The organism is Pseudomonas sp. IT-P176, assembly GCF_949767245.1.
In the GTDB taxonomy this organism is placed as follows: domain Bacteria; phylum Pseudomonadota; class Gammaproteobacteria; order Pseudomonadales; family Pseudomonadaceae; genus Aquipseudomonas.
Genome location: NZ_CATKPN010000101.1, coordinates 170,895 through 225,854 on the forward strand (window position 1 = coordinate 170,895; position 54,960 = coordinate 225,854).

Genomic DNA, 54,960 nt, shown 5'->3' on the forward strand with positions numbered 1-54,960 from the left:
ATGGTGATCGCCAAGCGTTCTTTGCCAGCGACGAAGTCCGGCCAACTGTTGACGGTTTTCGGCCGCAGCTTCAGGCGTTCCAGCAACTCCAGCAGTACCTCGCGGCGCCCCGCCGATTCAGCGGTGAACAGCACGCGGCCGGGGAACTGGTCGAGGAAACCGGCCAGGGCTTCCAGTGGCTGGTTGGCTTTGGCTTCGATCGCCAGGTTAGGCAGCGCCTGGGCCGGGAAGCGCTCGCGGCCGACCCCGGTTTCGACATCCTGTTGGCTGGCCACCACGCGCGGCCAGTTTTTCAGGCGGGCAAAACAGTCTTCCACCGGCAGGAACAGTTCGGCAGGCGGCAATAAAGGTCGCGCAGGATCGACGCGGCGCTCTTCGTAGCGATTGCGCACGTCGTTCCAGAAATTCTCCGCAGCCTGTTCGATGCCTGGAAGGGAGAACACCTGGGTGTCCTGCGGCAGGTAGTCGAACAGGGTCGAGGTTTCGTCGAAGAACAGCGGCAGGTAGTACTCGATACCGGCCGGGGTGATCCCGCTGCTCAGGTCCTGGAAGATCGGGCAGCGCCGGAAGTCGACATCGAAGCGTTCACGAAAGCGGGCCTTGAAGCGCGTGACTGCATCTTTCTGCAGCGGAAACTCGCGGGCCGGCAGCAGCTTGACCGATTCGACCTTGTCGATGGAGCGCTGGTTTTCCGGATCGAAGGTGCGCAGGGTCTCGATTTCGTCATCGAACAGATCGATGCGATAGGGCAGTTTGCTGCCCATCGGGAACAGGTCGATGAGCGAGCCGCGCACAGTGAATTCGCCATGTTCGTACACGGTGTCGACGTAGCGATAGCCGGTGGCTTCCAGGCGGGTGCGCATTTGCTCGACGTCGAGCTTCTGGCCGATATCCAGCACCAGGCTGCTGCCCAGCAGGAACTTGGTCGGCGCCAGGCGATGCAGGGCGGTGGTGATCGGCACCACCAGCACGCCATGGCTCAGCTCGGGCAGGCGATAGAGGCTGGCGATGCGCTGGGAAATGATGTCCTGGTGCGGGGAAAACAGATCGTAGGGCAGGGTTTCCCAGTCAGGGAAATGCAGCACCGGCAAATCGGGGGCGAAGAAACTCAGCTCCTGTTCCAGCCTCTCAGCGCTTTGGCTGTCGGCGGTCAGTAGCAGGGTAAAGCGCTTGGCAGCGCTGGCGGCCTCGGCAATGGCCAGGCTCAGGGCAGCACCGGGCAGATTGCCCCAGTGCTGTTTACCTGCCGCGGCAGGGAGAAGCGGTAGACGCAGAACGGGCACGGAAGGTTGAGCTCCAAGCGTTGCGACAAAGTCGGTAATTGTAACGGTCCCGGGTGCCGCCTGTCAGTTGCAGACTGTGTCTATTACACAGGTTGGGCGAAATGTAGTGGTAATCACAAAATCCAGCGCTTTTTTAGTGATTATGTAGTGACAAAAGGAGCGAGTGTTACGGAGGGTTACAGACAAGACAGCGCTGTCTATGAAAAATGGGGTGTGCTGCAGGCCACGGTTTTACTGGGCTTCAGCGGGGTCGATTTTTTTTCAGGGGAAAATTGTTACTGTCTGCACGACAAGCGCGCATTGCTACGGGAGGGAGTCGGCGGCATAATGTAGCCCCTTTTTTCTGCCCCTACATGTGGAAGGTTACCGTGACTCAGAAGCCCGACCAGTGTCTTGGTGAATGGATCGACCGTGAAGCACTCGCAGAAGCGATGATTCCGCTGATCGGCCAGCTCTACCGCAATAACAACGTGGTGAGCTCGATCTATGGCCGCAGTCTGATCAACCAGTCTGTCATCGCGATTCTCAAAGCTCACCGCTTTGCTCGCCACCGTTCTTCCGACGACAGCGAACTCTCCGTCCACGAAACATTCCCACTGCTTAAAGCCATGAGCGAGCTCAAGCTCGGCGCGGCTTCGGTAGACCTGGGCAAGTTGGCGTTCAAATTCCGCAACGAAGGCAATGGCCGCAGCGCCGAGCAGTTCGTACGTGAAGAAATGGCTGACGTGGTTGGCCAGCAAAACGCTTCGGCCCGCAAAGGCACCGACGTTGTCCTGTACGGCTTCGGTCGCATCGGCCGTCTGCTGGCCCGCATCCTGATCGAAAAAACCGGTGGTGGCGACGGCCTGCGTCTGCGCGCCATCGTGGTGCGCAAAGGCGCCGAAAACGATCTGGTGAAACGCGCCAGCCTGCTGCGTCGCGATTCGGTCCATGGTTCGTTCAACGGCACCATTACCATCGACGAAGAAAACAACACCATCACCGCCAACGGTAACCTGATCCAGGTTATCTACGCCAAGAACCCAACTGAGGTGGACTACACCCAGTACGGCATCAAAGACGCGCTGCTGGTGGACAACACCGGTGTATGGCGTGACGCCGATGGCCTGGGTCAGCACTTGGCGTGCCCGGGTATCGACCGCGTGGTCCTGACCGCGCCGGGCAAAGGCAAGCTGAAGAACATCGTTCACGGCATCAACCACGGTGAAATCACCGCTGACGACAAGATCGTGTCCGCCGCTTCCTGCACCACCAACGCCATCGTGCCGGTGCTCAAGGCAGTGAACGACAAGTTCGGCATCATCAACGGTCACGTTGAAACCGTTCACTCGTACACCAACGACCAGAACCTGATCGACAACTTCCACAAAGGCGATCGCCGTGGTCGTAGCGCTGCGTTGAACATGGTTATCACCGAGACCGGTGCTGCTACCGCCGCTGCCAAGGCCCTGCCTGAGCTGGCTGGCAAGCTGACCGGCAACGCGATCCGTGTACCGACGCCAAACGTGTCGATGGCCATTCTCAACCTGAACCTTGAGAAAGCCGCTACCCGTGAAGAGATGAACGAGTACCTGCGCTACATGGCGCTGCACTCCGATCTGCACAAGCAAATCGACTACGTCAACTCGCAGGAAGTGGTGTCCACTGACTTCGTTGGTTCGCGCCACGCCGGTGTGGTCGACGCTGAAGCCACCATCACCCAAGACAACCGCGTTGTGCTGTACGTTTGGTACGACAACGAATTCGGTTACAGCTGCCAGGTAGTTCGCGTGATGGAAGACATGGCCGGGGTCAACCCGCCAGCATTCCCGCGCTAAGCCTTAGCTGCAGATAAAAACGCCCCGACAGTGTCGGGGCGTTTTTGTTTGTGCGTGAGAGGCAAAATGCTAGGTTGGGCGACTTCCGCCCCGACAGAATACTGAGGACGACTTTGATGCGCCTGATCCGACTGCCCTGTACCGCCTTGCTTGCACTGGCCTGCGCCGCTTCTTTCGCGCCGCTCACCGTGGCGAGTACCGAGCGCCCGGCGATCGACGGTGTGGTGCAAGATGCTGCACAAACGCTGATGCAGCAGTACAACATTCCCGGGCTGGCTATTGGGCTGTCCGTAGGCGGCCAGCAGCGCTTCTACAATTTTGGCGTAGCTTCCAGGGACACGCAGCGCAAGGTCGGCAGCGACACGTTGTTCGAGATCGGTTCGATCAGCAAGACCTTCACCGCCACCCTGGCGACCTACGCACAAGTCAATGGCCAGCTCTCGCTCGCCGACCACCCGGGCAAGTACCTGCCACAACTGCTCGGCAGCCCGTTCGACCAGGTGTCGCTGCTGAACCTGGCGACCCATACCGCAGGCGGCTTCCCGTTGCAGGTGCCGGATCAAGTGCAGGACAAGCAACAGTTGCTGGAGTACTTCAAGGCCTGGCAGCCGTCCTATGCGCCAGGTACCCAGCGCACCTATGCCAATCCGAGTATTGGCGCGTTGGGCATGATTACCGCCATCAGCATGAACGTGCCGTACGCCCAGGCGCTGGAGGGTCAATTGTTTCCCGGACTGGGCATGACCAACAGCTACATCAACGTACCGCCGGGCAAGCAGGCGCTCTACGCCCAGGGCTACAACAAGCAGGACGCGCCCGTCCGGTTGAACTCCGGGGTGCTGGGTGATGAAGCCTATGGGGTGAAAACCTCTTCTGGCGATCTGCTGCGGTTTGTCGAAGCCAACCTGGGCGTAACCAAGGTCGCGGCAAACTTGCGCACCGCATTGCTGGAAACCCACAAGGGCTACTTCCAGGTGGGCGCCATGACCCAGGACCTGATCTGGGAGCAGTACGACTATCCCGTAGACCTCGAGACGCTGATCGAGGGTAATGGCGACAAGATGATCTACGACAGTCACGTCGTTAGCGCAATCAACCCGCCCCAGCCACCCAAGGCAGCTGCCTGGATCAACAAGACGGGATCGACGGGCGGGTTCTCGGCTTATGTGGCCTTTGTACCCGAGAAGAAGCTGGGCATTGTGGTGCTGGCGAACAAGAGTTATCCCAATGAAGCGCGGGTGCGCTTGGCGTATCGGATCTTCAGTGAGCTGGAGCGCTGAAGAAGATACGGCAGGGCGCCTTTGCTGTAGGGGCAAGGCTTGCCCGCGATGCCCTCAGCGTCGAATGCCATCGCGAGCGAGCTCGCTCCTACAAGGTAGGGCGTGATTGCGGGAGTTGTGCACATGTTGGGTAGGCAATGGAGCGGCTCGGCCGGATTGCTGCTGTTGATCGCGGCCCTGGCCGGCTGCGGCAGCGGCGACTCCCAGGAAAAATTTGGCGGGCCGACCATGGGTAGCAGTTACTCGATCCAGTACGTTCGCCATGCAGGCCTGCCCGGGCCGGCGCAGGTGCGCCAGCAGGTCGAGGCGATATTGACCGAGGTCGACCAACAACTGTCGACCTATCGCAGTGACTCCGACATCGAGCGCTTCAACGCGTTGCCGGCCAATAGCTGTCAGCCGATGCCGGCGGCAGTCCTGCAGTTGGTCCAGGTCGGTGAACAGTTTTCCCGCGCCAGCGAGGGGGCCTACGACCTGACGGTTGGGCCGCTGATGAATCTCTGGGGCTTCGGCCCGCAGGCGCGCACCGTGCAGGTCCCCAGTGAGCAAGCGCTGGCGCAGGTACGGCAGCGGGTCGGCTACCAGCACTTGCGGATCGACGCAGGGCAGCTGTGCAAGGACGCGGCGGTGGAGGTCGACTTCGACAGTATTGCTGCCGGCTACACCGTCGACCGGATAGCCGCCGCGTTGGGCAGCCTGGGCATCAGCAGCTATCTCGTCGAAGTCACCGGTGAGCTCAAGGCCGCCGGCATAAAGCTCGACGGCAACCCCTGGAAGATAGCCCTGGAAGAACCCCGTGACGACCAGCAGGTGGTGGAACGGATACTGGCGCTGGATGGTTATGGGGTCTCGACCTCGGGCGACTACCGCAACTATTTCGAGCAGGGTGGGCGGCGCTATTCCCACACCTTCGACGCCCGCAACGGGGCGCCAGTGCTGCATGACCTGGCAGCGGTTACGGTGGTTGCTCCGCAAACGCTGATGGCCGATGGCTGGTCGACCCTGTTGTTGATCCTCGGGCCGGAGCAGGGCCTTGCATACGCAGAAAAACACGCGATTGCGGCTTTTTTTGTGATGCGCACTGAGCGCGGTTTCGTCACACGTAGCAGTCAGGCTTTTATCCGCCTGAGCGGGGAAAAACCCCAATGAATCGGGCGCCGATCCCAAGCGCGGCTGGCGTTGTAGTGCAGGCAAAACTAGCCTACGACGCGACCAAGGGTTAATGTGCGCGGCGTTGACGCTTCTATAGACTGTTCCTGGGTTTTCGACTGACCCCAAATTGTTCCTTCATGCCGCATGGCCGGCATGATTTAGCCGCAGGTGCCAACGGGGCGCCGCGGCCTGTTCTGAGGAGTACGCATGGCTGTCTACAACTACGACGTGGTGGTGCTGGGTTCCGGCCCGGCAGGAGAAGGCGCGGCAATGAATGCCGCCAAGGCAGGGCGCAAGGTGGCGATGGTTGATAGTCGTCGCCAGGTCGGCGGCAACTGCACTCACCTGGGCACCATCCCGTCCAAGGCGTTGCGGCACTCGGTCCGGCAGATCATGCAGTTCAACACCAACCCGATGTTCCGGGCCATTGGTGAGCCGCGCTGGTTCTCGTTCCCGGACGTGCTGAAAAGCGCCGAGAAAGTCATCTCCAAGCAGGTTGCCTCGCGCACCGGCTACTACGCGCGCAATCGGATTGACGTGTTCTTCGGCACCGGCAGCTTTGCTGACGAGCAAACCATCGAAGTGGTCTGCGCCAACGGCGTGGTCGAAAAACTGGTGGCCAAGCACATCATCATCGCCACCGGCTCGCGTCCGTATCGCCCGGCCGATATCGATTTCCACCACCCGCGTATCTACGATAGCGACACCATCCTCAGCCTCGGTCACACCCCGCGTAAACTGATTGTCTACGGCGCCGGCGTGATCGGTTGTGAGTACGCCTCGATCTTCAGTGGCCTGGGTGTGCTGGTGGAACTGGTGGATAACCGTGGCCAGTTGCTGAGCTTCCTCGACTCGGAAATCTCCCAGGCCCTGAGCTACCACTTCAGCAACAACAACATCACCGTGCGCCACAACGAAGATTACGATCACGTTGAAGGCGTGGACAACGGGGTGATCCTGCACCTGAAGTCCGGCAAGAAGATCAAGGCCGATGCCTTGCTCTGGTGCAACGGCCGGACCGGTAACACCGATCAACTGGGTCTGGAAAACATCGGGGTCAAGGTCAACAGCCGTGGCCAGATCGAAGTCGACGAGAACTACCGCACCTGCGTCCAGAACATCTATGGCGCCGGCGATGTGATCGGCTGGCCGAGCCTGGCCAGTGCCGCCCATGACCAGGGTCGTTCGGCCGCTGGCAGCATTGTCGACAACGGCAGCTGGCGTTTCGTCAATGACGTCCCGACCGGGATCTACACCATTCCGGAGATCAGCTCGATCGGCAAGAACGAGCAGGAGCTGACCCAGGCCAAGGTGCCTTACGAAGTCGGCAAGGCGTTCTTCAAGAGCATGGCGCGGGCGCAGATCGCCGGCGAGCCACAAGGCATGCTGAAGATCCTGTTCCACCGCGAGACCCTGCAAGTGCTGGGCGTGCATTGCTTCGGTTATCAAGCGTCGGAGATCGTGCACATCGGCCAGGCGATCATGAACCAGCCGGGCGAATTGAACACCTTGAAGTACTTCGTCAACACCACGTTCAACTACCCGACCATGGCCGAAGCCTATCGGGTAGCTGCATACGATGGCCTCAACCGGCTTTTTTGAGCGGCTCCGGCCGGTGGCCTGAGCCGGCCGGGGAGACCGATTTCAGCAATTCTCGAGGGTGGCAGTGGCCAAACCGGGAAAGTCTGTAATCAGGCTGTCAACGCCGAAATCAGCGAGCCTGCGCATCAGCGCGGGTTCGTTGACGGTCCACACCGACACATGCAGGCCCTGACGCTGCGCCTTCTCCAGGCGTTCCGGCGTACACAGGGTCCAGTTCAGCGCCAGAATCTCACAGCCATAGCTTTGCGCGACCTTCAGCGGGTCGAGCCAGGCGTATTCGGCCACTAGCCCCCGGGATACATCCGGCACCAGGTCCAGGGCCGCCTTGAGCACTTCCCGCGAGCTTGAGGTGATGGTGACTTTGTCCAGCATGCCAAAACGCTGGGCCATTTCGCGAATCGCCAACACGGTGGTGGCGGCGCGGGTGCGTGAAGCGCTTTTGACTTCCAGTTGCCAGTGGTCGAAGTCGCACTGTTCGAACAGTTGCTCCAGGGTCGGGATCGGGCAGGGCTTGATCCAGCCCGGTCCGCCCTTGCGCGCGTCGTAGGTCACCAGGTCCGCCGCCTTGTGCTCGACGACCTTGCCGCGGCGGTCGGTGGTGCGCTTGAGCGTCGAGTCATGGATCACCATCAACTCGTTGTCCATGGACAGGTGCAGGTCCAGTTCGCAGCGACGCACGCCATGCTTGAGGCATTGCTGGAAGCTGCTCAGGGTGTTTTCCGGTGCTTCGCCTTTAGCGCCGCGGTGGCCGTAGATGAGGGTCACGGTGGTTCCTTAATTAGTTGCCGGATTCGGTGATTTCGCGCGCCAGGCGGCGTTCTTGGGCCTGTCTTTGCAGGATATAGCGTGCCAGCAGTTGGCGCTGGGCATCGCTCAAGTGTTGGAATTCGGTGCCGACGTCAAAACCGCCGTCCTTGGCATCGCAATGGGTGACTCGGGCGCGGACCAGCAGGCCCAGGGCCTGGGGCATCAGCACCAGTTTGATCGATAGGTGGCTGCCGGGGGCGAGCGGGGTGGCATGCTGGAAGTCGATGCCGCCTTCGGAAAGGATCACCGGTTGCGGTTCGCCGATCTGGCCGAGCACCGTCAACGCGACTACCTGGCTGAGCAGGTCGATACGTTTGTTCAGCACTTTCAGGTAGGCCGCGGTATTGCGATCGCGCTCGCTGATCTGGCGCAGCAGGTGCTGGGATTCGAATTCACTCAGGTGCAGTTCACTGAGCAGATTGAACAGTGGCGAAGCATCCTGCAACACTTCCTCCGCCGTGGCGGCAGGGCCTGTCAGGGTCTGAATTTCCAGTGCGATCCTGTCCTCGATACGGTAGTATTCGCGGCGATCTTCTTCATCTAATGTCGACATGGCGAACCCATGGTAGCGGCGGTGGTCTGAGTGTAAAGCTGGTTATCGACCCCCGCCACAAGGACGTTCCTTTTCCCTCCGAACAAGCCCCGACATGTTCAGACCTCTCTTCGTATTTATCGGTACGCGTTATACCCGTGCCAAGCGGCGCAATCATTTTGTGTCGTTCATTTCCCTGACTTCGATGATCGGACTCGCCCTGGGCGTGGTCGTGATGATCGTGGTGCTGTCGGTAATGAATGGCTTCGATCATGAGATGCGCACCCGCGTGCTGGGCATGGTGCCCCACGCGACCATCGAGTCCGGTGAGCCGATCAGCGACTGGCCGAGCCTGGCCGCCAAGGTCAAGCAGAACCCACAGGTGGTGGCCGTCGCGCCCTTTACCCAGATGCAGGGGTTGCTGACCAACAATGGCCAGGTCTCCAAGGTATTGCTCAATGGCATTGACCCGGCGCTGGAGCGCCAGGTCTCGATCATTGATAACTTCATGCAACAGGGCCAGCTCGATGCCCTGGCACCCGGCAGCTTTGGCATTGTCATCGGCGACAAGGCGGCGGCCAAGCTCGGGGTAGGCCTCGGCGACAAGCTGACCTTCGTCGCGCCGGAAGTCACCGTGACCCCGGCCGGGATGTTCCCGCGCATGAAGCGTTTTACCGTGGTCGGCATCTTCCATGTCGGCGCTGGTGAGATCGACGGCTACCTGGGTGTCACCAACCAGCAGGACCTGTCGAAACTGCATCGCTGGAAGCCGGACCAGATCCAGGGCCTGCGGCTGAAATTCGACGACCTGTTCCAGGCCCCGCGCGCGGCCTGGAACATCGCCCAACAATTAGGCGATGACCGTTTCTACGCCCGTGACTGGACCCGCACCCACGGCAACCTGTACCAGGCCATCCGTATGGAAAAAGCCATGATCGGCCTGTTGTTGCTGCTGATCGTCGCGGTGGCAGCGTTCAACATCATTTCCACCCTGGTGATGGTGGTCAACGACAAGAAGGGCGACATCGCGATCCTGCGCACCCTGGGCGCTACGCCGGGCACCATCATGGCGATCTTCATGGTCCAGGGCACGGTGATCGGGGTGGTCGGCACGGCCATCGGCGCGCTGGTGGGGATGTTTGCCGCACTGAATGTGAGCGCGGCGATCTCCACCCTCGAAGGCCTGATCGGGCACAAGTTTCTCAACGCCGATGTGTACTTCATCGACTACCTGCCGTCGCAGTTGCAGGCCCAGGATGTGTTTATGGTCTGCGGCGCGGCGTTGGTCCTGAGTTTCCTCGCCACCCTGTATCCAGCCTGGCGTGCCGCGCGCACCCAGCCGGCGGAGGCGCTACGTTATGAGTGAGTTGGGCATGAGCGAAAAAGCAATCTTGAGTTGCCGCAACCTGGGCAAATCCTACGAGGAAGGCCCGGAGTCGGTGGAAGTGCTGGCCGGTCTGCAACTGGAGTTGCACCCGGGTGAGCGCGTGGCGATCGTCGGGACTTCGGGATCGGGCAAGAGTACCTTGCTCAACCTGCTGGGCGGGCTCGATACGCCGACCCAGGGCAGCGTCTGGCTGGCCGGTGAAGAGCTGTCGGCACTCAATGAAAAGAACCGTGGCTTGCTGCGCAATCGTTCGTTGGGCTTCGTTTATCAGTTCCATCACCTGTTGCCTGAGTTCACCGCCCTGGAAAACGTCTGCATGCCGTTGTTGATCGGCAAGACCGCGATCCCCGAGGCCCGCCAGCGCGCGACCGCCTTGCTGGAGCGGGTCGGCCTGGGGCATCGCCTGGAGCACAAGCCGGCCGAACTGTCCGGTGGCGAGCGCCAGCGCGTGGCCATCGCCCGTGCGCTGGTGAACAACCCAGGGCTGGTTATGCTCGACGAGCCAACCGGCAACCTCGACTCCCATACCGCGCAAGGTATCCAGGACCTGATGCTGGAACTCAGCACCTCGATGCGCACGGCGTTCCTGGTGGTGACCCACGACATGAACCTGGCACGGCAGATGGATCGCGTACTGCACTTGCAGGAAGGTCGCTTGACGCCCATCTGATGCTTTGCAACCCGGTGCCTGAACAGGCGCCGGGTCTTTTATTTTTATACGGTGCCCCAGCGAATGTTCAGACCGTTATCGATCTTTATCGGCATGCGCTATACCCGCGCCAAGCGCCGCAATCGCTTTGTTTCGTTTATCTCGATGACCTCGATGATCGGCCTCGCCCTGGGCGTGTTGGCGATGATCGTGGTGCTGTCGGTGATGAACGGCTTCCAGCGCGAAATGAGCTCGCGCATTCTCGGCATGGTGCCTCACGCGACCATCGTCGGCGTCAAGCCGATCGACGATTGGGCGCCGGTGGCTGCCGCCGCGCTGAAAAATCCGGCAGTGACCGCCGCAGTGCCCTTCACCGAGATGGAAGGCATGCTCTCCTACAAGGGTTCGATGCAGCCGATCCAGATCAGCGGCATCGACCCGGCCCAGGAAGGCAAGGTGTCGATTGTCACCCAGCACATCGTGCAAGGGCGCCTTGATGACTTGAAGCCAGGTGAGTTCGGGGTGGTGGTCGGCGAAATCACCGCGCGGCGTTTTCGCTTGAATGTCGGCGACAAGCTCACCCTGATCGTGCCGGAAATCAGCAGTGCGCCGGGGGGCATCACCCCGCGTATGCAGCGCCTGAATGTGGTGGGGGTGTTCAAGGTCGGTGCTGAGCTCGATGGTTCGATGGCCCTGATCCATGTCGCCGACGCTGCGCAAATGCAGCGTTGGGCGCCCAACCAGGTGCAAAGCGTGCGCCTGGCGGTGAAGGACCTGTACGCCGCACCCCAGGTGTCGGCGGCGATTGCTGGCAGCCTGGGGGCTGGGTACAAGGCTGATGACTGGACCCACACCCAGGGCAGCCTGTTCAGTGCCATGAAAATGGAAAAAACCATGATCGGCCTGTTGCTGCTGATGATCGTCGCGGTGGCGGCGTTCAACATCATCGCGACCCTGATCATGGTGGTGAACGACAAGGGTGCCGACATCGCGATCCTGCGTACCATTGGCGCTACGCCACGGCAGATCATGGCGATCTTCATGGTCCAGGGTACGGTGATCGGTATTGTCGGTACCCTGATTGGTGGCGTCCTTGGCGTGATCGCGGCGCTGAATGTCAGTGCGCTGGTGGGCTGGGTGGAGCGCGTCAGCGGCCAGCACATCTTCAGTTCCGACGTGTACTTCGTCAGCAACCTGCCGTCGGAGTTGCAGGGCGGCGATGTGCTGTTGATCTGCTCGGCCGGGTTTATCCTGAGTTTCCTGGCCACCGTCTACCCGGCCTGGCGCGCCGCGAAGATCGAACCAGCGCACGCCTTGCGTTATTCCTGACTACGATCCGTGGGGTGCCACAGCCCCTGGGTTTACCGAAGACATTGTGGGGGCGAGCGCCCGCTTGCGGCTTGCTCGCGATGGACGTCAACGATAACGCTCAGCCTCAGGATGAGCGCGGTGGCCTCTCTCCCACAGGTTGCCTGCGCTGGCTCAATTGCCTTTGGGCAGTTCGATCACAAAGCGCGTCCAGCCCTGGGCCGATTCGCAACGAATGGTCCCGCCATGGGCGCGGATGATTGACTGGGTAATCGCCAGGCCCAATCCCGCATGTTCACTGCTGCCTTCACGACGCGCCGGATCGGCCCGATAAAAACGGTCGAACAGGCGCGGTAACAAGGCGGGGGGAATGCCTTCGCCGGTGTTGGCGATACTCAGGTGCAAACCCTGCGCCGAGTCCACTATCTGCACCTGAACCTCACCCTGCGCTGGAGTAAAACGCAGGGCGTTGTCCAGCAGGTTGGACAGGGCCCGGCGCAGCATGCTGCGGTCGCCGCTGATGGTGGCTTCGCCCTGGCGGGTCAGGCGGATCTGCGCGTCTTCGGCCAGGGGCGCATAAAACTCCAGCAGCGCATCCGCCTCTTGCGCCAGTTGCAGCGGCTCACGCCGAGGCATCAATAAACCGTGGTCAGCCTTGGCCAGGTAGAGCATGTCGTTGACCAGTTGCGCCATCCATTGCAGTTCCTCGAGGTTGCTGTGCAAGGCTTCGCGGTAGTCCTCAAGGTCCCGTGGACGGGTCAAGGTAACCTGGGTGTGGGTCAGCAGGTTCGACAGCGGCGTGCGCAGTTCGTGGGCGATGTCGGCGGAAAACGCCGACAGCCGCTGGAATGAATCGTCGAGGCGTCCGAGCATGGCGTTGAATGCGTGGGCCAGTTCGGCCAACTCGGCCGGCATCTGCGCGTGTGACAGGCGTTGGGTCAGGGAGCTGGCGGACACCCCGGCAGCCACTTCGCTCATGCGCCGTAACGGACGCAAGCCACTGCGCGCCGCCCAGGCCCCGAGCAAGGCCGTGGCCAGCGCCGAGAGCCCGACCGTCAGCCAGATCAAATGCTGCATGCGCTGTAAAAAGTGCTGATGGTGGGTGATGTCGAGCACCAGGGTCAGTTGCGCCCCATCGGTTCTGCCTGGCTGCAGTGGCGCGCTGTAGACCCGATAGGCGGTGCCGGCGCTGTGCAGGCTAGACAGGCCGGGCAGGGTGGGCAGGTCGCCAGGCAAACTGGGCGCGCTGTCGAACCACACGTGGCCATCGGCACCGCGTACGCGCAGTGCGAGGTCAGTCTGATGGCTCATTTCTTCCTGCAGGCGGGCTTTGCGCTGGGCGAACAGCGCTGGGTCGTCGGCGCCTTGCAGGGCGCTGCGCAGGGCCACCAGCTTGCCGTCCAGCAGTTGTTGGTCCAGCTCAATGAAGTGGGTCTCGCTGGCGCGACTGAACAGCACGCCGGCAATCAGCGAGACCACTGCGGTGCACGCCGCAAACAGCAACGCCAGGCGACTGCTCAAAGACAAGCGGGGCATCAGCTTGGACGCTCTTCAAGCACATACCCCATGCCGCGTACGGTATGAATCAGTTTGTTGGGGAAGTCATCGTCGATTTTCAGGCGCAAACGGCGGATCGCCACTTCGATGACGTTGGTGTCGCTGTCAAAATTCATGTCCCAGACCTGGGAGGCGATCAACGATTTGGGCAGCACTTCGCCCTGGCGGCGCAGGAGCATTTCCAGCAGGGCAAACTCCTTGGCGGTCAGGTCCAGCCGCTGCCCATTGCGCTCGACCCGGCGGCGGATCAGGTCCAGGCGCAGATCCGCCAGTTGCAGGCTGGTTTCCTGCGGGGCCGCACTGCCACGGCGCAACAGGCTGCGCACCCGGGCCAGCAGTTCGGAAAAGGCGAAGGGCTTGACCAGGTAATCATCGGCCCCCAGTTCCAGGCCATGCACCCGGTCCTGTACCGCATCCCGGGCTGTCAGGAACAGCACCGGCACGTCCAGGCCGGCGCCGCGCACCGCTTGCAGGATCTGCCAGCCGTCGCGGCCAGGGAGCATCACATCGAGAATCAGCAGCCCATAATCCCCGCTCAACGCCAGTTGCTGGCCCGTGATGCCGTCGGCCACCAGTTCAGCGTTGAACCCGGCCTCGGTCAGGCCTTGGCGCAGGTAGTGGCCGGTTTTCGGTTGGTCTTCGACGATCAGCAGTTTCATGGGCGACTCAGGGTGGATGGGACACAAGCGTTATACCGTGGCGGGCGCGCAGCCAGCTCAACCTGACAAAGTTGTAATCTACTCGTCAGCTACCTGGCAGCGGCACACCCTTAGAGTTTCCCACAAGCTGAACCTTATCTTGTTGGAGTGTGATCATGTATTTCGCTAAATCCTGGGTGCTGGCCGGCTGCTTGTTGGCATTGAGTTCTCCGCTACTGGCCGCACCGGCGCAGTCCTACGCCTTTGGTGCGCCTGCCCCGGCGGCCAAGGCGACGCGCACGGTGGAAATTGTCATGGGCGATATGACGTTCAATCCCAAGGCCCTGCAGATCAAGGCCGGTGAGACCGTGCGTTTTGTGTTGATCAATAAAGGCCAATTGCTCCACGAATTCAACCTGGGCGACGTGGCGATGCACAGCCAGCACCAGGCCGAAATGCTCAAGATGCAGCAAAGCGGCCAGCTCACCCCGACCGCAATGAAAGCGCCGGCGATGGATCACGCGGCCATGGGCCACGGCTCGATGGCGGGCATGGACCATGGGGCGATGCAGCACGATGACCCCAACAGCGTGCTGGTGGAGCCGGGCAAAACCGCCGAATTGACCTGGACCTTCAAGCAGGCCAGCAACCTGGAATTCGCCTGCAACATCCCGGGTCACTATCAGGCGGGCATGGTCGGCAAACTGACGGTCAGTCAGTAAGCACTCAAAGGCGGGAGCAAAGGCTGGTAGAATCGGCTGATTCTTCAGTCAGGTTTCCGCCATGCATCCCGCAGCCGAACACTCGCCGCTGGGCAAATCCAGCGAATACATCGCCACGTACACGCCATCTTTGTTGTTCCCGATCCCGCGCACAGCCAAATGGGCCGAGTTGGGGCTGACGGCCGATACCCTGCCGTACAAGGGCGTGGACTTCTGGAACTGCTTCGAACTGTCCTGGCTGCTGCCGTCCGGCAAGCCGGTGGTGGCAATCGGTGAGTTCAGCATTCCGGCGGACTCGCCGAACATCATTGAATCGAAGTCGTTCAAGCTGTACCTGAACTCACTGAACCAGACACCATTCGCCGACACCCAGACCCTGCAAGCTACCCTGGCCAAGGATCTCTCGGCAGCAGCGGGCAAGCCGGTGGGCGTGCGCATTCGTAGCTTGAACGAAGTGCAGGCTGAGGGTGTGGTGGCCCTGCCGGGTGTGTGCATCGACGACCTAGACATCAGCGTAAGCAACTACGAGCACCCGCGTCCGGAACTGCTGCGTTGTGATGAGTCGCGCGTCGTCGAGGAGAGCGTGCACAGCCATCTGCTCAAATCCAACTGCCCGGTCACCAGCCAGCCGGACTGGGGCAGCGTGGCGGTGGAGTACCGTGGCGCGGCGCTGGATCACGCCAGCCTGTTGGCGTATCTGGTCAGCTTCCGCCAGCACTCGGACTTCCACGAACAGTGCGTGGAGCGGATCTTCCTCGACCTGCAGCGCTTGCTGAAGCCGGAAAAACTCACCGTCTACGCCCGTTATGTGCGCCGTGGCGGGCTGGACATCAACCCGTACCGCAGCACCGAAGAAGTGCAGTTGCCCAACCATCGCCTGGTTCGCCAGTAAGCGCGGGCAGCGCGAAATCCCGGGATTTTTTGCCGATCAGGAAACGAAAAAGCCCCGCTGTCGCCAGCGGGGCTTTTTGGTATTCGTGTGGATCAGATCCCGATGTTGCCCAGGGTCTGCACAATGTTGCGCAAGGTGGCGGCCAGCGCCGGGTGGTCGAGTTCGAAGCGTTCTACGGCCAGGTTGACGCCATCGGCCAGGCTGCTGTCGTTAGTGGCGGTTTCCAGTTGCAGCTGTGCTTCGATCTGCGTCATCAGGTCCAGCAGGTGGTCACGTTCTTCCTGCGAGAGCGGCGGGTTCTGCTCCAGTTGCTCGCGCAGGGTATTGAGCTGTTCTTGCAGTTCGCGGGCAGGCATGGCTACTTTCCTTTTATCGATAGGCACTGGCATAGACCGCAGCAGTGATCCAAAGGTCTACGTCTGACCTGTAGATTAATCCACTGGCGAGCGAAGTGCATGATCTTGATCAAGAATGATCGATCAGGGTTTCTCGCCCTTGCGCCGGCGCAGGCCGATATCCGACAGGCAGGTGTCGAGATCGCCGAGGTGATCGATCACCGAATGCACCCCCAGGCCAAACAATTGCAAGGTCGCTTTACCGCGCATGAGTTCGCGCTCCTGTCGGCTCAGGGCTTGCCATTCCTTGGGTGCCAGGCCACAGAGCGAGCCACAGGACGCCAGGCCAATGGTCCACAGCCCGGCATTGAGGCCCGATTGCAGCAAGCGCGGCTCTCCGCTGACCAGCACGCAACCGTCCAGGCGATGGATGTTCAGCGCCATCAACGATGACCAGCAGGCATCGGGAGCGGGCCATGGGCGGACGCTCAGGGGCCGCGGGCCGGCGCTGATCCAGTCGGGTAGCTCGGTCGCCAGCGACTGGCTCTGGCTGGCAGGTAACTCATCCAGCCAGGCGCAGGGAATGCCTTGCAGCCGCAACGACAGCAAGGCTTGCTCGGCGCCAGGGGTGAGTTGGCCATGCGGGGCACAGCCGCTGCCGTAGAGTCGGGTTTGCGCGCCGAAATCCACCAGGCAGCCACTCAGGCCAAAAAGCACGGCGGTGGGTTGGGGGAGGGCTTGGGGGTGTACCTGAGGTTGGGGCATTTCAACATCCCTGAAATAATCAGAGAGGGTAGGCCTGCCTCGTGACAGTTAAGTGACATTCTCTTGACCGGCCGGGGAAACATGCAAGGTGTCGTAGGGCGTTTCCCTGAAAGCCGGCATCCGTCTTATACTAGCCAGCTTACCGCGCGGGTTTCGCGATCCGCGCCAGTACAATCCAAGGAGTTTCTGCTATGCGCTGGAGCAATTGCCTGGCTCGACTAAGTCTATTTGCCGGCGTCCTGTTGGTTCCGTTCGCTGCCCAGGCGGCCACCGAAGAAGATCCCTGGGAAAGCATCAACCGCCCGATCTACACCTTCAACGACGTGCTGGACACCTACGCCCTCAAGCCTCTGGCCCAGGGCTATCAGTTCGTCACGCCGCAGTTCCTCGAAGATGGCATTCACAACATGTTTCGCAACATCGGTGACGTCGGCAACCTGGCCAACGACATCCTGCAGGTCAAGCCCCATGCGGCGGGCATCGACACTGCACGCTTGTTGATGAACACCACCCTGGGCCTGGCCGGGTTCTTCGATGTGGGCACCAAGATGGGCCTGCACCGCAACGACGAAGACTTCGGCCAGACACTTGGCTACTGGGGTATGCCCAGCGGCCCTTACGTGATGCTGCCGTTCCTCGGCCCGAGCACCCTGCGTGACGCGCCGTCCAAGTACGTCGACAGCTATGCCGAACCCTACCGCTACATGCACGACATTCCAGCGCGCAACATGGCGCTCGGCATGGATGTGATCGATACCCGTGCCAGCCTGTTGTCGGCCGAGAAGCTGATCAATGGCGACAAGTACGTCTTCATCCGCAACGCCTACTTGCAGAACCGCGAATTCAAGGTCAAGGATGGCCAGGTTGAAGACGACTTCTGAGTCGGCGCTTCAATAACAGGAAGGCGGCCCACGGGCCGCCTTCTTCGTTTTATAGCTGGCGTTCCAACCTTGCATTTTGTTGCAAATTTTGCGGTTCTTATAACTCCCGGTGATTTGCAGGGTAAAGACGCCTGATGACCATCGGCGTGAGCTTGAAACGCCTCGCGGATGGGAGTACCGTCTGCGCCTTAGAAGGGCACCTCTGATGAACATGTGTGTCGGGCAAATGCTCGAAAGCAGTGCAGCAGAGAGGCTAGAAAGCGAATCCAGTAGTGTGTGCCGGGCCAATCACCCCGCCAGCTACGCCAACCTAATTCTGGCGCCGTTTGCCCACATGCAAAAAACCAGTGCCACGCTGCTGATAATCGATGACGACGAAGTAGTGCGCGCGAGTCTCGCGGCCTATTTGGAAGACAGTGGGTTCAGCGTCCTGCAGGCCAGCAATGGACTGCAAGGGCTAGCGGTATTCGAGCAAAGCCACCCCGATCTCGTGATCTGCGATCTGCGCATGCCGCAGATGGGCGGGCTCGAACTCATTCGCCAGGTGACTGACCTGTCGCCGCAAACGCCGGTGATCGTGGTGTCCGGTGCCGGCGTGATGAACGACGCGGTCGAAGCCTTGCGCCTGGGCGCGGCCGACTACCTGATCAAGCCGCTGGAAGACCTGGCCGTGCTCGAGCACTCCGTGCGCCGGGCCCTGGATCGCGCGCGCCTGCTCCTGGAGAACCAGCGTTACCGGACCAAGCTTGAAACCGCCAACCGTGAGCTCGAAGCCAGCCTGAACCTGCTGCAGGAAGACCAGAACGCCGGTCGCCAGGTGCAGATGAACATGTTGCCAGTGAGCCCCTGGGCCATCGACGAGTTCAAGTTCGCCCACCAGATCATCCCGTCGTTGTACCTGTCGGGTGATTTTGTCGACTATTTTCGGGTCGACGAACGCCGAGTCGCGTTCTACCTGGCGGATGTTTCCGGGCATGGCGCGTCTTCGGCCTTCGTCACCGTGCTGCTGAAGTTCATGACCACGCGCCTGCTGTTCGAATCCAAGCGCAACGGCACCTTGCCGGAATTCACCCCTTCAGAGGTGCTCGGCCATATCAACCGGGGCCTGATCAGCTGTAAGCTGGGCAAACATGTCACGATGGTCGGTGGAGTCATCGACGAGGAGACCGGTTTGTTGACCTATAGCATCGGCGGACACCTGCCGTTGCCAGTGTTGTACACGCCAGACAGTGTGGGATACCTCGAAGGCCGCGGTCTGCCGGTGGGCTTGTTCAATGAAGCCACCTACGAAGACCACGTCATCGAACTGCCGCCGGTGTTCAGCCTGACGCTGATGTCCGATGGCATTCTGGACCTTTTGCCAGAACCGACACTCAAAGAAAAAGAGGCCGCCTTACCGCAACGGGTAAGATCGGCGGGCGGCAGCCTGGATGGTCTGCGGCAGGTTTTTGGATTGGCCACGCTAGGGGAGATGCCGGATGATATCGCCCTGTTAGTGTTGAGCAGGAATCTTCAATGAGTACCGGTAGAATCCAGTTCGCCGAGCAGGATGGCACCTTTGTCCTGAAGTTCGTCGGTGAGGTTCGCCTGACCCTGTGTTCGGCGTTGGATGCGACTATCGAGCGGATCTTCACCGCGTTGAATTTCAACGCAATCGTGATCGACCTGACCGAAGCCCGCAGCATCGACAGCACCACCCTGGGCCTGTTGGCCAAGCTGTCGATCATGTCGCGGCAAAAGGTCGGCCTGCTGCCGACCGTCGTCACCACCCACGAAGACATCACCCGACTGTTGGAGTCCATGGGTTTCGAGCAGGTGTTCAACATCGTTGACCGCCCGGTGCCGTGCCCGGAGTGCCTGACCGACCTGCCTGACCAGGACCAGTCCGAAGAGGTGGTGCGGATCAAGGTGCTGGAAGCGCACAAGATCCTCATGGGGCTCAACGATTCCAACCGCGAAGCGTTCCATGACCTGGTAAACGCCCTCGAGCGGCACTGATAGCTCCTGCAATCCCTGGTAGGCGCTGGCGAAGGCAAAACACTGCGTCAAACCAGGCACACAAAAAAGGGCGAACCCAGCAGGGTTCGCCCTTTTTGCATTGCGCTGTAACCTTACAGCTTGGCCTGCAGCAACGCCTCCAGCTTCTCCTGGTCGCGGGCAAACTGCCGAATGCCTTCGGCCAGCTTCTCGGTGGCCATCGCATCCTCGTTGGATGCCCAGCGGAACTGTGCTTCGTTCAGGCTCTGGCGTGCCTCACCGGCATGCCCTGGCGCCAGCTGGCGCTCCAGCTTGCCGGTGTCGGCCGCCAGCTTCTCGATCAGGTCGGGGCTGATGGTCAGGCGATCGCAGCCCGCCAGTTGCTCGATCTGATTGAGGTTGCGGAAGCTCGCACCCATGACCACGGTCTTGTAGTCATTGGCCTTGTAGTAGTTGTAGATGCGCGTCACTGACTGCACGCCGGGATCATCGGCGCCGCTGTAGTCGGTACCGTTGGCCTTCTTGTACCAGTCGTAGATGCGCCCTACGAACGGCGAAATCAGGAACACCCCGGCTTCGGCGCAGGCCACTGCCTGGGCGAAGGAGAACAGCAGGGTCAGGTTGGTCTGGATGCCTTCGCGCTCCAGCTGTTCGGCGGCGCGGATACCTTCCCAGGTGGAGGCGATCTTGATCAGCACACGGTCACGGCCAATGCCGGCCTTGTCGTAGAGTTCGATCAGGCGGTGCGCACGCTTGAGCATGGCATCGGTATCGAACGACAGGCGCGCATCCACTTCAGTGGAAATGCGTCCCGGAATCACTTTCAGGATCTCCTGGCCCACTGCGACCCCAAAACGGTCACTGGCCAGGCCCACGTCGCCCTTGCAGTCGGTAACGCTGGCGTTGAGCAGTTCAGCATAGGCAGGAATGGCCGCAGCCTTGAGCAGCAGGGAAGGGTTGGTGGTAGCGTCCACTGGTTTGACGCGAGCGATTGCTTCGAAATCGCCAGTATCGGCCACGACAGTGGTGAATCGTTTAAGTTGTTCCAGCTTGGAAGTCATGGGTGTGCTCTATCCTGTGGGTCTGTTGACATTACCCGAGCGCTGGCAGCCACTCAAGGGCACAAATGCGTAACAACGGCCTGGGCGGCAACATCTGCAAAACAGATGTTTGAAAGGCCCGGCGCTATCCGCTAACTACGATGGCAAAACCGCCCACAGGTTCAATCGCGGCGACGGCTAGCGGCCTTCCAGTAACGCAGCCGCCTGATCGAGTAGGGCCAGTGGGTCCTTGGCCTTATGAATGTCCACCGACAGCAACTGACGAAACTTGCGCGCCCCAGGAAAGCCTGTGCCGAGCCCCAGGACATGCCGGGTGATGTGGTGCATCGCGCCGCCAGCCTCAAGGTGGGCGGCAATGTACGGACGCAACTGCGCCAGCGCCTCGGCCCGGCTGACCACCGGCGCGGTGCTGCCAAACAACTGCTGATCCACCTCTGCCAGTACATAAGGATTGTGATACGCCTCACGGCCCAACATTACCCCGTCAAAGGTCGCCAAATGCTCATGGCAGGCCTCCAGCGTCTTGATCCCGCCGTTGAGAATGATCTCCAGCTCCGGGAAGTCCGCCTTCAGCTGCGCCGCCACGTCATAACGCAGTGGCGGAATATCGCGGTTCTCCTTGGGCGACAAACCTTCAAGAATCGCAATGCGCGCATGCACGGTAAAGCTGGTGCAGCCGGCATCGCGCACCGTACCGACGAAATCACACAGCTGCGCGTAACTGTCGCGTCCATTGATCCCGATCCGATGCTTGACCGTAACCGGAATCGACACCGCATCGCGCATCGCCTTCACGCAATCAGCCACCAACTGCGGATGCCCCATCAGGCACGCACCAATCATATTGTTCTGCACCCGATCACTCGGGCAGCCGACATTGAGGTTCACCTCGTCATACCCATGCTCCTGCGCCATCCGCGCACAGGCCGCCAGGTCCAGCGCAACACTGCCGCCCAACTGCAACGCCAGCGGATGCTCAGCCTCGTTGTGCCGCAGAAAGCGCTCGTGATCACCGTTGAGCAGCGCACCGGTGGTGACCATTTCGGTGTAGAGCAAGGCGTGTTTGGAGAGCAGGCGCAGGAAGAAGCGGCAGTGGCGGTCGGTCCAATCCATCATCGGCGCAACGGAGAACCGGCGGGAGAGTGTTGGCCGCGATGCTACTGGGCTGTAACTGGTGTTTTGTACCATTTTACTCAACGTCTTTTCAGCGTGTTTTGGGGCGTTTTCGGGCGTTTTTTGAATGCGGGTGGTACGATGTACCACTTCAAAACTGACGCGTACCACTTTCAATATGGCGACAATCAGGGCAAGAAAACTGGCGGATGGGACTGTGAGCTACACGGCTCAAATCCGTATCAAGCGCGACGGAGTGCAAGTCTACCAAGAGAGCCAGACCTTCGCCCGGAAACAGGCAGCTCAAGCCTGGGTGCGGCGACGTGAGGCAGAGTTGGACCAGCCTGGCGCAATCGAGCGAGCCAATCGCAAGGGTGTCACAGTCAAGGAAATCATCGCTCAGTACCTAATGGAAATGGAGAGGGCTAGACCGCTGGGTAAGACTAAGCGAGCGACTCTCAACGCCATTGCCGAAACCGAGTTCGGTCAGACGGCTGACTCGGATATCAATAGTCAGCGATTGGTTGATTACGCTCTTTGGCGTATGAGCAAGGAAGGCGGCTGCGTACAGCCTCAGACTGCTGGCAATGACTTGGCGCATCTTGGGGCAGTTCTATCAATAGCTCGCCCAGCTTGGGGCTATGAGGTCGATATCCATGCAATGGCGGATGCCCGAAAGGTCCTGAGGAAGTTGGGCTACAACATGAAAAGCCGTGAAAGGGTTCGGCGCCCCTCAAAGGATGAGCTCGATAGGCTTCTAAAACACTTCAGCGGCATACTCCAGCGACGCCCCGGTTCAATCAACATGCTCAAGGTAACTGGATTCGCGTTGTTCTCGACGCGACGACAAGATGAGATTTGTCGCATTCTCTGGGCGGATGTCGATGAAGATGGAAAAAGGGTGTTGGTACGTGACATGAAGAACCCGGGGCAGAAAATCGGCAACGACGTCTGGTGCCACCTTCCGGATGAGGCATTGCGCATTCTGAACAGTATGCCCAAGACATGCGCTGAGGTATTCCCTTATAACTCGGCATCCATTTCAACATCTTGGGCTAAGGCTTGCAAATTCCTTGAGATCGGCGATCTACATTTCCATGATTTACGACACGATGGAGTGAGCCGGTTGTTCGAGATGGACTGGGATATTCCTAGGGTGGCCAGTGTTTCTGGTCACCGTGACTGGAACTCCATGAGACGCTATACGCACTTAAACGGGCGAGGGGATATTTATTGTGAATGGCAATGGCTAGAAAGGATAATTGAGTCGGTGGTTATGTCTAGGTTGTCATGATTGTTTCAAGGACTGATCGGGTGTCATATGGGTATTAATATTGGTTTTTGGGTTAGAGATTTCAGAGGTTTTAAAGAGGCAGGCGCTGGTTTTGAGGTGGTTAAGCCAGTGAATGTAATTGTTGGAAAAAATAATATAGGGAAATCTAGTCTGGTAGCTGCCGTAGAACATGTGTTTCGGGGGAATGCGACGCAGTATGAGATTGCCGGTAGTGTAGAGCTCTGTGATGTACTATCAGAGAGTGAGTTGAGGTCTATTTTTAACGAGAGTATTGGGGGTGGTGATTTACCTGGGAATCATTGGAGAGAACATGGTCGGCGTTTTATAGATAAGCTTGTAGTTTGGAAGGAGTTTCAAAATAAGGTTGAGGTTCTGAGAGTTCTAGGGCATGACTATCCGCTCCTGGACACAGAGAAAACTCGTCTTGGTAACTTGATTGGAGCGCTCAAGCCGAGAGCATTTCGTCATGTCAGGCTTGATGCGGATAGAGATCTAGTAAAGGAAAGTTACTCTAATGCGCTGACTCTCCAGAGTAATGGTGTTGGTGCAACTAATGTCATTCAGAACTATATTAACAGTTCAGTCCTTGATAGGGATTTAGTTCAGGTAAGATTGCTGACTGCGCTCAATGATATATTTACTCCGGATATAGTTTTTTCCGAAATTGTTGTGCAGTTTCATTCGGATAATACTCATTGGGAGATTTATCTCGGGGAGGAGGATAAAGGGCTTGTTCCGTTGTCGGCCTCTGGGAGTGGGTTGAAGACGGTTATTTTAACGTTGCTCAATCTTCTTCTGCGACCAGATTTTGAAGCAAATAAAATTGAAAAATATGTTTTTTCATTTGAGGAGTTGGAAAATAATTTACACCCTACACTACAAAGGAATTTGTTTTCTTTTTTGCTTGCGTATGCACAATCAACAGGCTGCCATATATTTTTAACTACGCATTCACAGGTCGCTATTGATCTTTTTCACGGCGAGGCTGACGCTCAGATCCTCCATGTTAAAAAACAAGATGGAGAGGTGCTTGGTGTTGTTTTAGATGATTTAAATCGCGGTTATTCGGTGCTGGATGACTTGGGTGCCAAGGCAAGTGATATTCTTCAGGCTAATGGTATTATCTGGGTTGAAGGTCCGTCCGATAGAGTCTATTTAAATAAATTTATCGAATTGTGGGGTGAGGGTGCCTACAAGGAAGGACATCACTATCAGTATATTTACTACGGTGGTAGTGTTCTTGCAAATATAGATGCTCGTACTCCCGAGGCGGATATACAAGAAGCGGTCAGTGCGATAAGGATTAATAGGAATTTTATTTTTGCTTGTGATAGTGATAGGAAAAGCAAGAATGGGAAACTAAAAAATAGAGTCACGGAGCTCCTTGTGGACGTTGCAAGCGAGCGCGGCTATATCTGGGTAACTAGATGTCGCGAAATCGAAAACTACATCCCGAAAGAAAGTTTTGAATTGGAATATGGTGCTTCTGGGTTGCCACAAATCGGGGAGTATGAATATGTGCAGGATTACTTGAGGGGGAATAACCTCTCAAAGGCTTCTGCGTTCACGGATAAACATCATAAAGCAGTAAAATTTACTGAAGCATTTACCAAAGAAAATCTATCATTTAGACCTGAATTAGCGGTCGAAATGACAGCAATTATTGAGCGTCTGATGAAGTGGAATAGCTGAGGTGAATACGCTGGTGCGGATGTTGATGACTGCGGCCGCAGATTAAAGCGCTGACCAGGCGCTCAAAAGTGGGCGCCTGGTATCTCAAGTGAATTATTTGACTCGGCGAAGGCCATTGAGTTGATTGCACTCTTTAACGGCGGCGGCGCGCTGTTGGTCGAGGTAGGTCGCCAAGTCGGTGATGTGAATGCCTTTAGCTGATTTCTGGCTCGGCTCTAGCCGGGTGATCGGGATCTTGATCTGACCGCTCATCACCTTTCTCTGGAACATCTCTGGCGTTAGGTGAGTGAAGTAGTCCCTGCACACCTGTTCGAGTGGGATGATGGCCCTGCCGCTGTATTGCGCCATCAGGATGAAGGCGGTATTCATGCCGCTACCTCCAGCAGTTCGTCTTCGTCTCGATCTTCGTTAGCGCTGATCAAGGCCATCATCGGCCATGGCGATACTGAGTTGCCAACCATCAGCACCTGGTCCTTCTTGCTGAAGTTGACGCCATCGTGTCCGTGATCGATGACGTAGTTATCGGGGAAGCCTTGGGCGCGGTACAGCTCGCGAGGCGTCAGCATGCGCATGCCAATGTCCACGATTACATGTGGTGTGCCCTTGATTAGCACGGTGACCAGAGCGAGCCTATCCCGTGTTGTGATCGTGGCTGCCGGCTCGCGAGGGTCGTAGATGTTGTCGCTGCCGTAGTAACCCATTAGGAACGCTGCTACGCGCAATGCGCCTTCTTCGGCTTCTGGTGCGAGTGCATACTCGATCAGTGCATGGTGCTCGGCGCCGGCACAGACAGTTGAGATCGGATCGCCCATTGCACTGCCCACGCAGTTTTTTCGCAGGGTGAGCATGTGCGCAGTCACCAGCTGCTGCTGGCTGCCTGTCGTTGTGATGGCAGTCAGCGGTTGTTCTGGATGGCGCCCCAGCGTTTCGTTGAAGCCGCCATTGTGTTGTGCAATGTAGGCAACGGCCAGAGCGAAGTGTCCTCCCTTGACCTGGGCGCAGATGGTGCCCAGCGGGGCGTCAGCAGACATGTTTCGCTGGGAGGTCGAATTGGCGTGTTCTGTGAGGAATGGGGCCAGTTGCGGCGTTACCAAGGCGAAGCCGTGCGCGGCGGTGATGGTCTTTGTTGGATCCTGTACCGATTGGCAGCGAGCCAGGTCATTGCCTGAGTGGTTGACGCTGACGAGGAACGGGTCTGCATGCTCAACGACGTAGCGGCGCGCACCTTTGCGAACGCGCTCCATGGTCTTATTTACCAGTGGACGGCGTACGCCTGCAGCGCGACCTTCTTCCTTGTTGAGGAAGATGCTCGGGCAGGGTAGCGACCAGTCGATGCAGCTGGCTGCGGTCCGCCAGCCCTTCTGGCCTTTTGCGGGGTTTTTGAAGTGGGTCGGGTCCGGCCAGCGGAGTGGCTTGCCGTCGCATCGAGCGACCATGTACAGCCGCTCGCGGGTGGTAGCGGCGCCGAAGTCGCAGGCCTTGAGTTTCCCATGCAACAGGTCGTAGCCCATTCCCTTGAGGGTCTGCAGGAAACGACGCCAGGTCTGGCCCTTGCGCTTCGGATCGGGCACCAGGTATTGATCTTGTACGGGTACCTGTTCGCCTGGAGCTGCGACGGTGCCATCGCGGCGGACCACTCGGCCAGTCTCTTTGCAGCGCTTGGCAATGAGCGGCCCCCATTGCAGGATCTGCCAGACGTTCTCCATGGTGATCATGCGTGGCCTGACCTGGCCCGCCCACTTGATGATTACCCATGACAGTGAGCGGCTGGTGCTGCTGCGTGCCTGGCCTCCGGCTGCAAGGCTGTGGTGGGTACATTCGGGGCTGGCGTGCAGGTGCGCGACCGCACGGTTCCGGGTTGCCCTGCGTGGGCAAACCTCGTACACGTCAGTTATGTAGTGTTCGGCACTTGGGTGGTTGCGCTTGTGCATGCTGATGGCTTTAGGGTTGTGGTTGATCGCAATGTCGACCGCCTTACCTGTTGCCATTTCTTGGCCCATGGTCGCGCCTCCACCGCCAGCGAACAGGTCTACACGGATCTCGCCGGTAAGGTCCAAGCCGAACTGGGTGATGCAGGCGGTAACGATCGGAGTAGGAGTAAAGATCGATGTCATGATCTGCTCCCTGCGTTTGGGCTCAATGCCCATTGCTCCGGATTCGACTCGATCAGTTGAGTAAGTGGTTCACTGTTCAGTGCGGTCGCGGCCGTGACGGTGTTAAAGGTCCGGCAGGCTAGGTCCTGGGCGTGCTTGATTAGTGAGGCGGCTTTCGCCTGGGTGGTGGCGCAACCGGGGATGGCCTTCCAAGTATCGTGGGCCAGTTGCAGTACCTGGGCGATCTCCGTAAGGGTTCTGTAGTCGGACGCGGTGAAGGGGGTGGCCTTGATCGTCAAGGCTTGTTCGCGAAGTCTCGTTAGTTGAGCCTTCGTCTTGGTCAGTGTGGCGGTATGCTGCTTAAGCTCGCTTTCCCTAACGCGGCTCAGGTGGCTGAGGTCACGGTTTAGAACTTGAACCCGCTGGGTGTGCAGCTCGTTACGTTCTACCAGCCCTTCAGAAATCCCGTTGATGTGAGCTCGTTTGAGCGCTTTCAGAAAGTAGAACGCGGTCAATGTCCAGCCGGCCAGCATGCCGCCGATGATGATGTAGGTTTCTGTTTGCATGTGCTGTGCTCTCGTTGGGTGCCACCGCCCGGATCATTGGTGAGAGGCAGGCGGTGGGCTTATGAACGGTTAGGCCGCTACCTTCGTCGCTTGGGCGTCGAGGAAGTCGGCAAGATCGTGTAGGTACACCACGTGTGAAGCGCGAACTGAGCCGTGTAGACGTTTAACGATTAGTCCGACACGGCCCGCCTTGATTTCGCTCAGCAGATAGCGGTCGGTTCGGATATGCGTGAAGTACTGTTCTCGGACTGCAGCCAAGGTGGGGCAGGGCGTTGCGAACTGGCGCCGTAGTTGGTCGAGTGTGTGACTCACGCTACTTCCTCCCCGTGCCCCTCCAATGGGGGCAGCAACTTCATGCGGATCAGCTCAGCAAGGCCTTCTTTGCTTTTACCCATGGCGGCTGCGCAGACGCGGCCCTGTTGATCTGCAACAACGGCGCCGTAGGGGTACTCGGGCGATTTGGTGGGGGTGACGTAGGCGATGTGGCCTTCACCAATGACCGCATCGACGCAGCGGAACACCTCGGCCAGTTCAGCGCTGACCGCTGGTAACGCCTCGAGCAACTGGACTGCTTCGGCGGATGCGCCAATCAGCGTGGCGCGACTGATGACGGTTGGATGATTGAGAAACATCGGAACCAGCTTCAGTGCGCCGATGGCTTGGGTGATAGCGTTCTGGCTCATGCTGCGGCGTCCTTGTGCGTGACGGTGATGTTCAGTTTTTTTGCGATCCACTTGACGCCTTCTTCCTTCACCATCACTACGGCGTAATGCCGATAGCGATTGGTATTTCCGATCTGGACGCTGCGCGGATCCGAGAACAGGTAGCCCCGGTCGCGGTGATGGCTGGCCAGGTCCCCGTCATTGGTCAGGATGCGCAGTTCCCGCAACCTGGTGCGGAAGGCGCGGGGCTTGAGGCCGAGCACGGCGGCCGTTTGATCCAGGGTGCGGTTCATGGCGCTGTCCTCAGGCTGCGAGCAGTTCTCGAACGTTTTTCAGCAGTGCTTCCGACTCGGCCAGCATTTGCTGAATTTGCGCCGTGCGAGTGGGCTGTTCTGGGGGCGGCGCCGGCTCTGCCGACTCTATGCGACCGTTCGCAATGTCCTGGATGAAATCCCGGAGGTGCAGGTGATTGGCTCGATCTGAGCGCTTGAGGGTCAGTTCGCCTGTGTGGCCGCCGAAGTCCACGCTGATGACAGCGTTGTCGTCGGTGAGCTCCACTTCAAAGCTTGCATGAATGGTTTGCTCTGGCCGTTGAAGAGGGCAAACAGCAGCGCCGCCAACCTGAAGCATGTGATGCAGCAGGTCTTGTTTTGCGAGTGGGATGAGATAGGTGTTCATGCTGCGTCACCTCCCCAGGGGCTGGATTCGCCGGTAGCGACTGGGCGAGCAGAAAGGGCGGAAGCAGGACGACCGAGGTTGATGATCACCAACAGCCCGGTGCGTCTTTGAATAGCTTCTACGGCGGCGGGGCTAGTGATGGCTGCCGGGTGTAAATACACCGGGCAGCGGGTGTTGCTGTGCTGTGTGGTTTGCATGGCTCGTGCTCTTTGGTGAGAGATAGATACGAGTGCAAAATTAGTATTACTGATTTAATAAGTCAACAGTAACACTTATAAAAAGCAGTGAAACAATATTTGTGGGCGAAAAAAAAGGCCCTTGAGGGCCTTTTTGATGCTGATCGATCAGAGCATAACGGAGTACCAAAATACTTTGCCAATGACGCGTATGTGGTCCTGCACGTAGTCGCCGTCATAGCGCTCGTCGGGATGTTCGTCAGTGTTGTGACTGCGTAGGCGGAGGCCTGAGCCAGGGAGGCGGTAGAGAAGCTTCACGCGGAGCTGCCCGTCATGGTCAATCGCATACATTTTGCCATCCTGGATGGTCGTGTTGGCTGTATCTACGCCAACAGTACTGCCGTCGGGTAGCACTGGCTCCATGCTATTGCCCGTAACTAGGACGCAACCGGCTGAGGCTGGATCGATGCATTTTCTTTTGAGGGTTCGCTTGCCGAAGCGCAGTTTTCGGCCATTTGACTCAAGCATAACCTCGGATCCTTTCCCTGCTGACAATTCCACTTCCTTGAAAAATGGCAGCTCGACTTCGTCGGGGCCGAGAGGGGTTTCGTCGTCCCACACCTCAATCTGGTGCAGTTCCCAATCGGAACGTCTTGGGCTTTCGAGGTTTGTTTGGGGCGAACGCAGGCGGGGCATTTCGGCAAAGGCAGCGAGGCGTGGGCTGACCTCTTCGAGCGAGAAGCCCAGCACGTTAGCAAACTTGATGAGCGCACCGATGTTGAGTGGGATGCGGCCATTTAGGTACTGACTGACAACGCTCTGCCCGGACCAATCGCATAGATCGGCGATTTTTTCTTGGGTGAGCGTCGGGTCTTTCCGTTTGCGGTCCTGATAAATAGCCTTCAAGCGCATGGCTTCGGCTTTTCGGGTCTCGTCGTCGGAAAGAAAGAGTTTTGAAGTAGTCATGCTTTCCAATTTATAAGGGAAGCTTATTTTTTCAAAACAGCAATACGTCTTTTTTGCTTGCTGTTCAAAAGAAGTAACACTAATATCTGTGCCGCAACGCCCATTCGAGGAAACGTGGATGGCTAATGAAATTGGTATCCCCTTGGAAGAATTTGCCGAGGGTAAGACGCAACCGGAACTGGCTTTACTCATCGGGGTATCGCAAAGCGCCGTGTCTCAGATGCTCAGCTCGGATAGAGATATCCGCGTTCGAGTTGATGAGAAAGGGACATGTTCGGCGGTAGAGATTCGACCAATTGGATCGCGCCGAAAACCCAAGGCTGCATAAAAGGGTGCCGGGCTGGGGCCTCTCACCAAAGATCCCCCAGCCCAGCTACGACGATACACAGCACATGCACATCGGTCGTGGTCGTAGGATAGGGTTTGCCCTGGCCTATGGCTACACCGTAAACGGGGTATTTACGGTTATGAGTCGCATCAATCAACCACCGGCCTCTGCGCCGGTTCTTTCCCTTCGCAAGGCAATTTACCGGGCAGCCCATGACTACAAAGGTGGTGTGACTGCCTTGGCGCTCGACATGGTCATGGATTACGACGGTCTGCAAAAGAAGGTCAAACACGACTTTGAACAACGCTGGCTGGATCCTGACGAGTTAGAGGAACTGATCCGCCTGACCGCAAACCCTTTGCTGCTGGACGCGCTTGTTCGGCCTGCCGGGATGGTCTGGTACAAGCCCGTAGCAGCTGCACCGACAAAAGATGCATTGCTCGCGGTCAGCAAGGTGCTGCACGAAACCGGTCTGTTCGTTTCCAGCATGCATGAAGGTGCAGCCGACAACATCTGGGAGCTGTCCGAAGTCCAGTTGCTTGAAAAGCATGGTGCAGACGTGATCCGCGCCGTTCTGGGCATCATGGCCGGCGCCCGCCTGGCAATGGAGGACCGTCTCCATGGCTGATGAAATCGACCGCGCAAACGACCAAGCGCAATACCTGCTCGACATGGCTATCCATCGGAGTCGGCAGGTGCCGACGAATCGAGTTAGTGCGCAGTTCTGTGATGATTGCGATGAACCCATCCCGTTGCTTCGTCAGCAGACCATTTCAGGTTGCGAAACCTGTGTCAGCTGCCAGGAGTTGCGGGAGCGGCGCAGATGAGTGGTCCGGGCAATGGAATGCCCACTGCTGAGTGGGCAAGGCGCTACATTGATACCTTCGGATTAGCCTTGGTTCCAATCGAGCCAGGGGAGAAGGGGCCGAAAGGTAGGGGTTGGAACAAGCCCGGCGGATATATCACGGACGCAGCGAAGGCAGTTGAGCTCTGGCAGAAGAAGCCCGAGCACAACCTCGGGGTGGTGCTTGGCCCTAGTCGGATCTGCTCGCTGGACGTCGATGATGTGCAGTGGACTCGGCATGTTCTTTATGACCAGCTGGAAATTGACCTGGATGCTATGGCGCTGGTGTTCCCGACTGTGGTCGGCAACCCGGCGCGATTCCGCATCATGTTTCGAGTTCCAGCGGGCGTTGAGCTGACCCGCCACTCATTGGCGTGGCCCAACGAGAAGGATCCCGACGGTTCGATCCACAAGGCGCTGACTGTCAAGATTAAAGCCGCCAAGGATGCTGGTGATCTTGCCGGCGAAGCCGAGGCGCGTGCCGAGGCTGATGAGTATCAGCGCATCACTGTGTTTGAACTGCGCGGTGGCTTGGTGCAGGACGTGTTGCCTCCTTCGATTCACCCAGGTACAGGGAAACCGTACACCTGGCGCACGCCACCAAGTGCCGCTGATGGGTTGCCAGAGCTCACTCCCGAACTGCTGGCGATCTGGAACAACTGGGACGCCTTCAAGCGTGACGCTGAGGCCGCGTGCCCGTGGGCGCCGAAACTGGCTCTCGCGCCGGGCAAGCCAATCAGTCGGCCAGCGCAGGTGAAGGGCAAGCAGCCCTCCGTGATCGATGAGTTCAATCGCGGCCATGATGTGCAAGAGTTGCTGCGCAGCCATGGCTACATCAAGCGCGGGAGCAAGTGGCTCTATCCTCAAAGCAGTACGGGCTTACCGGGCATCACGGTGAGCGACGAGGGGAGGGTCTATTCGCACCATGGCGCCGATCCGCTGGCCAACGGGCATCAGAATGATGCCTTTGAGGTGTTCTGCTTACTCGAGCACGGCGGTGATCAGTCTCAAGCGGTCAAGGCTGCGGCGCGTATGTTGGGTATGCAGCATTCATCGGCTCCCGACGCGCGTGATCTTCCCCCAACCCCATCTGCTGAGCCGAGCGGGCAGAGACAAGTGAGTGAGGGCGCGTCCAGTGAGGCTGCTCCGGCTACTGACGGGGGGGCGGGGGAGGCATTGACGCTTGACCAGGTGCTGCGTCGCTTTGCGCTGGTCGAGGGCACCACGCAAGTGTGGGATTGCGACCAGTCGCGGGTGATGAAGAAGGCCGCATTTGAAGCGCGTGTGGGCAAGCCTCTGGCCAAAGCGTGGCTGGATGACATGGACAAACGGTTGATTGCGGATGATCACGTCCGCGATATCGAGCAAGCACGGCGGATGGCGAGCAAGAAGGGCGGGGCGTTGGGTATGCCACCGACCGACCGTTATGTGTACATCGACGGGACCAAGGATGTTTGGGATCGGGAGAAAAAGCGGCGTATTGCCGAAGGTGCGGTGAAGATGGCGCTCGGCGACACCTATCCGCTGTGGCTCAACAGTAGTGAGCGGCGCACAGTGGATGTCGAGCACATCGTGTTTGATCCGACCATGAGCAAAGACCCTGCCGTGTACATCAATACCTTTGATGGTCTGCCGCTCGAACCGATCCGGGATGACGAGGCCTGCGCCAACCTGCGTTGGCTGATTTCGTTCTTGTGCAACCATGACGAAGCGGCAGCTCAATGGCTGATCCGCTGGCTGGCGTACCCGCTGCAACACCTGGGCGCCAAGATGGACACCGCCGTGCTGATGCATTCGATCATGGAGGGCTCGGGCAAAAGCCTGCTGTTCGCCGATGCGCTGGGCATGTTGTATGGCCAGTACGCTGCCACGGTTGGCCAGACGCAGTTGGAGAGCAACTTCAACGCCTGGCAAAGCCGCAAGTTGTGGTCCGTCTTCGAAGAGGTTGTCAGCCGTGATCAGCGTTACAACCAGGTGGGCAAGATCAAGCACCTGATCACCGGCAAGACGGTGCGGATGGAATCGAAGTTCATCAACGGTTGGGAGGAAGCCAACCACATGAACGCGGTGTTCCTGAGCAACGAAATCTTGCCGTGGCCAATTAGCGAAAGTGACCGGCGGATGCTGGTGATGTGGCCTATGGAGACTTTGCCGATCGAGCGGCAAAAGGCGATCGGGAGGGAGCTAGAGCAGGGCGGTGTCGCGGCGCTGTACGGCTGGTTGTTGTCAGTCGATCTTGGCGACTTCAACCAGCGGACGCGACCACCCTCGACGGATGCCCGTGAGCGCTTGGTGGCCTTGAGTCGGGCCGGGTGGCAAACGTTCTTGCATCTGTGGAAGTACACCGAGTTGGGCCACGGACTTTGGGGGCCGTGTCTATCAACAGACCTCTATTCGCTGTTCCTCGAATGGTGCCAGCGCAATAAAGAGCATGTGATGAGTCAGACGAAGTTCTCCCTGTTCATCAGCTCTGAGGTCGATAAGACGCGTGCCATTCCCTGGACCGATGGCAACAACCGGCGCTTTGGCGCGTTCTTCTTTCCCGTTGATCAGGACGCTTCCCCGCCCCCATCACTGAAGGCGGCCGAGCTGGGCAAGCAGGTCGAAAATTGGCGGGCTAAAGCGAAGCTTGCGGGTTGGCATGTGGACAGCTGGGATCACATCAAGGCGGCTGCCGCATGACTACAGCTAAAAGTGTGTTGGGTGTGTGGGGTGTGTGTTGGGTTGATTTCAGATACCCCACACAGATTGGAGCCATATTTTTCGGCGGTTTGCCGGCTTTGTGTCGGGTGTGTTGGGTTTCGCTACGCGTGCGCGCATGCGTGACGTTAGACAGTCGGTTTCCGATGGCTATTTATTTTCTTCATGCGAGGGCTGAAATACCTAACAAACCCAACACACTAGACACAATTCGATTGAAGCTATTGATTTTAAAGGGTTTTGTTTGTGTAGGGTTTGTGTCGGGTCACGTGTTTTTTGTGTTGGGTTCGGTTCTCGGGGGGATTCAGGGATGATTGACGATATCGAGAGCTTGATGCGGCATTGGGGCGAGCAGTTGGGCCAGTACGGCCATGAGGCCAGCTTGGGCAGCCAAATGGGCACAATCATGGATTGGAAAGGCAGCGCACCACGTGGAACGCCTGGGACTCGGCCGCTCATCGGTGGCGGCTCAGGGATGGACTATGCCGCCGCCCAGGTCGACGCGGCCATCATGGAGCTTGAGCACCGCGACGAACGTGGGCTGAAGTTAGCGAGCCTAGCTCGACTGCGTTATGGCCATAGCGTTCCGGTGCGCCAACAGATGCAGGAAATTGGCTTGGCGGAAGGCGCTGACCGCACCTATCGCAATTGGGTGCATGCACTACATCAGCAAGTGATGGTGATCCTGATGGCGCGCATGGGAGTCGCCCGTGCACATCCCGTTCGTCGGGGCTGCTCACCTCAAGCCTGCGTCAAAGTTGCGTCAAAGTCGCGTCGAAACGAATGACCGAAAATGCCCCCTTTTCGGTTTTTCCGGAGGAGGGTAAAAAGTCCCCACGATCTGGAATCTGCGCCTTGGCGCTGACCTCGCACGTGCTGTGCAGCTTCACCCGGCCTTCCCTGCGCCGGTCACCCAACCCCGCTTCGGCGGGGTTTTTCATTCCCTTGCCGAGGAGGCAACGCATGTCGACTGAACAGGAGGTGCAGCAGTCGCTGGCCGATCTTCCAACCTGGCTACTGATTCTGGTGGCGCTCGCGGGTTTAACCGGGGAGATGTGGCGTGCTGATGCGGCAGGGATGGCGGTGCCGGTCTTGGTGAAGCGGGTGCTGTTGCGCTTCGGTGCTTCTGCCGTTTTTGGTCTCGCGACGGTGATGCTCGCCACGGCGCTGGGATGCAGTTTGATGACTGCCGCTGCAATAGGCAGCGTTGTGGCTTGTCTCGGTGCCGATGTGGCCAGCGGACTGTACGCTCGTTGGTTGGCAAAGCGGGCAGGGATCTGCGAGGCACCGCCGACCGGTGGCGGACAGGCATGAACTCGCCGGGGACCCTGGGGATATTCGTGGGGTACGGGGCATGAAACCCGTGCAACTGAGTTTCTGCGAGCCCGCAAAAGTTATTGAAATTTCAATTCACTGAAATCCTGTGATCTGTTGAAAAACAACTGAAAAGACGACCTATGACTGAGCCTCTCTACCTCTCGAAAAGTGCCTTTGCGGCACGCATTGGAAAGGCGCCCAGCACCATCACCTGGCTGAAAGACACCGGCCGTTTGGTCCTGGCGCCGGATGGGAAACGTGTCGACGTCCACGCGACTGAGTCCTTGATCAGGGACACCGCAGACCCAAGCAAAGTGGGAGTTGTCGCCCGGCATGATCGTGAGCGACAAGCGAAAGACGGCTTCCAGGAATCTGGCATGAGTTGTTCAGCATCGCTTTCACAGCCTGCGCCGCACATGAGTCTTCCAGAAGCAGCCGCGACACCAGACTTTCACAAAGCTCGCGCACGCAAAGAGCATTTTGCATCGCTCACGGTTGAGGCTGATTATTACAAGGACCAGGGCGTTCTCGTTGAGTCAGCCGTGGTCGACAGGGCGGCCTTCGATACGGGGCGGCTTTTGCGCGACTTGCTCATGACCATGCCGACACAAATCGCGCCGGAGCTAGCGGCGATGACGGATCCATGGACGGTAGAAAAACATTTGTTGGCATCACTTCGCCGGACGTTGGAAGACGCTGAGCGTATGTCTTCTGCGGATCTGCAGCGTGCTCTCTCAAACATAGGAAATTAACAATGATCAACTATGCCGACGGTACCGAGGTTTACCGTGACGGCTACTTTCGCGGATTGCGGCCGGAGCCGGAGCTTTGGGTAGACGAATGGGCTGATCGCTACATGCGTATTCCGCAGAGCCAGGGTGGCGCCGAGCCAGGGCCATATCGAACGGCTCGCACGCCGTATGCTCGTGAACCGATGCAGTGCTTGTCCCCGGCGCATCCGTGCAAGCGTGTGGTGACGATGGTTGCCTCGCAATTGATGAAAACGCAGATTGCCCTCAACTGGATCGGTGGCTGTATTCACATGGCGCCGGCGAACATTCTCCTGCTTGAGCCAACTCAGCGACTTGCCCAGGACATTGCGGCGCGGTTCGATCAGGCCGCCGAGGTGGTGCCTGAATTGCGCGAGCGTATTGTCAAACCCCGTTCCAGGGAAGGCACAAATACCTCCGGCATCAAGCAGTTTGAGGGCGGGCGCCTGTTCATTGCCACGGCAGGCTCGTCGTCGAACCTGGCGGAAAAGTCGGTGCGGTATGTCTACGGCGATGAGATTGATCGTTGGGAAATGGATCTGGATAACGAAGGTGACCCTGTCAAGCTGGCAGAGGCTCGCGCTTCGACGTTCGGGCGCAACGCCAAGTTCTATTTCTCGAGCACGCCAACCCTAAAAGGCGCGTCGCGTATCGATGATCTTTTCCGGATCAGTGATCAACGTTACTTCTACGTGCCATGCCCACATTGCGGGCACATGCAAGTGCTGGACTGGTCCAACCTAAAGTGGGATGACGCCTATACCCTAGTGCAATATCTGTGCAGTGGCCCTGACTGTGGGGCACTGATTGATGAACACGAAAAGGCCACCATGCTTCAAAAAGGCGAGTGGCGCGCTCACTCCCATGGTGATGGGGAGACCATCGGGTTTCAGCTCAATGCCTTGTATGCACCGCTTGGTTGGACGAGCTGGGCGTTACTCGCTCGTGATTATGACACTGCGATGAGCGAGCAGAAAAAGGGCAATCAATCGCTCATGCAGGTGTTTTACAACACCCGGCTTGGATTACCCTGGGACAGTGCTTTGGAACAAACCAAGGCTGATGAACTCCAGGCCCGTGCGTTGATGGAGACCTATGTCCTCGGCACCGTACCCATGGGGGCCTTGATGTTGACCGCGTCGGTCGACGTTCAAGGTAATCGCCTGGAATTTATGGTGATGGGTTGGGGGGTAGGGCTGGAACGCTGGGTCATTGATCACCAGGTCATCATGGGCGACCCATCCGACGACAGGACCTGGGAGGCATTGGACGACAAGCTCAAGGCCCGCTATCGCCATCCTAGTGGAGTCGGGCTTGCCATCTTGGCAACCGCCGTTGACTCGGGCGGTAACCACACGCATGAGGTCTATCAGTTCTGCCGGATTCGTCGTTGGCGCAACGTCTTCGCGGTGAAAGGTGAGAGCCGGCCGAACAAACCAATTATTGCTCAACGCCCGTCTCGAGTGGATGTTAACTGGCGCGGTAACGTTGAAAAGAATGGTGCCGAACTCTGGCTGATTGGTACCGACACTACCAAGGACTGGATCTATAACCGTTATCCGCTCGAGTCCGGTCCTGGTGCTCTGCATTTTGCCAGGGATTTGCCTGAAGACTTCTTCGCTCAGTGTGTGGCTGAGCGCAAGGTAGCTCGTTTTACCCAAGGCACTTGGCGAGTTGAATGGACCAAGGGCAAAGCCGATCGTAACGAAGCGCTCGATCTGATGGTGTACGCCAGAGCAATGGCAGAGTACTTGGGCTTGGGCCGGTATCACGAAAGTGATTGGGACAAGGTTCGCCAGTCGCTCATGCAGCATCATTTGTTTGAAGACAAATCGGTGTCGCCCGATCCGGTCGAGCAGCAGTCACAACCCTCGGTACCGGAAGAGTTATTGGCAGTGGTTGCTGTTCGACCTGCGCCGGAAGTCTCTGTCTCAACCCGCAGTACCCCGCCACAACAGCCAGTGGCTGTTCCTCCACGTCGCATCAGCAGAAGCGGCTACCTGAAGAGACGCTGATATGTCCTTTACCCAGAAGCACCTCGATGCGGTTGAGGGGGCTATCGCTCGCGGTGAGAAAACCGTGCGCTATGGCGACCGCACTGTGGAATACCGATCCATCGATGAGCTGCTCAAGGCTCGCGATGAGATTCGCACCTCGCTGGTCAACTCAGCCGGCCCGCGCTCTCGCATAGTACGGCTTTACCACGGAGGCAAAGGACTCTAATGGCTCGACATTATCCGACGCTGACCCGTAACGGATTCTTGTTGCCGTCGAACATCAAGGCCAGTTACGAAGGCGCCGGGGAGGGTCGTCGGTCCACTGGATGGGATGCCCCAGACAACGGGATCAACAGCATCAACACCCCGGCATTGCGTAATCTGCGCTCCCGTTCACGGGCGGCAGTACGTAATGACCCCTATGCCTTCAACGTCATCGACAAGCGCGTCAGCAATTTGATCGGCACCGGCATCAACCCTCGGCCAACAACCGATGACGATGCCCTGCGCAAGTTGCTGCAGGAGCTTTGGGACGACTGGGTCGACGAGTCGGACGCCGATGAGCGCACAGACTTCTACGGCCAGCAGGCGCTGATAGCTCGCACAGTCGAAACCTCGGGAGAGTGCTTTGTCCGGCTGCGGCCACGCGGTCTGGACGAAGGCCTCGCAGTGCCCTTACAGCTCCAGGTGCTGGCACCAGAGTTCGTGCCGCACGACAAATTCGAGACCACCAAAACCGGCAACTCCATCCGTGCCGGGATCGAGTTCACCCCTGGCGGCAAGCGCGTAGCGTACTGGATGTACCTGTCGCACCCGCGAGATGCGTCGTCGCTGAACGCCGGTTACAACCAATTGGTGCGGGTGCCTGCAGCCCAGGTATTGCATATCTTCGAGCCGGTTGAACCCGGCCAGTTGCGCGGCGTGCCGCGTTTGTCGCCTGTGTTGAAACGGCTGCGCAGCCTCGACAACTACGACGACGCGGTGTTGTTTCGCCAAGAGGTGGCCAACTTGTTTGCCGGCTTCATCAGTCGCCCGGCACCGGAATCACAGCAGATGCCCAGAGATCCGGTTACTGGTCAACTGCTGACCACCGACCGCGATGGCTTCACGCCGATGGTCGCGTTGGAGCCCGGCACCATGCAGGAGCTGGGTCCCGGCGAAGAGGTCGAGTTCTCCAAGCCGCCGGACGCGGGCAACAACTACCCGGACTTTATGCGGCAACAGTTGATGGCTGCGGCTGCCGGCACCGGGACTCCCTACGAGATCCTTACCGGCGACATGCGCGAGGTCAACGACCGGGCGTTGCGGGTAGTGCTCAACGAATTTCGGCGCCGGCTGGAGCAGCTGCAATTCAGCGTGTACGTGCACCAGTTATGTCGCCCAGTTCGCGCCGCGTGGATGGACATGGCGGTGCTGTCGGGTGTCCTGGTGCTGGACGGTTACGCACAACGTCGCCGCGAATACCTGCGCACGCGTTGGGTGCCGCAAGGCTGGGCGTACATTCAGCCGGTGCAGGACGTACAGGCGCGCCGGATGGAAGTGCAAGCGGGCTTCGCCTCGCGCAGCGAAATGGTCTTGCGCACCGGCTACGACGCCGAAACGGTCGATGCGGAAAACGCGGCGGATCTCGCCAGAGCCACGGGCCTTGGCCTCAATTACACCACTCTCGACGCCGTCGTTTCCCTCGACGACAAGGAGCAACCATGAGCAAAAAAGCGATCCCGCGCATCTACGACAAGGCCGGCAAGCGCGTGCCGGTCCAGGACAAAAGCTGGTACGCCGTGCAAGCCAGCGGCGAAGCCAAACAACGCACCATCGAAGTCTTTGTGTATGGCGAGATCGGTTACTGGGGCGTCACGGCCAATCAGTTCGTGCTGGATCTGCAGGCGATGGACGACGGTGTGTCGCCAGTCATCGTCGCCTTCAACAGCATCGGCGGTGACTTGTTCGACGGCCTGGCTATTCACAACGCGCTGTCGCGTCTCGGTGAGCGTTGCACCGGTCGTGTTGATGCTTTGGCGGCCAGTGCGGCCAGCGTGGCGGTCTGCGGTGCGCACCGGGTGGTGATCGCGGCCAACGCCATGCTGATGATTCACAACCCCTGGACCTACGCCTCGGGCGATGCCGAGGACTTCCGCAAGGTGGCCCAGGTGCTGGATCAAACCATGGAAGCGATTATCGCTGCCTACAAGTCCAAGGCGCCGGACATCGACGAAGCCGAGCTACGACGGATGGTTGATGCTGAAACCTGGCTCACCGCCAATGAAGCGGTGGCACTGGGCCTGGCCGATGAGGTGGGCGAGGGCGTGAAGGTCAAGGCCTGCCTGGGCCAGGGTGGGGTGTTGCAGCGCTACCAGCATGCACCGGCTGATCTGCTCGCCCAGCTCGACGAACCACCCGAGTCCGATCCTGAATTGGAGCCTGTCGAGCCACCGGCGCCGCCCGTGGTCGACTCGGCCACGCTGGCGCTGATGATCACCCAGCGTTGCGCTGAGGGTGGCATCAGCAACCTGGTCGAACCGCTGCTCAGTTCGACCAAGCTTGAAAGCGAGTCCATCGTCCTGGCCGGGTTGACCCGCGCCAAGGCCGTGCACGACCTCTGTGTCGCGGCACGGTTGCCGGAGTTCAGCGCCGAGTACGTCGCGGCGGGGCTGGACGCACCGGCGGTCCGTGCGCGTCTGTTCGACAAGATCGTCGGCAGCGGCAAGGGCTTCGAAATCGACAACAGCCTGCCACTGGACAACGACCCACCGGCGAAGGTCCAGGCGAAGCAAATCGATCAGCCTTCCATCTGGTCCGCCCGACACGCCGCGCATTCCGGCAAACCCCAATCCGCTACAGGAGCAAGAACATGACCATTCAACGCGAGCCCATGCATGCAGGCGAGTTTCTCCTGTCTGAAGCATCCGGCACCATTTCTCGCGAGGCTATCAACGTCGCTGCCGGTCCCGCACTGGAGCCAGGGCAGATCCTCGGCCTGGTCAGTGCTACCAGCGAGTTTGCCCCGTACAACCCGACCGCTGAAGACGGTAGCGAAAACGCGTTGGCCATTCTCTATGGCCCGTTGGGCGAGTCGGATGTGGTGCGTCGCGGCCGCGCCGTGGTGCGTTTGGCTGAAGTCAGCGAGGCGCACCTCACCGGTCTCGATCCCGCCGCTGAAAAGGCCCTGGCCACTCATTTCTTGATCGTCCGCTAAGACGACCACCCTGATGATCGAACCCGCCGAGTGCGGGTTTTTGCTTTTTGGAGATTGATTCATGGCTGATATTGAAATCTTTAACGATGATGCGTTCTCGGTCTCGTCGCTGACCGCCGCCATCAACGAACAGGAATACCTGCCGGGTCGCATCAGCAGCCTCGGCCTGTTCCAGGAAGAAGGCATTACCACCCTGACCGTGCAAATTGAAAAGGACGGCGACACCCTGGCCCTGGTCCCTGCAGGTGAACGTGGTACCTCCGGTTTGGTGGTGGCGGGCACCAAGCGCAACCTGATCCCGTTTAATACCGTGCACCTGCCTCAGCGTTTTGCGATCAAGGCCGATGAGATTCAGGGTATTCGTGCGTTTGGTACCCGGTCCGAGCTGCAGGCGGTTCAGGATGTGGTCAACAAGCGTTTGGCCAAATGCCGGCGGCAGCTTGACGCCACACACGAGTTTCAGCGCATGGGTGCGTTGAATGGTCAGATCCTTGATGCGGACGGTACGACCGTCCTGCTGGACATCTACAAGACCTTCGGTGTGACCCGCAAGAAAATGTCCATGGGGCTGAACAGCCCCGACACCGAGGTCCGTGTCAAATGTGGTGACGCATTGGACCTGCAGGAGGAGGCGCTGGGCAGTATTACCAGCAGCGGTTCCCGGGCGCTCTGTGGCAAGCATTTCTGGAACAAGCTGGTTGTTCACAAGTCGATCAAGGATACCTTCCTCAACAGTCAGCAGGCGGCGGCATTGCGCGGAGATGCTCGTGAGAGCTTCGAGTTTGGCGGCATCGTCTGGGAGCGTTATCGCGGCAAGATCGCGGGCGTGAGCTTTATCCATGATGACAAGGCACTGCTGATTCCTGAGGGCGTACCTGACCTATATATCTCGGTGTTTGCACCGGCTGACTACATGGAGACGGTCAACACCGAGGGTGTTCCGTACTACAGCAAGATCGAGCCGCTGCCGTTCAACAAGGGCATGGCCGGAGAAGCCCAATCCAACCCGTTGCACCTGTGCACTCGGCCCCTCGCGCAGATCCTGCTGGAGCTCTGAGTATGGCCTTTCGCGACCTGATCGACGACATCGACGACGTGGTGTTTGAAGTTCTGGGTGATACGGCATACATCAATGACAAGGAGGTGCTGGGGATGTTCTCGGCTCCTTGGCTGCAGCCGAAGCTAGGCCGGATCAACACCGGGTTGCGCGAGCCGCACCTGGTGATCCGCGTGGCGGACTCGGATGGTGTGCGGGAGCGTCAGCAAGTGCGTATCGACTTGCCTGTTCATGATGGTGGTGGTCACTACACCCTGGTTCGAGTTGAACCTGGTGGTGACGGTCTGGTGACCTTGGTACTGAGGAAGAATCCATGAGTGTCGGCAGCTACGTTAAGCAATCAGCCAAGAGCGGCATGATCACCTTGCAGGCCGATCGGTCTGACCTAAAGGCCTTCACCGATTTCGCGGCATTGGTACCCAAGGCACTAGCAGCGGCTCAACGTCGAGCCATCAACAAGACCTTGCGCTGGCTGCGCACCCAGATTGCCCGTGCGGTTAGTCGGCAGGAGCGCATTGCAGTCACTGCGGTACGGCAGCGCTTGCGTGCTTATCCGGCCAGCAGTAACGGCCAGGGCAAGCTGTGGTTCGGCATCAACCCGATAGACGCCACTCGGGCAGGTCGACCTCGGCAGACTCGAGCAGGTGTGTCGGTGGCAGGACGACGCTATCAAGGGGCGTTCTTCAAGAAGGTCTACGGTGGTCAGCCCGATATCTGGATTCGCACGGCCAGCAAGCACTTCGATGCAAGCAATTACCCGGAAAGCGACGTATCCGGTGGTGGCGGTCGCCGCTCAGGTTGGATCTCGGAAAACGACAGTCGCTTCCCGCTGGCCAAGGCGAAGATTTCGCTGGATGACGTTCGTCCGCACTTCGAGGAATGGACCAATCGTGCTCATCAGCGGTTGCTGGTGGTGATGGAGCAAGAGTTGAACTTTGAACTGCAGAAGTACTTGCGGAGAACAGGCAATGGTTGATGACCCAATTCCCCTCGGTCAGGTTTATGCCGCGATTGAACAGCACATCAGGGACGCTATTCCTGGACTCGCTTATGTCGGGACCATGCCGGATGGGATCGAGGTGGTGCCGCCTCCGGCGGTAGTGCTTGAACTGGCCGGATTCGAAAACGCAGACAAGGATCCAGGCACAGGCGAAACCGCAGTTGAGGCTCGCTTCGAAGCTCGCGTGATCGTTGCCGCCGAAGAAGAAAACTGTCTGCATGTGGCGGCATTTGTCGCAGCTCAATTGGCGGTGCTGCTGCGTATGCAGTCGTGGGGCTTGGCCGTTGAGTTTGCCGAGTTCGTGCGAGCAGAACGAGACTGGAGCCGACCCGAGCTGGATAGTTACGCGGTTTGGGTGGTTGAGTGGACCCAGGTCATTTATCTCGGTCAGGAGGAGTGGCCATGGTCGGAGGGCACTGGCCAGTTGGTGGTTGCTTTTGACCCGGACACTGGCCCGGGTAACGAGCACCATTACCGGCCCCCAGAGGCCCTGGCATGAGCTATGCGACCGCTGAGCATGACCGCATGCTGGCCGGTCTGGTGATCCCCTGCCGAGTTGTCGCGGTGGATCTGGTGGCAGCCAGGGTGCGGGTATCCGATGGCGGCGCCTGGGTTAGTGCCTGGATTCGCTGGCATGCCCTGGCCGCCGGCAAGGCCCGACACTGGCGTGCGCCGAGCCTGCATGAGCAGGGTGCGTTAATTAGCCCAAGTGGTGATCCCGCCCAAGGCACGTTTATTCCTGGGTTGTATGGCGATGCCGGCGCGCAACCGGACAATCGCGATCATGTTGAGGTGTGGCGCTTTGATGATGGCGGCTCGCTGGTCTACGACTGGGCGGCCAACAGCTACACCATCAAGCTGCCCACCGGCACGGTCAGCATCGAGGTCGGCAGCAGCAAGGCGACAGTGACTGACGGCGCGATCACCGCGGAATCATCCTCAATTTCGGCCAAGGCAGCCACGATCACCCTGGAGGGAAGTGTGGATATCAAAGGCCTGTTGCGAGTCACGGGCGATATTTTCGGCGGTGGACGCATCATCGACACTGCAGGCAATACGCCAAATCACAAGCACTGACAGCCCGCCCTTGCGGGCCTTGTCTTTTCTGGAGAACCCCTATGAGTACCAAGAAATCCGCTGCGCCTGGTGCGCCGGCGGACGTGACCTTTGTTGACAGTCTCTATGCCTCGCGCTCGCTCTTCCTTGCGAGCGGCGAGGGGCTGCGTGAGTTCAAGGTTGTAGGCCACCGCGTGACAATCCAGGACGACGACGCCGAAGCGCTGGAGTACCTGCTCGACCATGCCGAGCTGCAGATTCTGGAAGGCTAGCCATGATTGGCCTGGATCGTCGGACCGGACAGCCAGTCACCGGCCTTGATCATTTGCGGCAGTCGATTGAGGACATTTTGACCACTCCAATCGGCAGCCGTCGCATGCGGCCGGAATACGGCAGCAAGCTGCGCCGTTACGTCGACCTGCCGGTGAGCGAGGGTTGGAAAAGCGCTGTACAGGCTGAGGTCGCTCGCGCCCTGGGCCGTTGGGAGCCGCGTTTGAAGCTGGAGCGGGTGCGTGTGACAGCTGTTGTTGGCGGTCAGATCAGCCTGGAGTTAACCGGCGAATACCTGGGCAATGCTGCCGTAGTGGAGGTAAGTGCATGATCGATCTTTCTTTGCTTCCCCCGCCAGATGTAGTGGAAACGCTGGAATTTGAGACGCTGTATCAGCAGATCCTCGGCGACTTCCGTGCGCACATGGGTGACCAGTGGACGGCGGTTTTGGAGTCTGATCCGGTGGTCAAGCTGCTGGAGGTGGCGGCCTATCAGAAAATGCTCGGCCGCGCCCGGATCAATGCGGCGGCCAAGGCCAGCTTGCTGGCTTATGCACGGGGTGCCGATCTGGACAACCGAGGGGCCGACTTTGATGTGAAGCGCCTGGAGCTGGTGCCCGCTGATCCTGACGCGGTGCCACCGGTGGCGGCCGTCATGGAGAAAGACGATGACTTTCTGTATCGCATACGGCTTTCCCTAGAGCGCCTTTCAGTGGCCGGTGGCCGTGGTGCATATGAGTACCACGCGTTAACGGCTTCTGCCGACGTGGCCAGCGTGTCGGTGGATTCTCCGACCTTCAAAGCGGCGGAAATCAGCGCTGATGTCCGGGCTTTGTTGCCGGCCGGGGCCATCGTTCTGGTGTGCGATTACGCGGCCGGTTTGAGCAATCCGCTACCGGGTGACGTGTCGCTGTCTGTGCTGCCGATTGTCGGCAGTGCGGCTGATCCAGCTGCTCTGGTGGCAGCGGTGCAAAAGTCAGTCTCCAACGAGGATGTCAGGCCCATCACCGACAGGCCTCGTAGCTTGCTCGGGCAACCGGATGAGTATCGCGTAATTGCCAAGCTTGAGGTTCTCGACGGTCCTTCGCTGCCGATAGTGGTGGCTGCCGCTAAAGCCAAGTTGGCGGCAGTCATTGCGGCGGCCCGGGATCTGGAAGGGGAGTTGTCCTTGTCCGCCATCTACGGCGCGCTACACGCCTCGGGTGTGCGGCGAGTATTGCTTGAATCTCCTACGGCCGACGTGATGAGCGACAAGCGACATTACCCGAGCTGTATCGGCATCGACGTTAAGGGGGTGGTTGTCTCATGAGCCAGCTACTGCCCCATAACAGCACCAGGTTGGAGAGGGCGCTTGCCACCGCCTGTGACTTGGGGGTCGACCCCGAGATTATTCGCGGGGTGGCTGACTCGGCGCGCTGCCCGGTCGACTTCCTGCCATGGCTCGCTTGGGCCATGTCAGTGCAAGGCTGGGAGGCCGCCGATACGGAGGTGCAGCAACGTGCGCTGATTCGCCAGTCGATCCCGATTCACAAGACCAAGGGCACGGTCGGCGCAATCCGGCGGGTGTTGAAGGCTGTCGGGGTGACAGCGGATTACAAGGAATGGACGCAAATACCGGGAGCTGTGCCGTACAGCTTTGAGCTGATCGCCTGGGCGAACGACAACCGCCCGGGCGAGGGTTCGATTCTTTCCCCGCAACTGTTCCAGCGGATCAAGGCCCTGGTCGACGCCACCAAGAACGAGCGCAGCCATTACACGCTCCTGCTGGGCGCCCGGTTCGATAACACGCTGGGGGTGGCCAACGCGACCCAGGGGCAAGTTGTGGTTCGCGGTAGTCAGGAGCCTTTGCTGTTGCAGCCAGATACGGCTGTTCAGGCGCTTGGGGTGGCCAGCGTGGTCGATGTGTGCGGGGTCAGCCGGTACAGCGCAGACCTTCAAGGAGTGCCAGCAGCTACAGAACAGAGCCTTGCGATGGCCAACGCGGCACAAACCCTAATCGTTGTCAGGGGCACTATGGAGGCCGTTTTATGAGTGAGCTACAACCCGTTATTACCAAGGCCGGTTTGTCCGCAGTTTGGCGCAAGGACAAAACAGGGCTGGCCGCGCAAATCACCCACGTGGTGATCGGAACTGCAGGCTACACGCCGGCTAACACGCAGACGGCTTTGCGCAATCAGGTGGCGGTTTACCCCATTTCTGATGGGGAAACCCTGAGTTCCACCCTGTTGCATGTCACGGCGGTAGCGGATGGTCCTCAAGCGATTTGGGTTCGCGAGATCGGTTACTTGCTGTCCGACGGCACTTTGTTTGCGGTCTGGTCGCACGCAACCGACGTGCTGGCCTACAAGCCAGCCGGAAACAAGTTGCTGTTGGCTTACGACCTGTCGTTAACCGCGTTGCCGCCTGACAGCGTCACGATCACCTCAACCGGCGCGGGCTTGAACCTGTCGCTGTCGGAAGAGCTGGCTGCCCTGGCCACGGCGAGTATCGCGGACATGCTGCGGGGGCTGGAGCAGCAGGACGTAGTCGAAAGCCAGGCCAGGCTGCACCAGCTTGAAGGCGGCCAGATTGCCTATCTGATGGACCGCATGCGTAAAGCCGAGGCGCGCCAGGATAGCGACTACGCGGGGTTTGCGGAGCAGGCCGCCGCGCAGGCCTCCGCCGGCATCGCGGATATGTTGCGTGGTGCGACGCAGCAAGACGTGATCGAAGAGCAAGCGAAGCAGCACGAGTTGGAAGGTCGGCAGATTGCCAGCCTGACGAATCGCATGCGACAGACCGAAGCGCGGCAGGCAGGCGACTACGAAGGGTTGTTGACGGCTATCGCGGCTAACGCGATGGCAGTTGTCAGCTTGCAACATCAATTTTCAAAAGCAACTTACGGAGCGTAAGCGTTATGAGTCTTGAATCCACTATCGCGGACCTGGTGACGAAAACCACCAACTTGCTGGATTACTTCAACAACAAGAAAGCGGGTATCGATTCGGCGGTGGCAGCTGCTATTGCGGCAGTGCCGGCCAACCTGAAAGTGTTTTATGTAAACCAATTGACCGGCGTTGATACCAATGTTGGTTCCACTTCGGCGCCGCTGAAAACCTTGGATCGGGCGCTTTATAACACCCCCGTTGGGGGCGTATGCCGCGTTTACTTGCAAGATGACTACACCATGTCGTCGAACATCAACGTGGACGGTCGTTTTTTAACAATCTTTAGCGATGTCACTGGCACACGTCGCAAGCTCATCCCGGTGTATTACCTGGCTGCCGAAGGGACTGCCAACTACCTTTCGGGCTTTCCCATTATGAATGGCGGCCAAATCATGATGCAGGACATTGTGATCCCAATTCCAAGCAGCGCGGGCCTGGCTATTGCTCCCACTGGCTTCACTTGTTCAATGTTCAAAACCACCTCTAATGGTGGTACGCCGATTGTGGCGGTGAAAATGACGCAATGCGAAGTGACGGCGCCGGCTGACTTCCCAGGTGCGCTGTTAGGTGTTCCTAACAGCGCTGTGGTCTTTGAAGTGCTCGCTGTCTCGTTCCCCGTAGGCTTCAACGGTCGCTATCTCTTTGGTGTCTCGGCTGGCACCGCTTCTAATACGTTGCCCAACGTCCTGACTAACCTTTCGACTCTGTGAGAAGAAAATGCAAAAGCAAAACCTGAACTTCGACTATGACGGCCGCACGTTTGTCGGCTTCAACTTTGCCGACTTGCCCCTTTCTGCGGCGCAGTTAGTTGCTGCCCAGCAGATCGACCAAAGCGCAGACAAGGCTCGCAGCGCCGTGCTGGGCGACCCGCTGCGTGCGGTGGAGTACCGACTGACAGCGGATGAAGCCGAACGCTTCGCGGCTGCTGCTTACGACGGCCCTGTCCCGGCCACTGTTCAAGCCTGGATGGACGCGGCGGGGTTGGACGCCAAGGCGGCAACGGACAACATTCTGGCCGAAGCCCATGCCTGGAATGCAGCTATCTATGCCATTCGTGCCGCTCGCTTGAAGGGCAAGCAGCGGGTTCTCAAGGCACAAACTCACGACGCGGCCGAGGCGCTGGCCGACGAAGCCATCAACGCCATTCGCGAAAGCGTCCAGGGCGTCGGCAACGTCGCCTAATCAACTCACTTAACTCGCACCCCGAGGCCGCTATGCGGCTTTTTTTGTGCCTGGAGGCCATGCAATGAACCGAACCCAACTTGAGCACGTCGTTGCGGCACTGCTGATCATGGGCACCCTGTGGGGCGTCCTGGCCCTGCTGGCGATCCCTGGCGGCCACTGGACCGGCGCCGCTGCCGGCGTCTTCTTCTTCGTCGGCCGTGAATATACCCAGGGCGAGCGCAACCTGGCGCATGTCGAGTCGGTACACCTGGCCAATCTGCGCTGGTACGACGGTTTGCGCTTCTGGCGATGGACGCCGGACGGGCGCCTCGATCTGCTCTTTCCTCTGCTGGCGTGCCTGGTAGTGGCGCTGCTGGCGCAGCTGTTGCTGCACTGACTGATCCCCTTTCTTTCCACCCCAGGGCCGCGCATGACGCGGCCTTATGCTTTCTGGAGTTCCACATGGCTGGATTCTTTCACGGCGTTACCGTAACGAACGTCAACACCGGCGCGCGTAACATCGCGATGCCGTCCTCTTCGATCATTGGCGTGGTCGACACCTTTACCGAGGGCGCGAACGCCACGGCCAAAGCCGGGGACCTGGTGCTGCTCACCAACGATCGCGAGGCTATTGCCGCATTCGGTCCTGACTCGGCCATGACCAAGTCTTGCCTGGCGATCTTTACCCGCGCCAAGGCGGTGATTGTCGCGTCGGGCGTGGCCAAGGCCGTCGACGCGGCCGCGCAGACGTCCTCGATCATTGGCGGCGTCCAGGCCAATGGCAAGCGTACCGGCCTGCAGGCGCTGCTCGATGGCAAGAGCCGCTTCAACGCCCAGCCGCGGCTGATCATCGCGCCCAAGCACAGCGCTACCCAGGCGGTGGCCACGGCCATCGATGCGCTGGCCGGCAAGCTGCGTGCTATGGGCATCATCGACGGGCCGGGCACGACCGACGAAGCGGCCACCACCTACGCCAAGCTCTTTGGCTCCAGGCGCTTGTATATGGTCGATCCCGGCGTGCAGGTGTGGGACACCCTGGCCAGCAAGACCGTCGATGCACCGGCTTCGGCCTGGACAGCGGGGCTGTTTGCCTACACCGACAGCGAATACGGCTTTTGGGCGTCGCCGTCGAACAAGGAGTTTGTCGGCGTCACTGGTACCACTCGCGCGGTCGAGTACCTGGACGGCGACGAGAGCTGTCGGGCCAACCTGCTGAACAACGCCAATATCGCGACCATTATTCGCGATGACGGCTTCCGCCTGTGGGGCAACCGCACCCTGTCGAGTGATCCCAAGTGGTCGTTTGTGACCCGCGTGCGCACCATGGATATCGTCATGGACGCCATCCTGTACGGGCATAAATGGGCGGTCGACCGCTCGATTACTTCGACCTACATCCGCGACGTAACCGAAGGTCTTCAGGCCTTCATGCGCGACCTGAAAGCGCAGGGCGCAATCATCAACTTTGAGGTCTACGCCGACCCCGTGCTCAACACGGCCAGTCAGTTGGAGGAGGGTAAGGTTTTTTGGAACATTCGCTTTACCGACGTTCCGCCGGCTGAAAACCCTAACTTCCGCATCGAAGTCACCAACCAATGGCTGACCGAAGTCCTCGATCAAGTCGCATAAGGAGCGCATGACACATGGCAATGATTCCCGAAACACTGGCAAACCTTAACTTGTTCGTCGACGGCCAGAGCTTTCAAGGCGACGTGACCAGCCTGACCCTGCCCAAACTCACGCTCAAGACCGAAGAACACCGTGCCGGCGGTATGGACATGCCGATTGAGCTGGACATGGGGATGGAAAAAATGGAATCCAACTTCACCACCACTGGCGTGCGCAAGGAGTCGTTGAAATTCTTTGGCCTGGCCGACGGTAACGCCTTCAACGGCACCTTCCGAGGTTCTTTCAAGGGCAAGAGGGGCGAGACCAAGGCGGTCGTGGTCACCCAGCGCGGCACGTTGAAAGAGCTCGACATGGGCGATTGGAAGGCAGGCGACAAGGCCGAAATCAAGCACGCCATTGCCGTGACCTATTACAAGCTCGAAGTCGGCGGTGAGGTGATCTACGAGATCGACCCGGAGGGCATGAAGCGTGTGATCAACGGCGTCGATCAGTTGGCCAGCCAGCGCCGCGACCTCGGCCTGTAATCCCCAACCCTTTCTCACACCTTTTCGAATCAAGGACACCCTGTCATGAGCAAGCCACTGCCGAAGTACATCAAGTTGGAAGCGGATCGCGTTACCGTAACCCTGACCAAACCATCCGAGCTGAACGGCATCACCCAGGATCAAATCACCCTGCGCGCGCCGACCGTGCGCGATGTGCGCAACGCTTCGCAGATCGCTGGTGGCGACGAGGAAGTGCGTGAGCTGAACCTGTTCGCCTCGCTGGCTGAGGTCGGTGTAAAGGATCTGGAAGGCATCACCTACAGGGACTATACCCGCCTGCAGACCGGTTATTTTCGCCTGGTGTATGACGACGAGCTTTAATCCAGACACTCAAAAACGTGCGGCCAAGCGGCTGGCGGCCGAGCTGAATTTCTCGGCCGCTGAAATCTTGACCATGTCCTATGCAGATATGGTTTGGTGGCTCACGGATTGAGCCTGCAAGGGGGTTACCGATGGCAAGCAGGCTAGCGTTATCGCTGGTAATCGGGGGCGCCGTCGCTTCTTCGGTCGGCGCCGCGTTCAAGACGGTTGAAAGCGGCATCCAGAAGCTGGAGGCCAAAGGCACTAAGGCCAAGGTGCTCAAAAGCACCATTGGCGAAACGATCAAGCTACGCGAGGAATGGAAGCGCGCGCACGACACCGGGGCCGCCTCGGCCGACGGCCTGCATCGCAAGCTCAATACCAACCTTGAGGCGCTGCGCAAGCAAGGGGTCGAGGTTGGGCGCCTGGGGCGCGAGTACCAGCGCTTAGGTCGCGAGGCAAAGGCCGCCGATCTGCAGCTAAAGGGATACCAGCAGCTGCAGGCCGGTAAGTCTTCGTTCAAGTCGAACATTGGCGCCGCCGTCGTCGGCACCGGCATGACGGCGATTCCCACCAAGATCAGCGCGACCTATCAGGCGATCATTCGTGACATCGCGATCAAGGCGGACATTGTCAATAAACCGGGGGAAACCCAGCTAACCCGGACGGTGATCGATACTGCCCAAGACACGGGCATGTCGCGCAATGACGTGGCCGACCTGGTCAACCAGCTGGTTGGCGCCGGCATGGATCTTAACAAGGCGTTGTCCTACGCTCCGACGGCGGCCAAGTTCGCTATTGGTCAAGGGGCTTCGGGCGTCGATACGGCCAGCATGATCATGGCCCTGCAGCAAAACGCCAAGATCAACGACCCAAGGGTCATGCAGGAGGCTCTGGAGGCAATCGCCTACCAAGGCCAGGCGGGCAGCTTCGAAGCCAGCGACATGGCCAAGTGGTTCCCGCAACTGCTCGCGTCGATGGAGAAAAACGGCAGCACGGGCATGGACGCTGTCACGTCCCTGGGTGCCATGCTGCAAGTGCAGATGAAGACGGCCGGCAGTTCGGACGAGGCGGCCAACAACCTCAAGAACTGGATGGAAAAAATCGGTTCGAGTGAGGTGGTCGGCGCCTACAAAGACGCCGGGATTGACTATCAGGCCTCGCTCAATACTGGCATTCAGAAGGGCATGAGCACGCTGGAGTCGTCCATGGCCCTGGCGTTGAAATACGTCGAGGCAACCGACCCAGCCAAGGCTCAAAAGATCAAGGATGCTCAGGCCGGCATTGATAAGGAGGTCAACCCGGAGAAAGCTAAGGCAGCACTCGATGCTCTGGAAAAGACCCTGCGCACCGGCGACATCTTCGCCGACATGCAGGTCAAGGCCGCACTCACGGCCTATGCGCAGAACCGGGGGCTGTACAACGAGCTCAAAGCCGACTCGCAGAAGGCGACCGGGATTCTCGACAAGAACCTGGCCGAGCGGCGCGAGACTTCAGCGCAGCATTGGTCTGAGCTTGGCCAGGCAGTGGATGACTCGATGCGTAGCATCGGCGATGCCATCCGCCCGGCGACGGATGCGGCGGCCAAGGGGCTGACCTGGGTAGCCCGGGGCATGACCTCGCTGTCGGACAACGCACAGCCGGTAGTGCTGGGCATTGCAGGCATTGCGGCAGCGGTGGGTGCCTTCCTGACGGTTTCCAGTGGGGTGAAAATCGGACGCGGGGTGTTCAATATCGCGCGCGGTCGTGGTTTGGAACGCTTCGGTGGCCGCGCCAGTCGTGGCGACGGTGCTCCGCTTAACCTGCCCAAGACCGGCCGCAAGGTGCTCGATACTGGCATTGGTGTGCTGGGCAAGGTGTTTGGTGCCGCCGCCGGTACAGCGTCGACCAATGAGTCGGAGGCGGGCGGCAGTGACCTACAGCGTGTTTTCGTGGTCAATACCGATGCATTCGGCGGGATTGGCGGGAGCATGGCCAATAGAGGCCCGACGAAGCCTGTAAGGGGCAGTCGCAGAAGTCGCCAGCGTGTGCGTCGGCGCACGGGTGCGATGGGTGCCACCGTTCGGCCAACGCCGATCGAGGCGCCCAAAGCGCCCGTAGCCAAGCGAAGAGTCTTTGCTGCGGCCTCATCGGCATTGGTCGGTAATGATGACCTAGGTAAGGTGGCGCGCTCGATTCGCGGCGTATCTCGTCTTGCCAAGCGCCTGCCTGGCGGCAATATCGTAGATGCCGGCGCAACCGCGCTCGATGTTGCAATTAACGCCAATACTCAAGACGAAAAGGCCGAGGGGTACGGTGCTGCTGGTGGCAGTCTGGCTGGCACGCTCGCGGGGGCTGCGGCCGGGGCCGCCATTGGTTCGGTCGTGCCGGTGATCGGTACGGCGGTGGGTGGTGCCGTTGGCGCCGTCCTGGGCGGCCTAGGGGGTGAATCGCTCGGGGGCTGGCTGGGTAAGAAGCTGTTCGGGGAAGATCAACCCGAAGGGGAGGGCAGGGCCGAAGCGGAAACTGCGCCGGTGACCGATGCGTTAAGCTTAACGCTGGCTCCTCCTCAGGATGCAAAGCCGGCGATTGGTGACACCTTGCGGGTCACGGTCGCACCGCCTGCAGCTGAGGTGGTTAAGCCGACCGTCCTGCCGGCGCCGCGCGAGCCGCTGACTAAGGCGCCGCTGGTGGTGCCTGCAGCGACCGACAACCGGGCACTTGTGCCGGTTGCCGATCCGGTGCCGGCATCGCCGCCGGTTCCTGCCCTGGGCGATGCCATGCGTGACCTGGCCAAGACCACCACGCCGACGCCTGCAACTGAGGTGGTCAAGCCGGCCATCTTGCCGGCACCGCGTGAACTGGTGGCCAAGGCGCCGTTGGTGCTTCCAGCAGCGATCGACAACCGGGCACCTCAGCGGGTTGCAGATCCGGTGCCGGCAACGCCGCCGGCTCCTGCCCTGGGCGATGCCATGCGTGACCTGGCCAAGGCCACCACGCCGGCGCCTGCAGCGGAGGCGGTCAAGCCGACCGTCCTGCCGGTGCCGCGTGCGTCGCTGGCCAAGGCGTCGTTGGTGCTGCCTGCAGCGATCGACGACCGGGAGCGTTTACCGGTTGCCGATCCGGTGCCGACAGCGCCGCCGGTTCCTGCCCTTGGCGATGCCGTGCGCGACCTGGCCAGGGCCAGCACTCCGGCGTCTACAGCGGAGGTGGTCAAGCCGACGGTCCTGCCGGCACCGCGTGAACTGGTGACTAAGGCGCCGGTGGTGCTGCCTGCTGCGACCGAAAACCGGACACTTCTGCCGGTTGCCGAGCCAGTGCCTGCGCCGCCGGTGCCTGCCCTGGGCGATGCCGTGCGTGACCTGGTCAAGGCCAGCACGCCGGCGCCTGCAGCGGAGGTGGTCAAGCCGACCGTCCTGCCGGCGCCGCGCGAGCCGATGGCTAAGGCGCCGTTGGTACTGCCTGCAGTGACCGACAACCGGGCATTTCTGCCGGTTGCAGATCCGGTGCCGGCAGCGCCGGCAGTCCCTGCCCTGGGCGATGCCGTGCGTGATCTGGCAAAGGCCAGTACGCCGGCACCTGCAGGGGAGGTGGTCAAGCTGACCATTCTGCCGGCGCCGCGCGAGCCGCTGGCCAAGGCGCCGTTCGTGCTGCCTGCAGCGATCGACAACCGGGAGCGTTTGCCGGTTGCCAATCCGGTGCCGGCGCCGGCGCCGCCGCCAGTCCCTGCCCTGGGCGATGCCGTGCGTGACCTGGCCAGGGCCAGCACGCCGGCGCCTGAAGGGGGGGGGGTCAAGCCGACCATCCTGCCAGCGCCGCGTGCGCCGATGACCAGCCCGGCACCTGGCGTCCTAGGCGACGTGGTGCGTGACATGGCCAAGGCTGTGCCACCGGCACCGCAATTTCCTGAGATGGCCAAGCCGGTCAAGGCAGCCGAGCCGCCGAAGGCGTCGGCGCCCAAGGTAGAGCAGTCTTTTACCTTCGCGCCGAATATTCC

At 59.5% G+C, this 54,960-nt stretch carries 60 protein-coding genes (2 of these 60 running past the window's edge); 43 read left to right on the plus strand and 17 right to left on the minus strand.

The genetic code is table 11. The features are described 5' to 3' along the window. Positions 1-1,283 carry the 5' portion of a transcription-repair coupling factor gene (mfd, locus tag ACM6IP_RS24725; protein ID WP_414862454.1) on the minus strand. The gene continues 2,167 nt to the left of window position 1, outside the view, so 1,283 of the gene's 3,450 nt are visible here — the first part of the coding sequence; it begins with the start codon at positions 1,281-1,283; its stop codon lies beyond the left edge, outside the window. A gap of 353 nt (positions 1,284-1,636) precedes the next feature. Between mfd and ACM6IP_RS24730 the strand changes: the two genes are divergently transcribed. From ACM6IP_RS24730 to sthA, 4 genes are all read left to right on the plus strand, one after another. Further along, positions 1,637-3,100: a glyceraldehyde-3-phosphate dehydrogenase gene (locus ACM6IP_RS24730; RefSeq protein WP_095165314.1), complete on the plus strand. Its 1,464-nt coding sequence runs from the start codon at positions 1,637-1,639 to the stop codon at positions 3,098-3,100. 116 nt (positions 3,101-3,216) lie between these two features. Continuing rightward, a complete protein-coding gene (ampC, locus tag ACM6IP_RS24735) occupies positions 3,217-4,380 on the plus strand; it encodes a class C beta-lactamase (protein ID WP_414862455.1) in 1,164 nt (387 codons plus the stop codon). 123 nt (positions 4,381-4,503) lie between these two features. Next, on the plus strand, positions 4,504-5,529 hold the full coding sequence (locus ACM6IP_RS24740) for an FAD:protein FMN transferase (RefSeq protein WP_414862456.1): 1,026 nt from the start codon (positions 4,504-4,506) through the stop codon (positions 5,527-5,529). A gap of 210 nt (positions 5,530-5,739) precedes the next feature. Then, positions 5,740-7,134 carry a Si-specific NAD(P)(+) transhydrogenase gene (gene sthA, locus ACM6IP_RS24745; protein ID WP_095165311.1) on the plus strand — a complete coding sequence of 465 codons (1,395 nt, stop codon included), beginning with the start codon at positions 5,740-5,742 and terminating at the stop codon, positions 7,132-7,134. 42 nt (positions 7,135-7,176) lie between these two features. On the opposite strand, the gene ACM6IP_RS24750 is transcribed toward sthA, so the two are convergent. Both ACM6IP_RS24750 and ACM6IP_RS24755 read right to left on the minus strand, forming a co-directional pair. Then, on the minus strand, positions 7,177-7,899 hold the full coding sequence (locus ACM6IP_RS24750; RefSeq protein WP_095165310.1) for a glycerophosphodiester phosphodiesterase: 723 nt from the start codon (positions 7,897-7,899) through the stop codon (positions 7,177-7,179). Positions 7,900-7,912: 13 nt separating this feature from the next. Further along, the gene (locus ACM6IP_RS24755; protein WP_095165309.1) at positions 7,913-8,494 is read right to left on the minus strand and encodes a PilZ domain-containing protein; all 582 of its coding nucleotides are present in this window, start codon (positions 8,492-8,494) and stop codon (positions 7,913-7,915) included. 94 nt (positions 8,495-8,588) lie between these two features. On the opposite strand from ACM6IP_RS24755, the gene ACM6IP_RS24760 reads away from it, so the two are divergent. The 3 genes from ACM6IP_RS24760 (at position 8,589) to ACM6IP_RS24770 (ending at position 11,838) form a co-directional block, all read left to right on the plus strand. Next, positions 8,589-9,839 (plus strand): lipoprotein-releasing ABC transporter permease subunit, encoded by a 1,251-nt coding sequence (locus ACM6IP_RS24760; protein ID WP_414862457.1) that lies wholly within the window; start codon positions 8,589-8,591, stop codon positions 9,837-9,839. 7 nt (positions 9,840-9,846) lie between these two features. Then, positions 9,847-10,530 carry a lipoprotein-releasing ABC transporter ATP-binding protein LolD gene (gene lolD / locus ACM6IP_RS24765; protein WP_174244588.1) on the plus strand — a complete coding sequence of 228 codons (684 nt, stop codon included), beginning with the start codon at positions 9,847-9,849 and terminating at the stop codon, positions 10,528-10,530. Positions 10,531-10,593: 63 nt separating this feature from the next. After that, positions 10,594-11,838: a lipoprotein-releasing ABC transporter permease subunit gene (locus ACM6IP_RS24770; protein WP_414862458.1), complete on the plus strand. Its 1,245-nt coding sequence runs from the start codon at positions 10,594-10,596 to the stop codon at positions 11,836-11,838. 153 nt (positions 11,839-11,991) lie between these two features. Here the strand turns inward: ACM6IP_RS24770 and ACM6IP_RS24775 are convergent, their stop codons facing one another. Continuing rightward, complete coding sequence (locus ACM6IP_RS24775; protein ID WP_414862459.1) at positions 11,992-13,353, minus strand: heavy metal sensor histidine kinase; 1,362 nt, start codon at positions 13,351-13,353, stop codon at positions 11,992-11,994. Beyond that, entirely contained in the window at positions 13,353-14,033 is a 681-nt protein-coding gene (locus ACM6IP_RS24780) for a heavy metal response regulator transcription factor (RefSeq protein ID WP_095165303.1), read from the minus strand. Before ACM6IP_RS24780 ends, ACM6IP_RS24775 begins: the two co-directional genes overlap by 1 nt. 155 nt (positions 14,034-14,188) lie before the next feature. On the opposite strand from ACM6IP_RS24780, the gene ACM6IP_RS24785 reads away from it, so the two are divergent. Further along, complete coding sequence (locus tag ACM6IP_RS24785) at positions 14,189-14,734, plus strand: cupredoxin family protein (protein ID WP_320332654.1); 546 nt, start codon at positions 14,189-14,191, stop codon at positions 14,732-14,734. A gap of 61 nt (positions 14,735-14,795) precedes the next feature. Then, positions 14,796-15,626 (plus strand): NADPH-dependent 7-cyano-7-deazaguanine reductase QueF, encoded by an 831-nt coding sequence (gene queF, locus ACM6IP_RS24790; RefSeq protein WP_414862460.1) that lies wholly within the window; start codon positions 14,796-14,798, stop codon positions 15,624-15,626. Between the two features lie 92 nt (positions 15,627-15,718). On the opposite strand, the gene ACM6IP_RS24795 is transcribed toward queF, so the two are convergent. After that, positions 15,719-15,982, minus strand: coding sequence for a DUF4404 family protein (locus ACM6IP_RS24795; RefSeq protein WP_095165300.1), 264 nt, complete (start codon positions 15,980-15,982; stop codon positions 15,719-15,721). A gap of 123 nt (positions 15,983-16,105) precedes the next feature. After that, on the minus strand, positions 16,106-16,726 hold the full coding sequence (locus ACM6IP_RS24800) for an HAD family phosphatase (RefSeq protein ID WP_414862461.1): 621 nt from the start codon (positions 16,724-16,726) through the stop codon (positions 16,106-16,108). Positions 16,727-16,917: 191 nt separating this feature from the next. On the opposite strand from ACM6IP_RS24800, the gene ACM6IP_RS24805 reads away from it, so the two are divergent. The 3 genes from ACM6IP_RS24805 (at position 16,918) to rssC (ending at position 19,605) form a co-directional block, all read left to right on the plus strand. After that, a complete protein-coding gene (locus tag ACM6IP_RS24805; RefSeq protein WP_414862462.1) occupies positions 16,918-17,607 on the plus strand; it encodes a VacJ family lipoprotein in 690 nt (229 codons plus the stop codon). Between the two features lie 334 nt (positions 17,608-17,941). Next, positions 17,942-19,126, plus strand: coding sequence for a two-component system response regulator RssB (gene rssB, locus ACM6IP_RS24810; protein WP_095165297.1), 1,185 nt, complete (start codon positions 17,942-17,944; stop codon positions 19,124-19,126). Beyond that, positions 19,123-19,605 carry an anti-sigma factor antagonist RssC gene (gene rssC, locus ACM6IP_RS24815; protein WP_093421055.1) on the plus strand — a complete coding sequence of 161 codons (483 nt, stop codon included), beginning with the start codon at positions 19,123-19,125 and terminating at the stop codon, positions 19,603-19,605. The genes rssB and rssC overlap by 4 nt, the downstream gene beginning before the upstream one ends. 113 nt (positions 19,606-19,718) lie before the next feature. Here the strand turns inward: rssC and tal are convergent, their stop codons facing one another. Together tal and dusA are read right to left on the minus strand one after the other, a co-directional pair. Next, entirely contained in the window at positions 19,719-20,645 is a 927-nt protein-coding gene (gene tal / locus ACM6IP_RS24820; RefSeq protein WP_095165296.1) for a transaldolase, read from the minus strand. 177 nt (positions 20,646-20,822) lie between these two features. After that, positions 20,823-21,833 carry a tRNA dihydrouridine(20/20a) synthase DusA gene (gene dusA, locus ACM6IP_RS24825; protein WP_414862463.1) on the minus strand — a complete coding sequence of 337 codons (1,011 nt, stop codon included), beginning with the start codon at positions 21,831-21,833 and terminating at the stop codon, positions 20,823-20,825. Between the two features lie 103 nt (positions 21,834-21,936). Here dusA and ACM6IP_RS24830 point away from each other — a divergent pair, with 103 nt between their 5' ends. Next, positions 21,937-23,052, plus strand: a complete 1,116-nt coding sequence (locus tag ACM6IP_RS24830; protein WP_414862520.1) for a tyrosine-type recombinase/integrase — start codon at positions 21,937-21,939, stop codon at positions 23,050-23,052. Between the two features lie 27 nt (positions 23,053-23,079). Beyond that, on the plus strand, positions 23,080-24,744 hold the full coding sequence (locus ACM6IP_RS24835) for an ATP-dependent nuclease (protein WP_414862464.1): 1,665 nt from the start codon (positions 23,080-23,082) through the stop codon (positions 24,742-24,744). Positions 24,745-24,837: 93 nt separating this feature from the next. Here ACM6IP_RS24835 and ACM6IP_RS24840 read toward each other — a convergent pair whose 3' ends face one another. The 8 genes from ACM6IP_RS24840 to ACM6IP_RS24875 form a co-directional block, all read right to left on the minus strand. Next, complete coding sequence (locus ACM6IP_RS24840) at positions 24,838-25,113, minus strand: pyocin activator PrtN family protein (protein ID WP_414862465.1); 276 nt, start codon at positions 25,111-25,113, stop codon at positions 24,838-24,840. Next, on the minus strand, positions 25,110-26,858 hold the full coding sequence (locus ACM6IP_RS24845) for a DNA cytosine methyltransferase (RefSeq protein WP_414862466.1): 1,749 nt from the start codon (positions 26,856-26,858) through the stop codon (positions 25,110-25,112). The genes ACM6IP_RS24840 and ACM6IP_RS24845 overlap by 4 nt, the downstream gene beginning before the upstream one ends. Further along, positions 26,855-27,403 (minus strand): hypothetical protein, encoded by a 549-nt coding sequence (locus ACM6IP_RS24850; RefSeq protein ID WP_414862467.1) that lies wholly within the window; start codon positions 27,401-27,403, stop codon positions 26,855-26,857. Before ACM6IP_RS24850 ends, ACM6IP_RS24845 begins: the two co-directional genes overlap by 4 nt. Before the next feature lie 69 nt (positions 27,404-27,472). Further along, positions 27,473-27,715 (minus strand): pyocin activator PrtN family protein, encoded by a 243-nt coding sequence (locus ACM6IP_RS24855; RefSeq protein ID WP_414862468.1) that lies wholly within the window; start codon positions 27,713-27,715, stop codon positions 27,473-27,475. Beyond that, positions 27,712-28,086: a hypothetical protein gene (locus ACM6IP_RS24860; protein ID WP_414862469.1), complete on the minus strand. Its 375-nt coding sequence runs from the start codon at positions 28,084-28,086 to the stop codon at positions 27,712-27,714. The genes ACM6IP_RS24855 and ACM6IP_RS24860 overlap by 4 nt, the downstream gene beginning before the upstream one ends. Beyond that, positions 28,083-28,358: a hypothetical protein gene (locus ACM6IP_RS24865; protein WP_414862470.1), complete on the minus strand. Its 276-nt coding sequence runs from the start codon at positions 28,356-28,358 to the stop codon at positions 28,083-28,085. Before ACM6IP_RS24865 ends, ACM6IP_RS24860 begins: the two co-directional genes overlap by 4 nt. Before the next feature lie 10 nt (positions 28,359-28,368). Then, entirely contained in the window at positions 28,369-28,743 is a 375-nt protein-coding gene (locus ACM6IP_RS24870) for a hypothetical protein (RefSeq protein ID WP_414862471.1), read from the minus strand. Between the two features lie 344 nt (positions 28,744-29,087). Beyond that, a complete protein-coding gene (locus ACM6IP_RS24875; RefSeq protein WP_414862472.1) occupies positions 29,088-29,885 on the minus strand; it encodes a LexA family transcriptional regulator in 798 nt (265 codons plus the stop codon). 118 nt (positions 29,886-30,003) lie between these two features. Here ACM6IP_RS24875 and ACM6IP_RS24880 point away from each other — a divergent pair, with 118 nt between their 5' ends. From ACM6IP_RS24880 to ACM6IP_RS25020, 29 genes are all read left to right on the plus strand, one after another. Then, a complete protein-coding gene (locus ACM6IP_RS24880) occupies positions 30,004-30,213 on the plus strand; it encodes a Cro/CI family transcriptional regulator (RefSeq protein WP_414862473.1) in 210 nt (69 codons plus the stop codon). A 139-nt stretch (positions 30,214-30,352) separates the two neighbouring features. Then, a complete protein-coding gene (locus tag ACM6IP_RS24885; RefSeq protein ID WP_414862521.1) occupies positions 30,353-30,841 on the plus strand; it encodes a phage regulatory CII family protein in 489 nt (162 codons plus the stop codon). Then, the gene (locus ACM6IP_RS24890; RefSeq protein WP_414862474.1) at positions 30,834-31,040 is read left to right on the plus strand and encodes a TraR/DksA family transcriptional regulator; all 207 of its coding nucleotides are present in this window, start codon (positions 30,834-30,836) and stop codon (positions 31,038-31,040) included. The genes ACM6IP_RS24885 and ACM6IP_RS24890 overlap by 8 nt, the downstream gene beginning before the upstream one ends. Then, positions 31,037-33,739, plus strand: coding sequence for a bifunctional DNA primase/polymerase (locus ACM6IP_RS24895; RefSeq protein ID WP_414862475.1), 2,703 nt, complete (start codon positions 31,037-31,039; stop codon positions 33,737-33,739). The genes ACM6IP_RS24890 and ACM6IP_RS24895 overlap by 4 nt, the downstream gene beginning before the upstream one ends. 328 nt (positions 33,740-34,067) lie before the next feature. Beyond that, positions 34,068-34,544 (plus strand): hypothetical protein, encoded by a 477-nt coding sequence (locus tag ACM6IP_RS24900; protein ID WP_414862476.1) that lies wholly within the window; start codon positions 34,068-34,070, stop codon positions 34,542-34,544. 176 nt (positions 34,545-34,720) lie between these two features. Continuing rightward, complete coding sequence (locus ACM6IP_RS24905) at positions 34,721-35,071, plus strand: phage holin family protein (protein ID WP_414862477.1); 351 nt, start codon at positions 34,721-34,723, stop codon at positions 35,069-35,071. Positions 35,072-35,214: 143 nt separating this feature from the next. Then, positions 35,215-35,826 (plus strand): terminase small subunit, encoded by a 612-nt coding sequence (locus ACM6IP_RS24910; RefSeq protein ID WP_414862478.1) that lies wholly within the window; start codon positions 35,215-35,217, stop codon positions 35,824-35,826. 2 nt (positions 35,827-35,828) lie between these two features. Then, entirely contained in the window at positions 35,829-37,859 is a 2,031-nt protein-coding gene (locus ACM6IP_RS24915) for a phage terminase large subunit family protein (protein WP_414862479.1), read from the plus strand. Between the two features lies 1 nt (position 37,860). Then, complete coding sequence (locus ACM6IP_RS24920; protein ID WP_414862480.1) at positions 37,861-38,067, plus strand: phage head-tail joining protein; 207 nt, start codon at positions 37,861-37,863, stop codon at positions 38,065-38,067. Further along, on the plus strand, positions 38,067-39,548 hold the full coding sequence (locus ACM6IP_RS24925) for a phage portal protein (protein WP_414862481.1): 1,482 nt from the start codon (positions 38,067-38,069) through the stop codon (positions 39,546-39,548). Before ACM6IP_RS24920 ends, ACM6IP_RS24925 begins: the two co-directional genes overlap by 1 nt. After that, positions 39,545-40,696, plus strand: a complete 1,152-nt coding sequence (locus ACM6IP_RS24930; RefSeq protein WP_414862482.1) for a head maturation protease, ClpP-related — start codon at positions 39,545-39,547, stop codon at positions 40,694-40,696. The genes ACM6IP_RS24925 and ACM6IP_RS24930 overlap by 4 nt, the downstream gene beginning before the upstream one ends. Next, positions 40,693-41,037, plus strand: a complete 345-nt coding sequence (locus tag ACM6IP_RS24935) for a head decoration protein (protein ID WP_414862483.1) — start codon at positions 40,693-40,695, stop codon at positions 41,035-41,037. The genes ACM6IP_RS24930 and ACM6IP_RS24935 overlap by 4 nt, the downstream gene beginning before the upstream one ends. A gap of 61 nt (positions 41,038-41,098) precedes the next feature. After that, positions 41,099-42,094 (plus strand): major capsid protein, encoded by a 996-nt coding sequence (locus ACM6IP_RS24940; RefSeq protein ID WP_414862484.1) that lies wholly within the window; start codon positions 41,099-41,101, stop codon positions 42,092-42,094. Between the two features lie 2 nt (positions 42,095-42,096). Next, complete coding sequence (locus tag ACM6IP_RS24945) at positions 42,097-42,411, plus strand: hypothetical protein (protein ID WP_414862485.1); 315 nt, start codon at positions 42,097-42,099, stop codon at positions 42,409-42,411. Beyond that, positions 42,408-43,070: a hypothetical protein gene (locus tag ACM6IP_RS24950; protein WP_414862486.1), complete on the plus strand. Its 663-nt coding sequence runs from the start codon at positions 42,408-42,410 to the stop codon at positions 43,068-43,070. Before ACM6IP_RS24945 ends, ACM6IP_RS24950 begins: the two co-directional genes overlap by 4 nt. Further along, the gene (locus tag ACM6IP_RS24955) at positions 43,063-43,593 is read left to right on the plus strand and encodes a hypothetical protein (RefSeq protein ID WP_414862487.1); all 531 of its coding nucleotides are present in this window, start codon (positions 43,063-43,065) and stop codon (positions 43,591-43,593) included. Before ACM6IP_RS24950 ends, ACM6IP_RS24955 begins: the two co-directional genes overlap by 8 nt. Beyond that, positions 43,590-44,171, plus strand: a complete 582-nt coding sequence (locus ACM6IP_RS24960) for a phage baseplate assembly protein V (protein WP_414862488.1) — start codon at positions 43,590-43,592, stop codon at positions 44,169-44,171. Before ACM6IP_RS24955 ends, ACM6IP_RS24960 begins: the two co-directional genes overlap by 4 nt. 41 nt (positions 44,172-44,212) lie before the next feature. Then, positions 44,213-44,422: a hypothetical protein gene (locus ACM6IP_RS24965; protein ID WP_414862489.1), complete on the plus strand. Its 210-nt coding sequence runs from the start codon at positions 44,213-44,215 to the stop codon at positions 44,420-44,422. Between the two features lie 2 nt (positions 44,423-44,424). Next, the gene (locus ACM6IP_RS24970; protein WP_095169671.1) at positions 44,425-44,751 is read left to right on the plus strand and encodes a GPW/gp25 family protein; all 327 of its coding nucleotides are present in this window, start codon (positions 44,425-44,427) and stop codon (positions 44,749-44,751) included. Then, on the plus strand, positions 44,748-45,728 hold the full coding sequence (locus tag ACM6IP_RS24975; RefSeq protein WP_414862490.1) for a baseplate J/gp47 family protein: 981 nt from the start codon (positions 44,748-44,750) through the stop codon (positions 45,726-45,728). Before ACM6IP_RS24970 ends, ACM6IP_RS24975 begins: the two co-directional genes overlap by 4 nt. Beyond that, on the plus strand, positions 45,725-46,450 hold the full coding sequence (locus ACM6IP_RS24980) for a phage tail protein I (protein ID WP_414862491.1): 726 nt from the start codon (positions 45,725-45,727) through the stop codon (positions 46,448-46,450). The genes ACM6IP_RS24975 and ACM6IP_RS24980 overlap by 4 nt, the downstream gene beginning before the upstream one ends. After that, positions 46,447-47,310, plus strand: a complete 864-nt coding sequence (locus ACM6IP_RS24985; RefSeq protein ID WP_414862492.1) for a phage tail protein — start codon at positions 46,447-46,449, stop codon at positions 47,308-47,310. The genes ACM6IP_RS24980 and ACM6IP_RS24985 overlap by 4 nt, the downstream gene beginning before the upstream one ends. A 5-nt stretch (positions 47,311-47,315) precedes the next feature. Then, on the plus strand, positions 47,316-48,056 hold the full coding sequence (locus tag ACM6IP_RS24990; protein ID WP_095169675.1) for a hypothetical protein: 741 nt from the start codon (positions 47,316-47,318) through the stop codon (positions 48,054-48,056). Between the two features lie 7 nt (positions 48,057-48,063). After that, a complete protein-coding gene (locus ACM6IP_RS24995; RefSeq protein WP_414862493.1) occupies positions 48,064-48,528 on the plus strand; it encodes a hypothetical protein in 465 nt (154 codons plus the stop codon). A gap of 64 nt (positions 48,529-48,592) precedes the next feature. Next, the gene (locus tag ACM6IP_RS25000; RefSeq protein ID WP_414862494.1) at positions 48,593-48,907 is read left to right on the plus strand and encodes a hypothetical protein; all 315 of its coding nucleotides are present in this window, start codon (positions 48,593-48,595) and stop codon (positions 48,905-48,907) included. A 65-nt stretch (positions 48,908-48,972) separates the two neighbouring features. Next, complete coding sequence (locus ACM6IP_RS25005) at positions 48,973-50,139, plus strand: phage tail sheath subtilisin-like domain-containing protein (RefSeq protein WP_414862495.1); 1,167 nt, start codon at positions 48,973-48,975, stop codon at positions 50,137-50,139. 14 nt (positions 50,140-50,153) lie between these two features. Continuing rightward, positions 50,154-50,663 carry a phage major tail tube protein gene (locus ACM6IP_RS25010; RefSeq protein WP_414862496.1) on the plus strand — a complete coding sequence of 170 codons (510 nt, stop codon included), beginning with the start codon at positions 50,154-50,156 and terminating at the stop codon, positions 50,661-50,663. A gap of 45 nt (positions 50,664-50,708) precedes the next feature. Next, positions 50,709-51,005 carry a phage tail assembly protein gene (locus tag ACM6IP_RS25015; protein ID WP_414862497.1) on the plus strand — a complete coding sequence of 99 codons (297 nt, stop codon included), beginning with the start codon at positions 50,709-50,711 and terminating at the stop codon, positions 51,003-51,005. A 131-nt stretch (positions 51,006-51,136) separates the two neighbouring features. After that, positions 51,137-54,960: the 5' portion of a phage tail tape measure protein gene (locus ACM6IP_RS25020; protein ID WP_414862498.1), read on the plus strand. Its footprint extends 145 nt past the window's final position; 3,824 of the gene's 3,969 nt are visible here — the first part of the coding sequence; it begins with the start codon at positions 51,137-51,139; its stop codon lies beyond the right edge, outside the window.

Coding starts and splice junctions, on each gene's coding strand:
- ACM6IP_RS24930 (WP_414862482.1), top strand. CDS start 39,545: ATGAGCAAAAAAGCGATCCCGCGCATCTACGACAAGGCCGGCAAGCGC.
- ACM6IP_RS24775 (WP_414862459.1), bottom strand. CDS start 13,353: ATGCCCCGCTTGTCTTTGAGCAGTCGCCTGGCGTTGCTGTTTGCGGCG.
- ACM6IP_RS24920 (WP_414862480.1), top strand. CDS start 37,861: ATGTCCTTTACCCAGAAGCACCTCGATGCGGTTGAGGGGGCTATCGCT.
- rssC (WP_093421055.1), top strand. CDS start 19,123: ATGAGTACCGGTAGAATCCAGTTCGCCGAGCAGGATGGCACCTTTGTC.
- ACM6IP_RS24845 (WP_414862466.1), bottom strand. CDS start 26,858: ATGACATCGATCTTTACTCCTACTCCGATCGTTACCGCCTGCATCACC.
- ACM6IP_RS25015 (WP_414862497.1), top strand. CDS start 50,709: ATGAGCAAGCCACTGCCGAAGTACATCAAGTTGGAAGCGGATCGCGTT.
- ACM6IP_RS24740 (WP_414862456.1), top strand. CDS start 4,504: ATGTTGGGTAGGCAATGGAGCGGCTCGGCCGGATTGCTGCTGTTGATC.
- ACM6IP_RS24800 (WP_414862461.1), bottom strand. CDS start 16,726: ATGCCCCAACCTCAGGTACACCCCCAAGCCCTCCCCCAACCCACCGCC.
- rssB (WP_095165297.1), top strand. CDS start 17,942: ATGCAAAAAACCAGTGCCACGCTGCTGATAATCGATGACGACGAAGTA.
- ACM6IP_RS24980 (WP_414862491.1), top strand. CDS start 45,725: ATGAGCCAGCTACTGCCCCATAACAGCACCAGGTTGGAGAGGGCGCTT.
- ACM6IP_RS24945 (WP_414862485.1), top strand. CDS start 42,097: ATGGCCTTTCGCGACCTGATCGACGACATCGACGACGTGGTGTTTGAA.
- ACM6IP_RS24880 (WP_414862473.1), top strand. CDS start 30,004: ATGGCTAATGAAATTGGTATCCCCTTGGAAGAATTTGCCGAGGGTAAG.
- ACM6IP_RS24925 (WP_414862481.1), top strand. CDS start 38,067: ATGGCTCGACATTATCCGACGCTGACCCGTAACGGATTCTTGTTGCCG.
- ACM6IP_RS24785 (WP_320332654.1), top strand. CDS start 14,189: ATGTATTTCGCTAAATCCTGGGTGCTGGCCGGCTGCTTGTTGGCATTG.
- ACM6IP_RS24900 (WP_414862476.1), top strand. CDS start 34,068: ATGATTGACGATATCGAGAGCTTGATGCGGCATTGGGGCGAGCAGTTG.
- ACM6IP_RS24905 (WP_414862477.1), top strand. CDS start 34,721: ATGTCGACTGAACAGGAGGTGCAGCAGTCGCTGGCCGATCTTCCAACC.
- ACM6IP_RS24940 (WP_414862484.1), top strand. CDS start 41,099: ATGGCTGATATTGAAATCTTTAACGATGATGCGTTCTCGGTCTCGTCG.
- ampC (WP_414862455.1), top strand. CDS start 3,217: ATGCGCCTGATCCGACTGCCCTGTACCGCCTTGCTTGCACTGGCCTGC.
- ACM6IP_RS24770 (WP_414862458.1), top strand. CDS start 10,594: ATGTTCAGACCGTTATCGATCTTTATCGGCATGCGCTATACCCGCGCC.
- ACM6IP_RS24985 (WP_414862492.1), top strand. CDS start 46,447: ATGAGTGAGCTACAACCCGTTATTACCAAGGCCGGTTTGTCCGCAGTT.
- ACM6IP_RS24830 (WP_414862520.1), top strand. CDS start 21,937: ATGGCGACAATCAGGGCAAGAAAACTGGCGGATGGGACTGTGAGCTAC.
- ACM6IP_RS24950 (WP_414862486.1), top strand. CDS start 42,408: ATGAGTGTCGGCAGCTACGTTAAGCAATCAGCCAAGAGCGGCATGATC.
- ACM6IP_RS24865 (WP_414862470.1), bottom strand. CDS start 28,358: ATGAACCGCACCCTGGATCAAACGGCCGCCGTGCTCGGCCTCAAGCCC.
- ACM6IP_RS24995 (WP_414862493.1), top strand. CDS start 48,064: ATGCAAAAGCAAAACCTGAACTTCGACTATGACGGCCGCACGTTTGTC.
- ACM6IP_RS24860 (WP_414862469.1), bottom strand. CDS start 28,086: ATGAGCCAGAACGCTATCACCCAAGCCATCGGCGCACTGAAGCTGGTT.
- dusA (WP_414862463.1), bottom strand. CDS start 21,833: ATGGTACAAAACACCAGTTACAGCCCAGTAGCATCGCGGCCAACACTC.
- ACM6IP_RS24955 (WP_414862487.1), top strand. CDS start 43,063: ATGGTTGATGACCCAATTCCCCTCGGTCAGGTTTATGCCGCGATTGAA.
- ACM6IP_RS24970 (WP_095169671.1), top strand. CDS start 44,425: ATGATTGGCCTGGATCGTCGGACCGGACAGCCAGTCACCGGCCTTGAT.
- ACM6IP_RS24960 (WP_414862488.1), top strand. CDS start 43,590: ATGAGCTATGCGACCGCTGAGCATGACCGCATGCTGGCCGGTCTGGTG.
- ACM6IP_RS24975 (WP_414862490.1), top strand. CDS start 44,748: ATGATCGATCTTTCTTTGCTTCCCCCGCCAGATGTAGTGGAAACGCTG.
- ACM6IP_RS24895 (WP_414862475.1), top strand. CDS start 31,037: ATGAGTGGTCCGGGCAATGGAATGCCCACTGCTGAGTGGGCAAGGCGC.
- ACM6IP_RS24890 (WP_414862474.1), top strand. CDS start 30,834: ATGGCTGATGAAATCGACCGCGCAAACGACCAAGCGCAATACCTGCTC.
- ACM6IP_RS24885 (WP_414862521.1), top strand. CDS start 30,353: ATGAGTCGCATCAATCAACCACCGGCCTCTGCGCCGGTTCTTTCCCTT.
- ACM6IP_RS24910 (WP_414862478.1), top strand. CDS start 35,215: ATGACTGAGCCTCTCTACCTCTCGAAAAGTGCCTTTGCGGCACGCATT.
- ACM6IP_RS24870 (WP_414862471.1), bottom strand. CDS start 28,743: ATGAACACCTATCTCATCCCACTCGCAAAACAAGACCTGCTGCATCAC.
- ACM6IP_RS25005 (WP_414862495.1), top strand. CDS start 48,973: ATGGCTGGATTCTTTCACGGCGTTACCGTAACGAACGTCAACACCGGC.
- ACM6IP_RS24915 (WP_414862479.1), top strand. CDS start 35,829: ATGATCAACTATGCCGACGGTACCGAGGTTTACCGTGACGGCTACTTT.
- ACM6IP_RS25000 (WP_414862494.1), top strand. CDS start 48,593: ATGAACCGAACCCAACTTGAGCACGTCGTTGCGGCACTGCTGATCATG.
- queF (WP_414862460.1), top strand. CDS start 14,796: ATGCATCCCGCAGCCGAACACTCGCCGCTGGGCAAATCCAGCGAATAC.
- ACM6IP_RS24840 (WP_414862465.1), bottom strand. CDS start 25,113: ATGAATACCGCCTTCATCCTGATGGCGCAATACAGCGGCAGGGCCATC.
- ACM6IP_RS24850 (WP_414862467.1), bottom strand. CDS start 27,403: ATGCAAACAGAAACCTACATCATCATCGGCGGCATGCTGGCCGGCTGG.
- tal (WP_095165296.1), bottom strand. CDS start 20,645: ATGACTTCCAAGCTGGAACAACTTAAACGATTCACCACTGTCGTGGCC.
- ACM6IP_RS24835 (WP_414862464.1), top strand. CDS start 23,080: ATGGGTATTAATATTGGTTTTTGGGTTAGAGATTTCAGAGGTTTTAAA.
- sthA (WP_095165311.1), top strand. CDS start 5,740: ATGGCTGTCTACAACTACGACGTGGTGGTGCTGGGTTCCGGCCCGGCA.
- ACM6IP_RS24760 (WP_414862457.1), top strand. CDS start 8,589: ATGTTCAGACCTCTCTTCGTATTTATCGGTACGCGTTATACCCGTGCC.
- ACM6IP_RS24795 (WP_095165300.1), bottom strand. CDS start 15,982: ATGCCTGCCCGCGAACTGCAAGAACAGCTCAATACCCTGCGCGAGCAA.
- ACM6IP_RS24780 (WP_095165303.1), bottom strand. CDS start 14,033: ATGAAACTGCTGATCGTCGAAGACCAACCGAAAACCGGCCACTACCTG.
- lolD (WP_174244588.1), top strand. CDS start 9,847: ATGAGCGAAAAAGCAATCTTGAGTTGCCGCAACCTGGGCAAATCCTAC.
- ACM6IP_RS24965 (WP_414862489.1), top strand. CDS start 44,213: ATGAGTACCAAGAAATCCGCTGCGCCTGGTGCGCCGGCGGACGTGACC.
- ACM6IP_RS24935 (WP_414862483.1), top strand. CDS start 40,693: ATGACCATTCAACGCGAGCCCATGCATGCAGGCGAGTTTCTCCTGTCT.
- ACM6IP_RS24730 (WP_095165314.1), top strand. CDS start 1,637: ATGTGGAAGGTTACCGTGACTCAGAAGCCCGACCAGTGTCTTGGTGAA.
- ACM6IP_RS24805 (WP_414862462.1), top strand. CDS start 16,918: ATGCGCTGGAGCAATTGCCTGGCTCGACTAAGTCTATTTGCCGGCGTC.
- ACM6IP_RS25010 (WP_414862496.1), top strand. CDS start 50,154: ATGGCAATGATTCCCGAAACACTGGCAAACCTTAACTTGTTCGTCGAC.
- ACM6IP_RS24990 (WP_095169675.1), top strand. CDS start 47,316: ATGAGTCTTGAATCCACTATCGCGGACCTGGTGACGAAAACCACCAAC.
- ACM6IP_RS24875 (WP_414862472.1), bottom strand. CDS start 29,885: ATGACTACTTCAAAACTCTTTCTTTCCGACGACGAGACCCGAAAAGCC.
- ACM6IP_RS24755 (WP_095165309.1), bottom strand. CDS start 8,494: ATGTCGACATTAGATGAAGAAGATCGCCGCGAATACTACCGTATCGAG.